The 54,455-nt window shown below is 65.4% G+C and carries 63 protein-coding genes, 1 tRNA gene and 1 pseudogene (1 of these 65 running past the window's edge); 23 read left to right on the forward strand and 42 right to left on the reverse strand.

All coding sequences use genetic code 11. From position 1 onward, the window contains the following. Positions 1–132 precede the first annotated feature (132 nt). The 5 genes from proB to surE all read right to left on the reverse strand — a co-directional run bounded on the left by proB (position 133) and on the right by surE (position 4,268). Positions 133–1,371, reverse strand: a complete 1,239-nt coding sequence (gene proB, locus QZ294_RS02000) for a glutamate 5-kinase (protein WP_297046399.1) — start codon at positions 1,369–1,371, stop codon at positions 133–135. 52 nt (positions 1,372–1,423) lie between these two features. Beyond that, positions 1,424–2,578 (reverse strand): GTPase ObgE, encoded by a 1,155-nt coding sequence (gene obgE, locus QZ294_RS02005; RefSeq protein ID WP_297045977.1) that lies wholly within the window; start codon positions 2,576–2,578, stop codon positions 1,424–1,426. A gap of 173 nt (positions 2,579–2,751) precedes the next feature. Further along, on the reverse strand, positions 2,752–3,021 hold the full coding sequence (rpmA, locus tag QZ294_RS02010; RefSeq protein WP_297045980.1) for a 50S ribosomal protein L27: 270 nt from the start codon (positions 3,019–3,021) through the stop codon (positions 2,752–2,754). A 79-nt stretch (positions 3,022–3,100) separates the two neighbouring features. Next, on the reverse strand, positions 3,101–3,409 hold the full coding sequence (rplU, locus tag QZ294_RS02015) for a 50S ribosomal protein L21 (protein ID WP_297045984.1): 309 nt from the start codon (positions 3,407–3,409) through the stop codon (positions 3,101–3,103). 91 nt (positions 3,410–3,500) lie between these two features. Continuing rightward, positions 3,501–4,268 carry a 5'/3'-nucleotidase SurE gene (surE, locus tag QZ294_RS02020; protein ID WP_297045987.1) on the reverse strand — a complete coding sequence of 256 codons (768 nt, stop codon included), beginning with the start codon at positions 4,266–4,268 and terminating at the stop codon, positions 3,501–3,503. A gap of 73 nt (positions 4,269–4,341) precedes the next feature. Between surE and QZ294_RS02025 the strand changes: the two genes are divergently transcribed. From QZ294_RS02025 to QZ294_RS02080, 12 genes are all read left to right on the forward strand, one after another. Then, entirely contained in the window at positions 4,342–5,379 is a 1,038-nt protein-coding gene (locus QZ294_RS02025) for an HD domain-containing protein (RefSeq protein WP_297045990.1), read from the forward strand. Continuing rightward, positions 5,355–6,008 (forward strand): dTMP kinase, encoded by a 654-nt coding sequence (gene tmk / locus QZ294_RS02030; RefSeq protein WP_297045995.1) that lies wholly within the window; start codon positions 5,355–5,357, stop codon positions 6,006–6,008. The genes QZ294_RS02025 and tmk overlap by 25 nt, the downstream gene beginning before the upstream one ends. A gap of 22 nt (positions 6,009–6,030) precedes the next feature. Continuing rightward, positions 6,031–6,360 carry a hypothetical protein gene (locus tag QZ294_RS02035; protein WP_297045998.1) on the forward strand — a complete coding sequence of 110 codons (330 nt, stop codon included), beginning with the start codon at positions 6,031–6,033 and terminating at the stop codon, positions 6,358–6,360. Continuing rightward, positions 6,353–7,714 carry a histone deacetylase gene (locus QZ294_RS02040; protein ID WP_297046001.1) on the forward strand — a complete coding sequence of 454 codons (1,362 nt, stop codon included), beginning with the start codon at positions 6,353–6,355 and terminating at the stop codon, positions 7,712–7,714. The genes QZ294_RS02035 and QZ294_RS02040 overlap by 8 nt, the downstream gene beginning before the upstream one ends. A 332-nt stretch (positions 7,715–8,046) precedes the next feature. Further along, positions 8,047–9,255, forward strand: coding sequence for a saccharopine dehydrogenase family protein (locus QZ294_RS02045; RefSeq protein WP_297046003.1), 1,209 nt, complete (start codon positions 8,047–8,049; stop codon positions 9,253–9,255). Between the two features lie 22 nt (positions 9,256–9,277). Next, a complete protein-coding gene (gene nspC, locus QZ294_RS02050; protein ID WP_297046006.1) occupies positions 9,278–10,516 on the forward strand; it encodes a carboxynorspermidine decarboxylase in 1,239 nt (412 codons plus the stop codon). Between the two features lie 111 nt (positions 10,517–10,627). Further along, complete coding sequence (pyk, locus tag QZ294_RS02055) at positions 10,628–12,043, forward strand: pyruvate kinase (RefSeq protein WP_297046009.1); 1,416 nt, start codon at positions 10,628–10,630, stop codon at positions 12,041–12,043. Between the two features lie 3 nt (positions 12,044–12,046). Further along, a complete protein-coding gene (locus QZ294_RS02060) occupies positions 12,047–13,087 on the forward strand; it encodes an HD domain-containing phosphohydrolase (protein ID WP_297046012.1) in 1,041 nt (346 codons plus the stop codon). Between the two features lie 46 nt (positions 13,088–13,133). Further along, positions 13,134–14,489 (forward strand): histidine-type phosphatase, encoded by a 1,356-nt coding sequence (locus tag QZ294_RS02065; protein WP_297046014.1) that lies wholly within the window; start codon positions 13,134–13,136, stop codon positions 14,487–14,489. Between the two features lie 79 nt (positions 14,490–14,568). Continuing rightward, positions 14,569–15,126 (forward strand): hypothetical protein, encoded by a 558-nt coding sequence (locus QZ294_RS02070; RefSeq protein WP_297046018.1) that lies wholly within the window; start codon positions 14,569–14,571, stop codon positions 15,124–15,126. 168 nt (positions 15,127–15,294) lie between these two features. Then, the gene (locus QZ294_RS02075; RefSeq protein ID WP_297046021.1) at positions 15,295–17,769 is read left to right on the forward strand and encodes a penicillin-binding protein 1A; all 2,475 of its coding nucleotides are present in this window, start codon (positions 15,295–15,297) and stop codon (positions 17,767–17,769) included. A gap of 156 nt (positions 17,770–17,925) precedes the next feature. After that, positions 17,926–18,807: a tRNA (adenine-N1)-methyltransferase gene (locus QZ294_RS02080; protein ID WP_297046024.1), complete on the forward strand. Its 882-nt coding sequence runs from the start codon at positions 17,926–17,928 to the stop codon at positions 18,805–18,807. Positions 18,808–18,902: 95 nt separating this feature from the next. Here the strand turns inward: QZ294_RS02080 and QZ294_RS02085 are convergent, their stop codons facing one another. Then, entirely contained in the window at positions 18,903–21,284 is a 2,382-nt protein-coding gene (locus tag QZ294_RS02085; protein WP_297046027.1) for a cation-translocating P-type ATPase, read from the reverse strand. A gap of 113 nt (positions 21,285–21,397) precedes the next feature. Here QZ294_RS02085 and QZ294_RS02090 point away from each other — a divergent pair, with 113 nt between their 5' ends. From QZ294_RS02090 to QZ294_RS02140, 11 genes and pseudogenes are all read left to right on the forward strand, one after another. Continuing rightward, a complete protein-coding gene (locus tag QZ294_RS02090) occupies positions 21,398–21,613 on the forward strand; it encodes a heavy metal-associated domain-containing protein (RefSeq protein WP_297046030.1) in 216 nt (71 codons plus the stop codon). Positions 21,614–21,805: 192 nt separating this feature from the next. Continuing rightward, complete coding sequence (gene guaB / locus QZ294_RS02095) at positions 21,806–23,263, forward strand: IMP dehydrogenase (protein WP_297046033.1); 1,458 nt, start codon at positions 21,806–21,808, stop codon at positions 23,261–23,263. 146 nt (positions 23,264–23,409) lie between these two features. After that, positions 23,410–24,954: a glutamine-hydrolyzing GMP synthase gene (gene guaA / locus QZ294_RS02100; protein WP_297046036.1), complete on the forward strand. Its 1,545-nt coding sequence runs from the start codon at positions 23,410–23,412 to the stop codon at positions 24,952–24,954. Positions 24,955–24,963: 9 nt separating this feature from the next. Then, a pseudogene (tatB, locus tag QZ294_RS10990) lies at positions 24,964–25,170 on the forward strand (Sec-independent protein translocase protein TatB); the annotation flags it as partial. 269 nt (positions 25,171–25,439) lie between these two features. Beyond that, positions 25,440–26,471, forward strand: coding sequence for a twin-arginine translocase subunit TatC (tatC, locus tag QZ294_RS02110; RefSeq protein WP_297046041.1), 1,032 nt, complete (start codon positions 25,440–25,442; stop codon positions 26,469–26,471). Between the two features lie 11 nt (positions 26,472–26,482). After that, entirely contained in the window at positions 26,483–27,076 is a 594-nt protein-coding gene (locus QZ294_RS02115; RefSeq protein ID WP_297046403.1) for an imidazoleglycerol-phosphate dehydratase, read from the forward strand. Beyond that, the gene (locus QZ294_RS02120) at positions 27,073–27,741 is read left to right on the forward strand and encodes a hypothetical protein (protein ID WP_297046044.1); all 669 of its coding nucleotides are present in this window, start codon (positions 27,073–27,075) and stop codon (positions 27,739–27,741) included. Before QZ294_RS02115 ends, QZ294_RS02120 begins: the two co-directional genes overlap by 4 nt. After that, positions 27,738–28,520 (forward strand): 1-(5-phosphoribosyl)-5-[(5-phosphoribosylamino)methylideneamino]imidazole-4-carboxamide isomerase, encoded by a 783-nt coding sequence (gene hisA, locus QZ294_RS02125; protein ID WP_297046048.1) that lies wholly within the window; start codon positions 27,738–27,740, stop codon positions 28,518–28,520. Before QZ294_RS02120 ends, hisA begins: the two co-directional genes overlap by 4 nt. 376 nt (positions 28,521–28,896) lie before the next feature. Beyond that, positions 28,897–29,307 carry a multidrug efflux SMR transporter gene (locus QZ294_RS02130; RefSeq protein WP_297046051.1) on the forward strand — a complete coding sequence of 137 codons (411 nt, stop codon included), beginning with the start codon at positions 28,897–28,899 and terminating at the stop codon, positions 29,305–29,307. Next, positions 29,307–29,645: an SMR family transporter gene (locus QZ294_RS02135; RefSeq protein ID WP_297046054.1), complete on the forward strand. Its 339-nt coding sequence runs from the start codon at positions 29,307–29,309 to the stop codon at positions 29,643–29,645. Before QZ294_RS02130 ends, QZ294_RS02135 begins: the two co-directional genes overlap by 1 nt. A 31-nt stretch (positions 29,646–29,676) precedes the next feature. Then, positions 29,677–30,633 carry a radical SAM protein gene (locus QZ294_RS02140; RefSeq protein WP_297046057.1) on the forward strand — a complete coding sequence of 319 codons (957 nt, stop codon included), beginning with the start codon at positions 29,677–29,679 and terminating at the stop codon, positions 30,631–30,633. A 65-nt stretch (positions 30,634–30,698) separates the two neighbouring features. Here the strand turns inward: QZ294_RS02140 and lon are convergent, their stop codons facing one another. The 36 genes from lon to QZ294_RS02320 form a co-directional block, all read right to left on the reverse strand. Further along, complete coding sequence (gene lon / locus QZ294_RS02145) at positions 30,699–33,140, reverse strand: endopeptidase La (protein ID WP_297046060.1); 2,442 nt, start codon at positions 33,138–33,140, stop codon at positions 30,699–30,701. 26 nt (positions 33,141–33,166) lie between these two features. Further along, complete coding sequence (clpX, locus tag QZ294_RS02150) at positions 33,167–34,447, reverse strand: ATP-dependent Clp protease ATP-binding subunit ClpX (protein WP_297046063.1); 1,281 nt, start codon at positions 34,445–34,447, stop codon at positions 33,167–33,169. Continuing rightward, entirely contained in the window at positions 34,444–35,052 is a 609-nt protein-coding gene (gene clpP, locus QZ294_RS02155; RefSeq protein ID WP_297046066.1) for an ATP-dependent Clp endopeptidase proteolytic subunit ClpP, read from the reverse strand. The genes clpX and clpP overlap by 4 nt, the downstream gene beginning before the upstream one ends. Positions 35,053–35,195: 143 nt before the next feature. Then, entirely contained in the window at positions 35,196–36,545 is a 1,350-nt protein-coding gene (gene tig, locus QZ294_RS02160; RefSeq protein ID WP_297046068.1) for a trigger factor, read from the reverse strand. Positions 36,546–36,580: 35 nt separating this feature from the next. Beyond that, positions 36,581–36,665, reverse strand: a tRNA-Leu gene (locus QZ294_RS02165). A gap of 420 nt (positions 36,666–37,085) precedes the next feature. After that, the gene (gene rplQ / locus QZ294_RS02170; protein WP_297046071.1) at positions 37,086–37,478 is read right to left on the reverse strand and encodes a 50S ribosomal protein L17; all 393 of its coding nucleotides are present in this window, start codon (positions 37,476–37,478) and stop codon (positions 37,086–37,088) included. Then, positions 37,468–38,511, reverse strand: a complete 1,044-nt coding sequence (locus tag QZ294_RS02175) for a DNA-directed RNA polymerase subunit alpha (RefSeq protein WP_297046075.1) — start codon at positions 38,509–38,511, stop codon at positions 37,468–37,470. Before QZ294_RS02175 ends, rplQ begins: the two co-directional genes overlap by 11 nt. A 12-nt stretch (positions 38,512–38,523) precedes the next feature. After that, positions 38,524–39,150, reverse strand: a complete 627-nt coding sequence (gene rpsD, locus QZ294_RS02180) for a 30S ribosomal protein S4 (protein WP_297046078.1) — start codon at positions 39,148–39,150, stop codon at positions 38,524–38,526. Positions 39,151–39,195: 45 nt separating this feature from the next. After that, positions 39,196–39,585: a 30S ribosomal protein S11 gene (rpsK, locus tag QZ294_RS02185; RefSeq protein WP_297046081.1), complete on the reverse strand. Its 390-nt coding sequence runs from the start codon at positions 39,583–39,585 to the stop codon at positions 39,196–39,198. Between the two features lie 37 nt (positions 39,586–39,622). Continuing rightward, positions 39,623–39,991 carry a 30S ribosomal protein S13 gene (gene rpsM / locus QZ294_RS02190; RefSeq protein WP_165075625.1) on the reverse strand — a complete coding sequence of 123 codons (369 nt, stop codon included), beginning with the start codon at positions 39,989–39,991 and terminating at the stop codon, positions 39,623–39,625. A 15-nt stretch (positions 39,992–40,006) separates the two neighbouring features. Then, on the reverse strand, positions 40,007–40,120 hold the full coding sequence (rpmJ, locus tag QZ294_RS02195; RefSeq protein WP_005027799.1) for a 50S ribosomal protein L36: 114 nt from the start codon (positions 40,118–40,120) through the stop codon (positions 40,007–40,009). Between the two features lie 122 nt (positions 40,121–40,242). Next, positions 40,243–41,037, reverse strand: coding sequence for a type I methionyl aminopeptidase (gene map, locus QZ294_RS02200; protein WP_297046087.1), 795 nt, complete (start codon positions 41,035–41,037; stop codon positions 40,243–40,245). A gap of 16 nt (positions 41,038–41,053) precedes the next feature. Next, positions 41,054–42,367: a preprotein translocase subunit SecY gene (secY, locus tag QZ294_RS02205; RefSeq protein ID WP_297046090.1), complete on the reverse strand. Its 1,314-nt coding sequence runs from the start codon at positions 42,365–42,367 to the stop codon at positions 41,054–41,056. Positions 42,368–42,644: 277 nt separating this feature from the next. Beyond that, positions 42,645–43,130, reverse strand: a complete 486-nt coding sequence (gene rplO, locus QZ294_RS02210; protein WP_297046092.1) for a 50S ribosomal protein L15 — start codon at positions 43,128–43,130, stop codon at positions 42,645–42,647. A 21-nt stretch (positions 43,131–43,151) separates the two neighbouring features. Beyond that, entirely contained in the window at positions 43,152–43,328 is a 177-nt protein-coding gene (gene rpmD, locus QZ294_RS02215) for a 50S ribosomal protein L30 (RefSeq protein ID WP_297046095.1), read from the reverse strand. Positions 43,329–43,330: 2 nt separating this feature from the next. Then, a complete protein-coding gene (gene rpsE / locus QZ294_RS02220) occupies positions 43,331–43,852 on the reverse strand; it encodes a 30S ribosomal protein S5 (protein ID WP_297046098.1) in 522 nt (173 codons plus the stop codon). Position 43,853: 1 nt separating this feature from the next. Next, positions 43,854–44,213, reverse strand: a complete 360-nt coding sequence (gene rplR, locus QZ294_RS02225; RefSeq protein ID WP_297046101.1) for a 50S ribosomal protein L18 — start codon at positions 44,211–44,213, stop codon at positions 43,854–43,856. Between the two features lie 9 nt (positions 44,214–44,222). Further along, positions 44,223–44,762 (reverse strand): 50S ribosomal protein L6, encoded by a 540-nt coding sequence (rplF, locus tag QZ294_RS02230; RefSeq protein ID WP_297046103.1) that lies wholly within the window; start codon positions 44,760–44,762, stop codon positions 44,223–44,225. A gap of 10 nt (positions 44,763–44,772) precedes the next feature. Then, complete coding sequence (gene rpsH / locus QZ294_RS02235) at positions 44,773–45,153, reverse strand: 30S ribosomal protein S8 (protein ID WP_297046106.1); 381 nt, start codon at positions 45,151–45,153, stop codon at positions 44,773–44,775. Between the two features lie 101 nt (positions 45,154–45,254). Further along, entirely contained in the window at positions 45,255–45,440 is a 186-nt protein-coding gene (locus QZ294_RS02240) for a type Z 30S ribosomal protein S14 (protein ID WP_297046108.1), read from the reverse strand. Between the two features lie 9 nt (positions 45,441–45,449). After that, the gene (rplE, locus tag QZ294_RS02245) at positions 45,450–45,989 is read right to left on the reverse strand and encodes a 50S ribosomal protein L5 (RefSeq protein WP_297046111.1); all 540 of its coding nucleotides are present in this window, start codon (positions 45,987–45,989) and stop codon (positions 45,450–45,452) included. Positions 45,990–45,998: 9 nt separating this feature from the next. Then, positions 45,999–46,337: a 50S ribosomal protein L24 gene (rplX, locus tag QZ294_RS02250; RefSeq protein WP_297046113.1), complete on the reverse strand. Its 339-nt coding sequence runs from the start codon at positions 46,335–46,337 to the stop codon at positions 45,999–46,001. A gap of 9 nt (positions 46,338–46,346) precedes the next feature. Next, a complete protein-coding gene (rplN, locus tag QZ294_RS02255; protein WP_297046117.1) occupies positions 46,347–46,715 on the reverse strand; it encodes a 50S ribosomal protein L14 in 369 nt (122 codons plus the stop codon). Between the two features lie 9 nt (positions 46,716–46,724). Beyond that, complete coding sequence (gene rpsQ, locus QZ294_RS02260) at positions 46,725–46,988, reverse strand: 30S ribosomal protein S17 (protein ID WP_297046122.1); 264 nt, start codon at positions 46,986–46,988, stop codon at positions 46,725–46,727. A 2-nt stretch (positions 46,989–46,990) separates the two neighbouring features. After that, positions 46,991–47,218, reverse strand: coding sequence for a 50S ribosomal protein L29 (rpmC, locus tag QZ294_RS02265; RefSeq protein ID WP_297046125.1), 228 nt, complete (start codon positions 47,216–47,218; stop codon positions 46,991–46,993). After that, positions 47,218–47,631 carry a 50S ribosomal protein L16 gene (gene rplP, locus QZ294_RS02270; RefSeq protein ID WP_165075558.1) on the reverse strand — a complete coding sequence of 138 codons (414 nt, stop codon included), beginning with the start codon at positions 47,629–47,631 and terminating at the stop codon, positions 47,218–47,220. Before rplP ends, rpmC begins: the two co-directional genes overlap by 1 nt. Beyond that, positions 47,631–48,272 (reverse strand): 30S ribosomal protein S3, encoded by a 642-nt coding sequence (gene rpsC / locus QZ294_RS02275; RefSeq protein WP_297046132.1) that lies wholly within the window; start codon positions 48,270–48,272, stop codon positions 47,631–47,633. Before rpsC ends, rplP begins: the two co-directional genes overlap by 1 nt. Positions 48,273–48,275: 3 nt before the next feature. Continuing rightward, positions 48,276–48,614 (reverse strand): 50S ribosomal protein L22, encoded by a 339-nt coding sequence (rplV, locus tag QZ294_RS02280; RefSeq protein WP_297046135.1) that lies wholly within the window; start codon positions 48,612–48,614, stop codon positions 48,276–48,278. A gap of 9 nt (positions 48,615–48,623) precedes the next feature. After that, complete coding sequence (gene rpsS / locus QZ294_RS02285) at positions 48,624–48,908, reverse strand: 30S ribosomal protein S19 (protein WP_165075528.1); 285 nt, start codon at positions 48,906–48,908, stop codon at positions 48,624–48,626. A gap of 9 nt (positions 48,909–48,917) precedes the next feature. Beyond that, positions 48,918–49,766 carry a 50S ribosomal protein L2 gene (gene rplB / locus QZ294_RS02290; RefSeq protein WP_297046139.1) on the reverse strand — a complete coding sequence of 283 codons (849 nt, stop codon included), beginning with the start codon at positions 49,764–49,766 and terminating at the stop codon, positions 48,918–48,920. A 2-nt stretch (positions 49,767–49,768) separates the two neighbouring features. Beyond that, positions 49,769–50,059 (reverse strand): 50S ribosomal protein L23, encoded by a 291-nt coding sequence (rplW, locus tag QZ294_RS02295; RefSeq protein WP_297046142.1) that lies wholly within the window; start codon positions 50,057–50,059, stop codon positions 49,769–49,771. Between the two features lies 1 nt (position 50,060). Then, positions 50,061–50,690: a 50S ribosomal protein L4 gene (gene rplD / locus QZ294_RS02300; RefSeq protein WP_297046145.1), complete on the reverse strand. Its 630-nt coding sequence runs from the start codon at positions 50,688–50,690 to the stop codon at positions 50,061–50,063. A gap of 9 nt (positions 50,691–50,699) precedes the next feature. After that, positions 50,700–51,329 carry a 50S ribosomal protein L3 gene (rplC, locus tag QZ294_RS02305; RefSeq protein ID WP_297046149.1) on the reverse strand — a complete coding sequence of 210 codons (630 nt, stop codon included), beginning with the start codon at positions 51,327–51,329 and terminating at the stop codon, positions 50,700–50,702. Positions 51,330–51,341: 12 nt separating this feature from the next. Further along, positions 51,342–51,659 (reverse strand): 30S ribosomal protein S10, encoded by a 318-nt coding sequence (rpsJ, locus tag QZ294_RS02310; RefSeq protein ID WP_297046152.1) that lies wholly within the window; start codon positions 51,657–51,659, stop codon positions 51,342–51,344. A 586-nt stretch (positions 51,660–52,245) separates the two neighbouring features. Beyond that, on the reverse strand, positions 52,246–53,568 hold the full coding sequence (gene ftsY, locus QZ294_RS02315; RefSeq protein WP_297046155.1) for a signal recognition particle-docking protein FtsY: 1,323 nt from the start codon (positions 53,566–53,568) through the stop codon (positions 52,246–52,248). Continuing rightward, a protein-coding gene (locus QZ294_RS02320; protein WP_297046158.1) for a hypothetical protein crosses the window boundary here: on the reverse strand, positions 53,568–54,455 show its 3' portion. Its footprint extends 183 nt past the window's final position; 888 of the gene's 1,071 nt are visible here — the last part of the coding sequence; the start codon falls outside the window, past its right edge; it ends in the stop codon at positions 53,568–53,570. The genes ftsY and QZ294_RS02320 overlap by 1 nt, the downstream gene beginning before the upstream one ends.

Below are 54,455 nucleotides of genomic sequence, written 5' to 3' on the forward strand. Positions count from 1 at the left end.
CTTCGCTCCGCTTCGGGCGGCCAGCGGAAAAATCTCCTTTCCTCGCTGAAAAAACCATAACGGAGTTTAATGAGGTCTGAGCCTAGCAGCGGCGGCCATGCCCGGAATCGCACCAGACCCGCGGCAGTCCGTTCAGATCGCGGCATCCAGCAGCAGATTGTCCCGGTGGATCACATCAGGATAGTGCGCGTCGCCCAGGATGGCCGCCACTTCGTGCCGCTTGAGTCCCATGATCTTGCGCAGATCGGCGGCGCTGTAGTTGGTGAGACCAACGCCGAGCGGGCGCCCCTCATGCTCCACGCGCACGAGCGCCCCCTTGGGGAACGCGCCCGAGACCTCCCGCACGCCCCCCGGCAAAAGGCTGCTCCCCTCGCGCATGAGCGCGGCGGCGGCCCCCGCGTCCACAATGACGCTGCCCGCCGGCTCAGACTGATAGGCCAGCCAGAACTTGCGGCGCGGGATGGCATGCCGCGCCGGGCAGACCCATGTGCCGGACGGCACGGTCCCGTCGTCGGCGCCGGAGAGTCCGAAGGCCCGGGCCAGGGCTTCGGGTTCGCGCCCGCGCAGGATGAGCGTGGGGACCCCCAGTTGCGCCGCCCTGCGCGCCGCCATGAGCTTGGAACGCATGCCGCCGGTGCCTGCGGCGGTCTTGGCGCCGCACAGGCGCCCCAGGTCGAGCCGCGCCACATCCTCGATGCGCGCGAGCACCGGCGCATGCGGGTCGGCCTGCGGGTCATGGGCGCAGACCCCTCTGGCCGACGTCAGGTTGATGAACAGGTCCGCGCCCACAAGATTGACGAGCAGGCTGGCGAGGCAGTCATTGTCGCCGAACTTGAGTTCACTCACTGAAACGGTATCGTTTTCATTGACGATGGGCAGGACGCCCCAGCGCAACAACTCGGCAAAGGTATTGCGGGCATTGAGGAAACGGGGGCGGGAGCGCAGGTCGTCCCGTGTGAGGAGCACCTGGGCCGTGGCGATGCCGAACGGCTGAAAGGCTTCGTCCCACGCGCGCATGAGCAGGCCCTGCCCCACTGCCGCGGCCGCCTGACGCGCGGCAAGGTCCCTGCCGCGGGCGTCCATGCCCCTGGCGCCAAGGGCCGCGCGCCCCGCCGCCACGGCACCCGACGAAACCAGCACGACGCGACGCGCCGGGACAGGAGGCACAGGCTCCGTCCCCCCCTGACCGCCCTGCGGGACGGCGGCGCGCACAGCCGCCATCTGCGCGGCCAGGGAGGCAAGCACCCCGGCATCGAGACCGTCGGCGTCCGCCAGGACGGCGCTCCCCACCTTGACCACGATGCAGCGCGCCCGCGTGAGGAGCTGGCGGCGCTCCAGCGCCCACGCGGCGTCCGCCGCGGATGCGGGCATCGCCGCGCAGGTCCCCCCCGCGCTCTCCAGGGGGCTGAACTTCCGGCCCGCGTCATTCATTGGTATAGACAACTTCGATTTCGGGGAACTCTTCGTCCTCAGACGGCGATTCCGTGTGAAAATGCACCAGCGGCTCATGGCGCGCGAGTTCGTCCTTGAGCCGCCAAAGCTCCTCCACCAGCGGCTCGAGTCCGATGCGCTCCTTCGCGGAGATGAAGAAGATGCGGCGCTCCTCCCGCGCGGCGCGGGCCATGAGGGCCTGAAGCCGCTCCTCGGGAACCAGGTCGATCTTGTTGATGACCTCGATCTGCCGACGCTCGGCCAGCTCCGGGTCAAAGCGGCGCAGCTCCTCGTTGACGAGTTCAAAACCGGCCCAGGGGTCCGCATCGTCCACATCGTCGATGCTCAGCATGTGGACGAGAAACCGCGTCCGCTCCACATGCCTGAGAAAACGGTGCCCCAGCCCCAGGCCCGCGTGCGCGCCCTCGATGAGTCCGGGGATGTCCGCGATGATCATGCGCTTTTCCGGGTCGACCTCGTCGATCATCACGCCGAGATTGGGCGTGATGGTGGTGAAGGGATAGTCCGCGATCTTGGGGCGCGCGGCGGAGACACGGGAAATGAAGGTGGACTTCCCCGCATTGGGCAGACCGATGAGTCCCGCATCCGCAAGGATCTTCAGTTCCAGGCGCAGGGTCACTTCCTCGCCCGGTTCTCCGGGCTGGGCAAAGCGCGGCGCGCGCATGGTGGAGGATTTGAAATGCTCGTTGCCCTTGCCGCCGCGGCCCCCCCGCGCCACCAGGACAAGGCTTTCCGGTTCGCTGAGGTCCGCCAGCAGGCGCTCGCCGCTGCCGGCGTCCTCCCCTGCGGCGCAGTCCTCCCCTTCCGCCGCTTCCCCAGAGGGCACGCCCTCGGCAAAGACGAGCGTGCCCACAGGCAGGCCGAGCACGAGATCCGCGCCTTTTTTGCCGTCACACTGGCCGCCCCGGCCGGGCTGGCCGTTCTGCGCTTCATAGACACGCTTGAGCCGGAAGTCATAGAGGGAAAGGAGGCGGCTGTCCGCCCGGAGATAGACCGAACCGCCGTTGCCGCCGTCGCCGCCGTCCGGGCCGCCCTTGGGCACGAACTTCTCGCGCCGGAAGGACATGCAGCCCCGGCCGCCCTTGCCGGCCTTGACGAGGATCCTGGCTTCATCCACAAAACGCATGGCATGCCTCACAGTGGGGACGCGCGCGGCACGCCATCCGTCCCGCAGGCGCTTCCCGCAACATGGCTCCACTATGCCTGCAAAAACGACAAAAGGGAAGGGCCGCCACAGGGCGGCGCCTTCCCATACAGACCCGAGACGCAGGAGGCGGCGCTTGCCGCCACGGCGCGGGGCTAGGCCGCGGGATAGTCCACATGCACGCGCGTCAGGACGCGGCGCTTGCGGACGAACTTTTCAAAGCGGACCACGCCGTCCACCTTGGCGAACAGCGTATAATCGCGCCCCATGCCCACATTGAGGCCAGGATACACGACCGTGCCCAGCTGGCGAACGATGATGTTGCCCGCGAGCACATGCTGGCCGCCAAACCGCTTGACGCCCCGGCGCTGCCCCGGACTGTCGCGGCCGTTGCGTGACGAGCCGCCCGCTTTCTTGTGAGCCATGGTGCCTCCTCGGCCGCTTTGCCGGCGCTGCCACTTCCGCCGCGCAGGCACGGCGGGAAGGAGCGCCGGAATGCCCGGCCTAGCTGTTGATGCTGGTAATGCGAAGGGCGGTGCAGTCCTGCCGGTGCCCGTGCAGGCACTTGGAGTCCTTGCGCCGACGGCGCTTGAACACCAGCACCTTGGGACCGCGCCCCTGGGCCACGACCTCCGCCCTGACGGTGGCGCCGGCGAGGTAGGGAGCGCCCACCTTGCAGCCATCGCCGCCGATCATGAGAACCTTGTCCAGAACGATCTCGGCGCCCGGTTCCACGGCGAGCTTTTCCACCATGATGCGGGAACCCTGCTCGACCTGGTACTGCTTTCCGCCGGTTTCGACAATCGCGTACATCTGCAACCTCCAAAAAGGGAAACGCATACTTGCCCCAAGCCGCGGGAAATGTCAAGCGGCAACGCGGCAAAAATGCCGCGCCGCTTCCGCTTCAGGCGCGCGCGGCCAGGTCCATGGCCGCCAGGGCTTCCAGGGCCGCGTCATCCGTATATTCAAAACGCAGCGGCGTCAGCGTGACATATCCCTGCGCCAGCAGGGCCTTGTCCGTGCCGGGGCGCACGCTGCTTTCCGGCACATCTCCGGTGAGCCACCAATAGGGGTCGCCGCGCGGGTCGTCCCGGCGTTCATAGATATTCCGCCACACGGCATCGGACTGCGGGCAGACGCGCAGGCCGCGCGCGGCCGCAAGCTCGCCCGCCGGATAATTGAGGTTGAGGACGCGGCGCGGGGCCACACGGCCCCAGTCGATGCGCCCGGCCAGAGCCACGGCGTGCCGGGCGTGCGCCAGAAGGTCCACGCGGCCCGAGTGGTCGGCGTGGGAGACGGCCATGCTCGGCACGGCATCGTGGGCGCCCTCGGCCGCCGCGCCCACCGTGCCGGAATAGAAGATATCCGGACCCACATTGGGACCCAGATTGATGCCCGCCATGACGAGGTCCGGCCGCCGCGGCGCGAGGGCGCCCAGCCCCAGCTTGACGCAGTCCGTGGGCGTGCCGTGGACGCCGGTGCCGGAAAAGTCCGGCTCTTCGATGGTCCGCGCCCGCAGCGGCTCGAACACGGTGAGCGAATGCCCGACCCCGGATTGCTGGCGCAGGGGCGCCACGGCCAGGACCGTATGGCCCGCCTCCACCAGGGCGGCATACAAGGCCCGCAGCCCCGGCGCCATGATGCCGTCGTCATTGGTCAGGAGAACATGCATTTGACAATACCTCGGAAAGAAGGGAATCTCGCGGAAAGGCGGCCCGGAACGCACGCGGGCGGAGACTATCTATATGGAAAAAGGCGTTTTCGTCAAAGACATTGTGCCCAATGCCGAGGCTGCCGGGATCTTCGCCGTGGCGGACGCCGCCCTGGCGCAGTCGCGCAACGGTCCCTACTGGCGGCTCGTCCTCGCCGATGCCAGCGGAAGCGTGGAGGCGAAGATCTGGAGTCCGCTGAGCGGGGACTTCAGCGAGATCGCGCCTGGTACGCTGGCATGGGTGGAAGGGCGCGCCTCGCTCTTCCGCTCGGCGCTCCAGCTCGCCGTGGAGAAATTCCGGCCGCTGGACGCCGCGGAAGCGGCCTCCCTGGACCAGACGGCCTTTCTGCCTTCCAGCCCCTACCCCATCGACGGCATGGACGAAGAACTCCGGGAGCTGTGCCTTCGGGAATTCACGCACAAGCCCTGGCGCAGGCTCGTGTTCGCCGTGCTGGACGACGAGGAGCTGGGACCGAGATTCCGCATCGCGCCGGCGGCCAAGAACGTCCATCACGCCTATGCCGGCGGCCTGCTGGAGCACACGCTCGGCGTGTTCCGGCTGTGCCGGCGCATGGCGGCCCAGTATGCCGAGCTTGACCGGCAGACCCTGCTCGCCGGCGCGCTCTTCCACGATTTCGGCAAGATCCGCGAATTTTCCGGCGGCCTGAACAATGACTATACCGGCGAGGGGCGGCTGCTCGGGCATCTCCTGCTCGGCGTGGAAATGCTCGGCCCCTTCCTTGTCCGCTCCCGGCTGGAATCGGGCCTTCAGGAGCATCTCAAGCACCTCATCCTCAGCCACCATGGCGAGCTGGAGTTCGGCGCGGTACGCCAGCCGCACACGCCGGAGGCGCTCGCCCTCCACTGCGCGGACAATCTCGATGCCAAACTCGCCCAGTGCCGCGGTCTCTTCACCGGTCTGGAGGGCGACGGTCCCGCCTGGACGCCCTGGCAGCCCACGCTGGGGCGCCCCATGTACCGTCCGCCGCGCACCCCGGGCGGCCGCGAGGGCGCCCCGAAAGAGCGCAAAACCGCCAAGAGGGAAGAATGTTTGTCACTTTTGAAGGCATAGAAGGCTCGGGCAAGTCCACGGCCCTGCGTCTGCTCGCCGGGCATCTTCAGGCGCGCGGGCATGATCCCGTGCTCACGCGGGAACCGGGCGGCAGCACCCTCGGCCGCAGCCTGCGGCCCATCCTGCTGGATGCGCGCACGCGCGGGCTTTCCAGCCGGGCGGAGCTGCACCTGTTCCTCGCCGACCGCGCGCAGCATGTGGCCGAAATCATCCGGCCGGCGCTGGAAGCGGGGCAGACCGTGCTCTGCGACCGGTTTTCGGACTCCACGCTCGCCTACCAGGGCTACGGCCGGGGGCATGACGTGGAACGCCTGCGCCGCATCAATGCCCAGGCCACAGGCGGCCTCGCGCCGGACCTCACGCTTCTTCTGGACCTCTCCGTAAGCGAGGGGCTGGAACGCGCGGGCGAACGCAACCGCGCCGAGGGGACGGTCGTCTCCGAAGGCCGCTTTGACGCCGAGAGCCTGGATTTCCATGAGCGCGTCCGGGCGGGCTATCTGGCGCTGGCCGAGGCCGAGCCGGAACGCATCGCCGTCATCGACGCGACGCAGCGGCCCGATGATGTGCTCCTCCAGTGCCTTTCCGCGCTGGAGGCCAGGCTGCCCCACGACGGGCCGGGCATCGTCTGAACGCGGCCCGTACAGGAAACCCATGATGAGCACCGCCCCCGAGATCTACACCCTTCAGGTCGCCGACGGCCGCCTGCGCTTTGCGCCGCGCGGCGCGAACGCCCCGCTGCCGGACCCGCTTGCCGTGGTCAGCCGCATGGGCGATCCCGATCTGCTCCAGTGCGTCGTCCTGCGGCGCGAGGACGCGCCCGGCGGCGTTTTTCGCCTGGAAGACGCCAGCGGCCCGCTCCTCGCCGCCGTGGCGGAGGACAATCTCGCCCTTGCCCTGGGCATGGGCCATTTCGGCGAACTGGTCGCCAACGCCCGCTACGGCGCAGACGTGTTCGAGAACATGGAAGAACCCGATGAGTGAAGCACTGGCAGCCGCGCGGACGCTGGGCGTGGTCTTTTTTCCCGCCTTCGACTGGGCCATCTCCCCCACCCATCCCGAGCGGGAGGAGCGTCTGCTCTACACGCGCGACCAGCTCCAGGAAGAAGGCCTGTTCGACATTCCCGGCATCAGCGAGCACCGGCCGGTCTTCGCCACCCGCGCGCAGCTGGAGCGGGCGCAGTTCTGCCTGCCTTCGGCGGAAGCTGTGAGTACGGAATCGCACCTGGCGGCGGCGGGCGGCGCCATCACGGCGGCGCGCCTGGTCATGGAGGGCAAGACAGACCGCGCCTTCGCCCTGGTGCGGCCGCCGGGGCACCATGCCATGCGCGTCGTCCACGGCAATCGCGGCTTCTGCAACATCAACAACGAAGCCGTCATGGTGGAATACCTCCGGGATCACTATCCCCATCCCGACGGGCGCCCGCTGCGGGTCGCCATTGTGGACACGGACGTCCACCATGGCGACGGCAGCCAGGATATTTTCTGGAACGACCCGCACACGCTCTTCATCTCGCTCCACCAGGACGGGCGCACGCTCTATCCCGGCACGGGCTTCCTCCAGGAATGCGGGGGGCCGGGCGCGCTCGGCCGCACCATCAATATCCCCCTGCCGCCGGAGACCTCGGACGAGGGCTACCTGTACGCGGTCCGCAACGCCGTCCTGCCCATGCTGGACGACTTCAGGCCGGACATCGTCATCAACTCCGCCGGGCAGGACAACCACTTTACCGATCCGCTCGCCAATATGCGCCTTTCCGCCCAGGGCTATGCGGCCCTGACCACGGCGCTGAACCCGGACATCGCCGTCCTGGAAGGCGGCTACGCCATCCGGGGGGCGCTGCCGTATGTCAACCTGGGCATCTGCCTCGCGCTGGCGGGCATCCCCGCGGCCGGCGAGATCCGCGAACCGGGCTGGACGCCCGGCGCCATCCGCCAGCGGCCGGAGGTGGGCGAGTATATCGCGCGCCTGTGCGACCAGGTGCTGGAGCGCTATTTCCGGCCGCCCGCCACGCCCGCCGAAGGCAAGGCGGAATACGGCTGGTGGACGCGGAAAAAGCGTATTTTTTATGATACGGACATGCTCACCGAGCACCAGACGGAAAGCTGGCGCCTGTGCGGCGCCTGTTCCGGCCTTGGCCGCATCGAGACGGAATCGGAGCGCGTGCCCCGCTCCCTCTGCCTGCTCGTGCCGCGCCATGCCTGCCCGGAGTGCCGGGCCGAGGGGCCGCGCCTGGCCGAGGCGGCCCGCAAGAGCGGGCGCTATGCCCATGTCCGGCTCCTGGACGGCGACGCCGCCGGCGCCGACCGTTCCGTGTTTGCCCGGACAGCGTCATAGAATATGGGTATGTTGTACAATGCGATTGATGGATATTTCAGGTTCCGTCTGGAGCGCAGCGACAGACGGATGCTGGTGCCGGAAGAATCCTAAAAAATACGATATTTCGGCGCTGGCAAGGAAGAGAAAAATTTTCGCGGGGAGTGTACTCAGGTACTCGACCAAGAAAATTTTTCTCTGACGCAGCCAGCGCAGAAATAGCTGTTTTTGACGGATAATTGCGGCATTGTCCGCACAGCGCAAGAAGGGCGTCATCGACCCAAAAGTATAATAACGACTAGAATATTCCCGGCCGGGTTCACACCCTCAACAGCGAAGACAGCGAGGCAATCATGGCGGACATTCTCATCATCGGCGCGGGCGGCGTGGGCAGCGTCGTGGCCCACAAGTGCGCGCAGGCAGCGCGGGAAACCGGCGTTTTCGGCAGGATCACGCTTGCCAGCCGCACGCTCTCCCGGTGCGAGTCCGTTGCCGCCAGCGTGCGCGAGCGGTTCGGCGTGGAGATCGCCACGGCCCGCGTGGACGCGGACGACGTGCCCGCCCTCTGCGCCCTCATGCGCGAAGTCAGACCGGAGATCGTCTGCAATATCGCCCTGCCCTATCAGGACCTGCACATCATGGACGCCTGCCTGGAGTGCGGGGCGCATTATCTGGATACCGCCAACTACGAGCCGCCGGACACGGCGCGGTTCGAGTACAAGTGGCAGTGGGCCTACAGGGAGCGCTTCCGCGAGGCCGGGCTGACGGCCCTGCTCGGTTCGGGCTTTGACCCCGGCGTGACCAACGTTTTCGCGGCCTGGGCGCTCAAGCATGAGCTGGACGAAGTCCATGTGCTCGACATCATCGACTGCAATGCGGGCAGCCACGGGCAGGCATTCGCCACCAACTTCAATCCCGAAATCAACATCCGCGAGGTCACGGCCCGGGGCCGTTACTGGGAACACGGCGAATGGGTGGAGACCGACCCGCTCTCCTGGTCCATGGACTACGAGTTCCCGGAGGGCATCGGCAGAAAGAAGTGCTACCTCATGTACCACGAGGAACTGGAATCTCTGGTACGCAACCTGCGCGGCATCCGCCGGGCGCGCTTCTGGATGACCTTTTCCGAAAGCTATCTCAACCACCTTGAGGTGCTCGGCAATGTGGGTATGACCCGCATCGACCCGGTGCGCTTCCAGGGGCAGGACATCGTGCCCATCCAGTTCCTGGCGGCGCTTTTGCCCGATCCGGCCTCCCTCGGGCCGCTGACCACCGGCCGCACCTGCATCGGCGACGTGCTCCGGGGCACGCGAAACGGCCGCCCCAGGGGCGTTTACGTCTATAATGTCTGCGACCATGGCGCCTGCTTCCGCGAGGTCGGCTCCCAGGCCATTTCCTACACCACGGGCGTTCCGGCCATGATCGGCACAAAACTCATCGCCGAAGGGCTGTGGCGCAAGCCCGGCGTGTGGAACATGGAGGAATTCGATCCCGATCCCTTCATGGCGGATCTCAACCGCTTCGGCCTGCCCTGGAACTGCGTGGAAGTTCCCGCTTCCTGACACGGCGCGCGGGAACGCTCAGGTGGACTGCCTCGATCTTCTTCTGGCGGCGGATTCCCCGGTCCCGTCGCCCTGCTTCGTGCTTGACGAAGCCCGGCTCGCGGCCAACGCCGCCATCCTTGACAGCGTGCAGCGCGCCACGGGCGCGAAGATCCTGCTCGCTCTCAAGGGCTTTGCGGCCTGGGCGGTCTTTCCCCTGCTCTCGCGCGCGCGGGGGGGACCGCTCTGGGGCGTGTGCGCGAGTTCCGTGGACGAGGCACGCCTGGGCCGCGAGGATTTCGGCGGCGAGGTCCATGCCTTCGCCGCCGCGTGGAGCGAGGAGGAATTCAGGGAGCTGCTCACGCTCTGCGACCATGTCGTTTTCAACTCCGTGGCCCAGTGGGAGCGCTTTCGTCCGCTGGCCGAGGCGGCCAATGCCGGTCCCCGGGGCGCCGCTCCCGTGAGTTTCGGCCTGCGCCTCAACCCCGAGCATTCGGAAGGGACCGTCCCCCTCTACGACCCCTGCGCGCCCGGCTCGCGCCTGGGGGTCCGGCCCGGGCAGCTTGCCCGGCAGGTGGCGCCCGCGGACCTGGCCGGCATTTCCGGCCTGCACTTCCATACGCTGTGCGAGCAGGGGGCTGATGCCCTCTCCCGCACCCTGGACGCGGTGGAAGCGCGCTTCGGCCCGTATCTGCACGGCCGCCGGTGGCTCAACTTCGGCGGCGGCCACCACATCACCAGGGACGGATACGACCTTGGACTCCTGTGCCGCCTGCTCGACCGCTGGCACGCCCGCTACGGCGCCCAGATATATCTGGAGCCAGGCGAGGCCGTGGCCCTGAACGCCGGCTGGCTCACGGCCACGGTGCTCGACGTGGTGGAAGCCGACATGCCCGTTGCCGTGCTCGACGTTTCCGCCGCCTGCCACATGCCGGACGTGCTGGAGATGCCCTACCGGCCCGAGGTCCTGTATCGCGCGGGCGCGACCCCGCCGCGTCGGGCCGCCCTTCCCGGAGCCGACGCCTGGACATGCCGGCTGGCGGGCAAGTCCTGCCTGGCGGGGGATGTCATCGGCGAATACGCCTTCGCCGCGCCGCTCGCCGTGGGGCAGCGCCTCGTCTTTGCGGACATGGCTATCTACAGCATGGTCAAGACCACCACCTTCAACGGACTGCGCCTGCCCTCCATCGGCATCTGCCGCGGCGCGGACGCCCCCCCGGACGAGCGCTTCCGCCTCCTCCGCCGCTTTGGCTACGCGGACTTCCGCGAGCGCCTTTCCTGACGGCGCCCGCCTTGACATCATCACGAAAAATTCGGATGATTTTCCACGTTTCGGTCCCATACTTGCCTGGACCGACACACATCTTCATCCGGCACACCAGCGGAGAATACCATGAGAACAAAAATCGTCGCCACCATCGGGCCTGCTTCCAACAGCAAAGAGAAACTCAAGGCCCTGGCCGAGGCCGGCGTCAGCGTCTTCCGCCTCAATTTCTCGCATGGCGGCGCGGCGGATTTCGTCAAGATCATCAATTATATCCGGGAAGTTGAAGCCGAACTCGGGCGCCCCATCACCATCATGCAGGACCTTTCCGGTCCCAAAATCCGCCTTGGCGTGGTTCCGGAAACCACCATCCAGGTGAGCAAGGGCATGCGCCTGCTCCTCGGACCCAGCGCGCGGCGCGTGGAGGAAATGCCCTACCTCCCCTTTGACCATGAGATGATCCTGGAAAGCCTCGAGCCGGGCGACCGCATGGTGCTCGCCGACGGCGGCCTCCAGTTCGTGGTGCAGGAACGGCGCGGCGACGGGCTTGTTCTTCTGGAGGCCGACAATGACGGCATCGTGACCTCGCGCAAGGGGCTGGCCCTGCCGGGCAAGGCCACCAAGGTGCGCGCCCTCACGGACAAGGACAAGAAGGACCTCGCCGACGGTCTGGCCCTCGGCGTGGACGCCGTCGCCATTTCCTATGTGCAGACGGCCGATGACGTGCGCGAGGCCAAGTCGCTCATCGCGGCGTCGGGCCGGCGCGTGCCCGTGGTGGTCAAGCTGGAGCGGCAGAGCGCCGTGGACAACCTCGCCGCCATCCTCGCCGAGACGGACATCGTCATGGTCGCCCGCGGCGACCTCGGCGTGGAATGTCCGCTGCCCAAGCTCCCGGCCCTGCAGAAGCACATCATCAGCGCCTGCAACCAGGCCTCCAAGCCGGTCATCGTGGCGACGCAGATGCTGCTTTCCATGGTCAACAACCCGGCCCCCACCCGCGCCGAAACCACGGACGTTGCCAATGCCGTGCTTGACGGCGCGGATTGCGTCATGCTCTCGGAAGAGACCGCCATGGGCAACTTCCCGGTGGAGACCGTGCAGTACATGCGCAAGATCACCACCGAGGCGGAAAAGCTCCTTCTGGACAACCGCAAGCTGGAAGAACCGGAAAGCGACAAGGGCATCCCGGAGTTTCTCGCCTATTCCGCCTGCCTCCTGGCGGACAAGGCCCGCGCCCAGGCCATCGTTTCGCACAGCCTTTCGGGCGGATCGGCCCGGCAGGTCTCGGCCCGGCGCCCCCCCCAGCCCATCTATGCGCTCACGCCCGACCCCTCCACCATCAAGGCGCTCAACTTCGTGTGGGGCATCACGCCCGTCTTTGTGGACAAGTCCCACATCGGGCAGACGCACCTTGAGCGCGCGGAGGAATTCATCAACCGCAGCCCGGACTTCAAGCCCAACGACTGCGCGGTGATCACCGCCGGCCAGCTCAAGGATTCTGCCACGCCCCGCGGCACCAACCTCGTCAAGATCTACTGGAAGTAGCGCATGGACGACAAAAACGCCACCGGCGCCGTTCCCGGGGACATCAACGAAGAGTATTACCAGATCAGCGCCGAGATCATGGCGAGCTTTCCCCGCTATCGGCCCCCGGTGGATCTCTTCGTCTTCCGTGAGGACATCGCGGTGCTCGCGCCCTATTCGCGCAAGGGCACGCGCCTCTCCAACGAACAGGTGGAAGAGGTGACAGAGCTTTGCGCCAGCGGCAACCTCTTTGTCTCCCGCTCGGACCATCACATCTATTCGCGGCACATCGTCCGGCAGCTCGACCTCGTCCTTCAGGATCACAACCTCAAGGAAGCGGAGATCGCCAACATCTGCATCCATGCGCTGTACCTGCGCTACGCGGAATTCTACGAGCAGCCCGTCAAGGCGGTCTTTGACCCGCTCTACCGCGATGTCATGGTGGTCACGGAATACCTCGCAAAGGACCCGCAGCGCATCAACGCCTTCATGCGCCGCCTGTTCCGCAGGTATGAGCCGGCAAAGCACGCGGTCAACACCATGATCGTCGGGCTGTGGCTCTGGCTTCGGAACGCGGGCGACTTTCAGCGCAAAAACCTGGACCGCATGGCGCTTGCCCTGCTCGTGCATGACATCGGCATGAGCAAGGTGCCGCCTTTCATCCTGACCAAGAAAGGTTCGCTCAAGCCCGAGGAACGGGAAAAGATCCTCCCGCACTCTCTTCTGAGCGTGAAGATCATGCAGAAAATGGAAGTGGTCTTCGATGACCTGCTCCAGATCTGCTTTGAGCATCACGAGCGGCTGGACGGCTCGGGCTATCCGCAGCGGATCAAGGGGGGGCAGATCCCCGCCACGGCCGCGCTCGCCGCCGTGGCGGACTCGTTCGCGGCCATGATCACCGAACGCAGCTACGCCCCGGCCAAGGAACCGAAGGTCGCCGCGCAGGAACTTGCCGCGGACCAGCGCTACAATGTCAGCGTGGCCCGTCTCCTGCTTGCCGCCTTTGCCAATGACGCGCTCGGCACCCCGCACGATATGGACGCCTTTGTGGAACAGAAGGACTGACAACCGGGCGCGCCGACCATACTGCTCATCCACGGAGGAGGAACCCATGCGCTCCCTGTCCCTCTCCTGCATGCTCCTGTTCTGTATCGCGGCGCTGGCCTTCCTGTTGCCGCCGGTCTCCGTGCCGGCGGCGGAGGCTGATGACGGGCGCCTGCTCAAGATCGTCGTCCTGTCGCGCCATGGCGTGCGCGCGCCCACCCAGAAGCATGACGTCCTCGCCCAGTGGAGCCGGCGCATCTGGCCGACGTGGCCCGTCAAGCGCGGCGAACTGACGCCGCGCGGCGCCAGTCTTGTCACGGCCATGTGGGGCAACCTTGGCGAAACCTTCCGCCATGCCGGGCTGCTGCCGCGGGAGCAATGCCCGCGCCCGGGCGATGTTTTTGTGCGCGCCGATGTGGACGAACGCACCCGGGCCACCGCCCGCGCGCTGCTGGATGGCCTTGCCCCGGACTGCCACCTCGGCTATGCGGTCGCCTCCGATGCCATCGACCCGCTCTTCCATCCCGTCAAGGCAGGACTCTACGCCTTCGATCCCATCAGCGCCGCCACGGACATCCTGAGCATGACCGATGGCGGTCTCGGGCACCTTCAGGACGACCTCGCCACGCCCCTGGCGCTGGTGGGCCGGCTGGCCGCGCCGGTCTCTCCCGAACTCTGCGCCCGCTTCAGCCTGCCGCCGGACTGCGCCCTTTCGGACATCCCCAATGCCGTGAGCGTCGCTTCGGACGGCCGCAGCGTCGCCATTGCGGGCAGTCTTGCCATCGCGTCGAGCATGGCCGAGATCTTTCTGCTCGAATACGGGGAATGGCCCGGGGCCGCGGCCGGCTGGGGCCAGGTGGACGCCGCCACCCTGCGCCAGGTGCTCCCCGTCCACGCCAGGGTCTTCGATGTCGTCAACCGGGCGCCGCTGGTGGCCTGGGCACGCGGGTCCTCCCTCCTTGCCGAAATGGGTTCCGCCCTTCTGGGCACCCATTATGACGAGCGCTGCAACAAGGCCGCGCTGGTGGTTTTTGTGGGGCATGACACCAATATCGCCAATCTGGGCGCCCTGCTCGGCGTCAACTGGCAGCTTGACGAATATCCCGTCAACGGCATCCCCCCGGCCGCGGCGCTCATGCTCGAATTGTGGGAAAAGAACGGCGCCCGCGAAGTCCGCGTGCATTTCGTCGCGCAGCCGCCCGCGGCCCTGCATGCGCCCTTCGCCACGGCAACAGCCATAAGCCCCGCCGATTTACGCGCGCACGCCCCCCAGGCGGCCACAGTGAGCGCCCCCCCGGTGGTGGGTCAGGCCCGCTTTCCGCTGGAGGAATTCAGCGCGCGCATCGCACGGGCCACCGCCGGCGCCCCGCTGGCCCCGCGCCAGCTCCCGCCCCTGAATTTCGCCCGTGAGGTGACAAAATAGGCGAAACCCTGAATATGCTCCCCATATCCGGGCTGTCCGCCCCACACGCGCATGGCCGGACCCGAAAAGGAGAACCCCCATGACAACCAATCACTGCCCCCACTGCAACGAACCTCTGCCGGAATCGGCCAAGATGTGCCCCAAGTGCGGCCAATGGGCCGTTCCCGCCAGCGAGATCGAGCACGTCCCCACCCGGACCTCGCGCTGGCAGAAGATCGTCATCGTGGTTTCCGTCATCATCCTCATCGCCATTGGCCTGAGCTTCAGGGGCGCGGAAGACCGGGAGAACCAGGCCGCCCAGAAGGAACTCGCCGCGCCCCTCGCCGCCCTGGTGACGGCGCAAACGACGGCCCTGGGCCTTCCGGCCAGCCCCAGGCTCGATCTCAAGATCGCCACCAAGGCCGCCGATGTCTTTGTGGACTTTTCCGCTCCTCTCGGCAGCGACAAGGCCAGGGAATTCGCCCTGGCGGTCTGCGCGGGTCTTGCCAGAACGTATGTGGACAAGGGATACATGCCGCGCGCCCTGGCCGTCCATGTTAATACTGTCATGACGGACGGCGCCCGGGCAAGCTACGGCAAGGCCATTTTCAACGGCAACCTCGATCAGCTCGCCTGGGAACCGGCAACGCAGCAGTGATCCGCATCTCCGGCCAGGCCGCGCGCCAGCCGGAGCCGGCAGCCCCGCGCGCGGGCCGTCCGGGGGAAGTCGTCCCCCTGTGGCGGTCCGCGCGGCTTTTTCCGGCCCGGACCGGAAGAGCGCGCAGACAGCCCTTTACGCCGGCGGGAAAACACGGTATCCCACGGCATGCAAATCCGCGTTTCCTGGAAAAAGCTCCTGCTTTGGAGTTTCCTCCTTCTTGTCCTCTGCGGCCTGCTTGGCGGCGGAGCCGTTGCGACCCTGTTCTACTGGGCCTCGCGCGACCTGCCCAACATCACCCGCATCGCGGACTACAATCCGCCCCAGGCCACGACCATCCTGGCCCGCAACGGCCAGGTCCTCGGCACGCTGTGCCATGAAAAACGCTATGTCATCAGCCTCAAGGACATGTCGCGTTTCCTGCCCATGGCCTTTCTCGCCGCCGAGGACGACGCCTTCTACCGGCACATGGGCGTGGACCCCATGGCGATCCTGCGCGCGGCGATCAACAATTTCCGCAAGGGACATACCGGCGAGGGCGGCAGCACCATCACCCAGCAGCTCATCAAGCAGCTCCTTCTCACCTCCGAGCGCAGCTATACGCGCAAGATGAAGGAGGCCATCCTCGCCTACCGGCTGGAGAAAGACCTCAGCAAGAACGACATCCTCACCATCTACCTCAACCAGATCTATCTGGGCGAACACGCCTATGGCGTGGAAGCGGCGGCGCGCACCTATTTCGGCAAGCACGCGGCGGACATCACCCTTGCCGAGAGTGCCGTCATCGCCGGGCTGCCCAAGGCGCCCTCGCGCTACAATCCCTTCCGCTCGCCCAAGGCCGCCAAGGACCGCCAGATGTATGTCCTCGGCCGCCTGCGCGATCTTGCGTGGATCACCCCCGAGGAATATGCCCAGGCCGCCGCCGAACCGCTCGTGTACTGGAGCATGCCCGACGGCATGGGCGGCCCGGCCCTCTGGTATCTGGAAGAGGCGCGGCGCCTGCTCATCGAGTTTTTTACCGAAAGCAACCTCAAGGCCCTTGGCGTGGATACCCGCAAATACGGCGAGGACTACGTTTACGAGGCCGGGCTTACCGTGCGCACGGCCATGGTGCCCGAACAGCAGGACGCGGCGGGCAAGGCCCTGCGGCGCGGTCTGGAAGAACTGGACAAGCGGCAGGGCTGGCGCGGCGTTTCCGCGGCCGATGCGGCCAAGGGCGCCGCATTCCTCACGGGATCGACCTTTGCGCCGCTGGATCTGGCCGGGGACGCGTGGGTGCGCGCCGTGGTGACGGACGTGGAGTCCGGCAAGGCCGGCGTGGCGCTCGGTCAGGGCTATACCGGCGTCATCCCGGTGGCGAACATGTCCTGGGCGCGCAAGCCCAATCCCAAGGTGGCGGGCATCTACGCCCCCGCCGTCAAGGATGCGCGCCAGGTGCTGGCCCCGGGCGACCTCATCTGGGTCTCGGCCGCGCCCATGCCCGCGCCGCAGGCGCAGGCCGCCCCCGACGCCGGGGACGGCGCAAAGCGCAAACAGGCGGCAAAGGGCGCCGCCAGGACCCAGGTGCCCTATGATCCCGCCCGGGTCACGAAGACCACCCCCATTCTCCTGCGCCTCCAGCAGGAACCGCTCGTCCAGGGGGCGCTGGCCTCGCTGGAACCCCGCAGCGGCGATGTGGTGGCCCTTATCGGCGGCTACAGCTTCGGAGAAAGCCATTTCAACCGCGCCACCCAGGCGCGGCGGCAGCCCGGTTCGAGCTTCAAGCCCGTGGTCTATTCCACGGCGCTGGATTTCGGCTTCACGCCGTCCTCCATCGTGCTGGACGCGCCCTTTGTCTATGTGAATCCCTACACCAACGAGGTGTGGCGCCCCTCCAACTACGAACACAATTACAAGGGCGAGTTGCCGCTCTGGCAGGCCCTTGCCCTTTCGCGCAATACCTGCACCGTGCGCGTGGCCCAGCAGGTGGGCATCGCCAACGTCATCCAGCGGGCCAAGGCCCTTGGGCTGGAGCCGCATTTTCCGCAGGAGCTTTCCGTCAGCCTCGGCGCCGTGGCCGTCTCACCGCTCAACCTCACCCAGGCCTATGCGGCTTTTGCCAATCAGGGCATGGGCGTGCGCCCGCGGATCATCACCTCCATCACCGACGCGCGCGGCCGGGAACTCTACCGCCAGGACCCCGAGCACTGGCAGGCCCTCACGCCGCAGAACGCCTACATGATGGCGACCCTGCTCAAGAATGTGGTCAATGCCGGCACCGGCTCGCGCGCCAGGATCGACGGGCGCTTCATCGCGGGCAAGACCGGCACCACCAACGAGGAGCATGATGCCTGGTTCGTGGGCTTCACGCCCTACCTCGTCACCGGCGTCTATGTGGGCTATGATCAGTTGCAGCCCCTGGGGCGCCTGGAACAGGGCGGCAGGACGGCAGCGCCCATCTTCCGCTATTACCGGAGCGTGGTGGAAGAGCTGTATGAACCGGAAGACTTCACCATGCCGGACGGCATCGTCATGTCCGGGAACATGGCCTACCGCGCGGATCAGCCCATGGAAGGCGTTTCCGCCACGGACAACGTGGCGGGCGCGCCGGGCGGCGAGGATACGTCCGAAGGCGGCGAGGATCTCATGCGCCAGATATTTTAGAGCGTTTTCGCAAGGAGATCGCGTCAACGTTCTGGCGGCTGCGGGAGCGGACGCCCGCGACGCCAATGGCGGTGACTTCAGGCTTCGGCCTTGCGAAAACCACGATGCCCTGTTCCCCAGTTGCGCCCCACGGCAAAGACCTGTTCAGGAAAACCAATGATCCCCTACGGCTCACTCGTCATCTACGTCACGCCCAAGGGGCGCCGCTATCTCAAGCGCCTGGAAGCCGGGCAGGACTGGCACAGCAACGACGGCACCCTGCGCGCGGCGGATGTGGCCGCGCTGGACTTCGGCTCCATGGCGGCCACCAGCGAGGGCGTGCCCATCCGTATCGAAGAGGCCACGCTCCACGACCTTCTGCTTGGTCTCAAGCGCCAGACCCAGATCATCTACGCCAAGGACATCGCCTATATCTGCCTGCGGCTCGGCGCCGGGCCGGGGCGCACCATCATCGAGGCGGGTTGCGGCTCGGGCGCGCTCACGCTGGGGCTTTCGTGGTTCTCCGGCCCCACGGGCCATGTGGTGAGCCACGACGCGCGCGAGGAGTTCACCCGCCTTGCGCGCCGCAATCTCGACTGGGCCGGCCTTGGCGGCAATGTGGAGCTGCATTGCCGCGACATCGCCGAGGGCTTTGCTGCCCACGGCGCGGACGCGCTCTTTCTTGATGTCCGCACGCCCTGGGACTATCTCGATCAGGCCGTGGCCGCCGTGCGCCCGGGCGCCACACTGGGCTTTCTCCTGCCCACGGTCGATCAGGTGAGCAGGCTCCTGCTGGGCCTGGAGAACGGACCCTTCGCCGAGCTTGAGGTCTGCGAGATCCTCATCCGCCGCTGGAAACCCGTGGCGGACCGCCTGCGCCCCGAGGACCGCATGACCGCGCATACGGGCTTTCTCGTCTTCTGCCGCCAGCAGGAACCCAGCGGGGAATTTGACGCCCTGGGACCGCGCGGCACGCGCGAACGCAAACAGGAAGCCGCCCGCCAGGCGCGGCGCGAGGCCTTCATCCGCGCGGAGGAAAGCCTGGAGGAAGCGGGGTAGCATCCGATACGCGCTTCCGATGCGGGCGCGCCCTGGGCGTCCTGCTCATCATCCGCGGCGTGGCCGCGCTCAAACTCTTCTGGCGCCGAAGCGCCCTACGCCGCGCCCCTGACCTTGAAAAAGCGCAGACGCAGGGCGTTGGTCACCACGGAGAACGACGAGAGCGCCATAGCCATGCCGCCGATCATGGGCGAGAGCATGGGACCGCCGAACACATGCAGCAGCCCCGCGGCCACGGGCAGCCCCAGGATATTGTAGCCAAAGGCCCAGCCCAGATTCTCCCGGATATTGCGCATGGTGGCGCGCGAAAGCTCCAGCGCCGCCAGCACGGCCTCCATGCCGCCGCGCATGAGGACGATGTCCCCGGCCTCGGCGCTCACGTCCACGCCGGTGCCCACGGCCATGCCCACATCGGCCAGGGCCAGGGCGGGCGCGTCGTTGAGTCCGTCACCCACCATGCCCACCACCTGTCCTTCTTCCTGAAGGCGGCGCACATGGTCGGCCTTCTCGGCGGGCAACAGCCCTGCCGCCACCTCGTCGATGCCCGCGAGCCGGGCAACGGCCGCCGCCGTGCGCGCATTGTCGCCGGTGAGCATGATCACCCGCAGGCCCATGGCGCGCAGCCGCCGCACCACGGCGGGAGATTCCGGCCGCAGGCCGTCGGCCAGGGCAAAGATGGCGACGATACGTTCCGCGCCCTCCGCGCCGGCATCCTCATCGGCAAGCGACATGAGCAGGGGCGTCTGCCCTTCCCCGGCCAGAGTATCGAGCCGCGCCTCCACCTCGGCGGAAAGCGCGCAGCCGCGCGCGCGCATGAACGCCGCGCTGCCCACGGCAACGGACCGGACGCGCCCCGCCAGCCCCACCCGGCCCGCAATGCCGAGTCCGGGCGAGATGCGCGCGTCCTCCACCTCGCAGGGGGGGCATGCGCGCTCGTTCCCGGCCCGGATGAGCGCCAGGGCCAGCGGGTGCTCGGAACGGCCTTCCAGCGCCGCGGCCAGAGCCAGCAGTTCGTCCTCTTTCAGACCGGCGCCGGGAGCGCCGGGAGCGCCGGCCGCCACCGGAAAGATGGCCGTCAGTTCCGGCGTGCCCGTGGTGAGGGTGCCGGTCTTGTCCACGGCCAGGGCCGTGATCTTGCCCGCGCGTTCCAGGGCGGCGCCGTTCTTGATGAGCACGCCGAGCTGGGCGCCGCGCCCCGTGCCCACCATGACGGACATGGGCGTGGCAAGCCCCATGGCGCAGGGGCAGGCCATGACGAGCACCGCCACAAAAACGGTGAGCGCCGTTGTGACCGGCTCATTGCTGAACACCAGCCAGCAGAACGCGGCAAGCGTAGCCAGGGCCATGACGGCGGGCACGAAATAATAACTGACCCTGTCCGCCAGCCGGGCAATGGGCGCCTTGCTGCCCTGCGCCTCCTGCACGAGGCGCACGATGCGCGCCAGACGCGTATTGGCGCCCACGGCCACGGCGCGCATGACCAGCGGGCCTTCGCCGTTGACGCTGCCGGCCGTGAGACCATCGCCGGGCGCCACGGGCACCGGGATGGACTCGCCCGTGAGCAGCGAAAGGTCCACGGCGCTGGCGCCCCGCTCCACCGTGCCGTCCACGGGCACGCGACCGCCGGGCCGCACCAGGAGGAGGTCGCCGGGGGCGACGGCGGAGAGCGGCACTTCTTCAGGCGCCGCGTCGGCGGTCTTCAGGCGCAGGGCCGTTTCCGGCGCAAGGCTCATGAGCGCGCCCATGGCATCGCCCGCGCGCTGCTTTGCCGTGGCCTCGAGGAACTGGCCGAACTCGATCATGGTCAGCAGCACGGCGCAGGACTCGTAATACAGGTTCATGGCCCGCCATGCGGGGTCATTGCCCGCAAGGCCGAGAACGGTATTCACGAGGCTGTAGAGGAACGCCGCGCCCGTGCCCACGGCCACGAGGCTGTCCATATTGGGCGAGCGGCGCGCCAGGGCCGCCAGGCCATCCACATAGAAATGCCGCCCGAGCCAGACCACCGGCAGGGTAAGCCCGAGCTGGACAAGCATGAAGGCTCGCGGCGAGCCGTGAGGCTCCAGCCATGCCGGCAGGGGCAGCCCGAGCATGTGCCCCATGGAAACGATGAGCAGCGGCACGGAAAACGCGAGCATGGGCCAGAGACGGCGCAGCCTGCGGCGCCGGTCCGCCTGCGCCCGGGCTTTGGACGCGGCGAAACGCGCCCCGGCATCCTCCGTGGCGGCCGGGGTGGCCGTAAAGCCGAGCTTCGCCACCGCGGCCATGACCTCATGGCGCACGGCCTCGGCATCTCCCGCGGCGGGCCAGACTTCGGCCCGGGCCGTGGCGAGGTTGACGCTCACCCTGTCCACCTCCGGCATGCGGCCCACCACCCGCTCGATACGCGAGGAGCAGGCCGCGCAGTGCATGCCGCCGATGTCAAAACGCAGGGGGCAGGCGCCGGAAGGCGCGGAAGCATTTCGTATATCCGCCATGATATGACCTCTTGTTTTTTCAGCGAAAAGCGTGTATCCTTTATTTCACAAGGTCGGCGTTCCCGCGCTGACGCGCGGGCATACCGCCAACGCCATTAACTGAGGAGGATACTATGCCCACAATAAAAGTCAATGGAATGCATTGCGCCAACTGCAAGGACTCTGTTGAAAAGGCTGTTTCCGCCATTCCCGGCGTCAAGAGCGCCAAGGTGGATCTGGATAAAAAGGAACTCTACTACGAAGAAGACAAGAACATGCCCATCGCGCTGGACATCATCATGGGCGCCATCCATGATCTTGGCTACGAACCGGAGAATCCGCGTCCGTAACCCCGGGCATGACATCTGTATCACATTCGCCGTCCGCTTCGCCTTCCGGCAGAAGCGGACGGCGTTTTTTTCCGTCGCTTTCAGGGAGAGGAGGGCGGACCTCCCCACCGCGCGTCACCATTGACATGGCAGGGGGCGGGTGCTAGTTTGAGAAGATAAATTTTATCCTACTGTTAGCCCTTGGGGGGAGCCATGTTCACCAACCGCGGCAAGGCGCTGACCTTCGACGACATCCTGCTCATTCCCGGATATTCCGACATCACGCCCGATGCCGTGGATATCACGACCTGGCTCACCCCTGCCATTCCTCTCCGCATCCCCCTGCTCTCCGCCGCCATGGACACGGTCACGGAGTCCGCCATGGCGATTTCCATGGCCCGCATGGGCGGCATCGGCGTCATCCACAAGAACATGCCCGTGGCCCAGCAGCGCCTCGAGGTGGAGCGCGTCAAAAAGAGCGAGAGCGGCATGATCCTCGACCCTGTGACCATCTCTTCCGGGCAGACGGTGCAGGAGGCGCTGGACCTCATGCGCGATTTCCGCGTTTCGGGGCTGCCGGTGGTGGATGGCGACACGCTGGTGGGCATCCTCACCAACCGCGACGTGCGCTTTGTGGAAGACGCCAACGCCGTGCGCGTTGCCGACGTCATGACCAGCGACCGGCTCATCACCGTGCCCATGGGCACCTCCCTGGCGGACGCCAAGCGCCATCTCCATGAGCACCGGATCGAAAAACTCCTTGTGGTGGACGAGGGCAAGCGCCTGCGCGGACTCATCACCATGAAGGACATCGACAAGGTGCAGAAATATCCCAACGCCTGCAAGGACGAAAACGGCCGCCTGCGCGTGGGCGCCGCCATCGGCATCGGCAAGGACTCCGAGGCGCGCGCGGCGCAGCTGCTTGAAGCCGGCGCCGATGTCCTGGTGTTGGACTCGGCGCACGGGCATTCCGTCAACGTGCTCAACGCCATCCGCAGCGTCAAGGCGAGCTTCCCCAACTGCCAGCTCATCGCGGGCAATGTGGCAACCTACGAGGGCGCGCGGGCCATCCTTGAGGCCGGCGCCGACGCCGTCAAGGTGGGCATCGGGCCAGGTTCCATCTGCACCACGCGCATCGTGGCCGGCGTGGGCGTGCCGCAGGTCACGGCCGTCATGGACGGCAGCCGCGCCGCCCGCGAGATGGACCGCTGCTGCATCGCCGACGGCGGCATCAAGTTCTCGGGCGACATCGTCAAGGCCCTTGTGGTGGGCGCGCACGCGGTCATGATCGGCTCGCTCTTCGCGGGCACGGAGGAAAGCCCCGGCGAAACCATCCTCTACCAGGGCCGCACCTACAAGATCTATCGCGGCATGGGTTCCATCGACGCCATGAAGGAAGGCAGCTCCGACCGCTATTTTCAGGAAAAGAGCAAGAAGCTCGTGCCCGAGGGCATCGTCGGGCGGGTGCCCTACCGCGGCCCGGTCATGGAGGCCGTTTACCAGCTCATGGGCGGCCTGAGGTCCGGCATGGGCTATGTGGGCGCCCATACCCTGGACGACCTGTTCCGCAACACCACCTTCTGCGAGATCTCCGCGGCGGGCCTGCGCGAAAGCCATGTGCATGACGTGGTCATCACCAAGGAGGCGCCCAACTACCGCATTGAAAACTAGAGCGTTTTCGCAATGGGCGCGCAAACGCTCCGGCGGCTGCGGGAACGGACGCCCGCGCCGAATGCGCGTCCGGAACGCGTTCCGGACGCGAAATGCGGAACTTTCGCAGCGAGCCACCAGGGCCGCACAACCAACGGGAAGCTCTCATGCCGCACTCCAGGGTCATCATCATCGACTACGGCTCGCAGGTCACGCAGCTCATCGCCCGCAGGACGCGCGAGGCGGGCGTGTATTCCGAGATCCATTCCTGCGTCACCACCGCCGCCCAGGTGGCGGCCATGCGGCCTTCGGCCGTCATCCTTTCGGGCGGCCCGGCCAGCGTGGGAGAACAGGACGCCCCCACCCTCGACCCCGGCCTGCTGCGCCTGGGCGTGCCCGTGCTCGGCATCTGCTACGGCATGCAGCTTCTGGCGCAGGAGCTGGGCGGCACGCTGGCGCGCTCCCTCACGCGGGAATACGGCCCTGCCGACCTGACCATGACCGCGCCCTGCGCCCTCTGGACGGGGCTTGACCGCGCGGCGCCCACCCGCGTGTGGATGAGCCACGGCGACAAGGTGGCCTCGCCGCCGCCGGGCTTCACGGTGACAGGCAGCACGCAGACGCTCCAGGTGGCGGCCATGGCGGATGAAGCCCGCAAGATCTATGCGGTGCAGTTCCACCCCGAGGTGCACCACAGCGTGGACGGCGAGCGGATGCTCGAAAACTTTCTCTTCAAGGTGGCGGGCTGCACGCCGGACTGGACCATGGCCTCCTTTGTGGAGCGCGCCGTGGCCGAAGCCGCCGAAAAGGTGGGCGACCGGCATGTGGTCTGCGCCCTTTCCGGCGGCATCGACTCCACCGTGGCGGCGGCGCTGCTCCAGCGGGCCATCGGCGACCGGCTGCACTGCATCTTTGTGGACAACGGCCTTTTGCGCCTCAACGAGGCCGAAGAGGTCACCACCTTTCTCCGCGAGCATTTCCACCTCAACCTCACGGTGGTGGACGCGCGCGAACGGTTCCTTTCCCTGCTCAAGGGCGTGGAGGACCCGGAAAAAAAGCGGAAGATCATCGGCCACGCCTTTATCGACATCTTCCAGGAAGAAGCCGAAAAACTCCCGCATGTGGATTTTCTCGCCCAGGGAACGCTCTATCCCGATGTCATCGAGTCCGTATCGCACAAGGGGCCGAGCGCGGTCATCAAAAGCCACCACAATGTGGGCGGCCTGCCCGAGACCATGAAGCTGGCCCTCATCGAACCCTTGCGCGAACTGTTCAAGGACGAGGTCCGCAAGGTGGCCGCCGAGCTTGGCATGCCGGATTCCATCGTCTGGCGCCATCCCTTCCCGGGTCCAGGCCTTGCCATCCGCGTGCTTGGCGAAGTGCGCGAGGAGCGGCTGGACATCCTGCGCCGCGCGGACAGGATCGTGCAGGAAGAACTGCGCGCCGCGGGCTGGTACCGCAAGGTCTGGCAGGGATTTGCCGTCCTTCTGCCCCTGCGTACCGTGGGCGTCATGGGCGACGGCCGCACCTATGAGAACGTCATCGCCCTGCGCGTGGTGGACAGCGTGGACGCCATGACGGCGGACTGGTCGCGCCTGCCCCCCGAGCTGCTGGCGAGGATCTCCGGGCGCATCATCAGCGAGGTCAAGGGAGTCAACCGCGTGGTGTACGACATTTCCTCCAAGCCGCCCAGCACCATCGAGTGGGAGTAGGGGGCGTTCATGTTCGGCATCGGCAGCACCGAGCTTCTTGTCATCCTGGTGGTGGCGCTCATCGTGCTCGGCCCCAAAAGCCTGGCAAGCGTCTCCCGCACGCTGGGCAAGGCCATGGGGGAATTCCGGCGCGTTTCCACGGACTTTCAGCGGACGCTCAATGCCGAATCCGCCGAGGCCGACATCCGCGAGAAGGCGGAGGAGCAACGCCGCAAGGCCGCCGCGGAAAAAGACGCCCCCACGGCGGCCGCCCCGGGTGCTTCCCCCGCTGCCGCTGAACAGGATACGGAAAATGTCCTGACCCCGCCGGAAGGCAGCCCGCTGGCCGAGGCCCTGGCAAAGGCCCGGGCCGAAGCCCAGGGCGCCCCGGCCACGGCGGACGACGCGCACGCCACCGCCGACGCCGGGGCACGCGCGCCAACGCCGCCCCCGACCGCTCCGCCTTCTCCGGATTCCCCCACCCAGCCTGCGGATGGGCCGCGCGCATGACCGGCACCCTGCCCCCGGAAGATCCGGCACCTTTTGAAACCACCCTTTCCGGGCCGGACTGGCAGCCGGATACGGAGTCCGCGGCCGGTGGACCGCCGTCCGGCACGCTCCCCCCAGCAGGCGCTCCGCCCGCCGGAGCCTCCCCGGCGGGACCTCCCGCCGCGTCCCCCAAAGCTCCGCCCGCCACATCCGATGCCGCCCCGCAGCGCGAAGCCGAGGGCGGCGAACCCATGGGCCTGATGGACCACCTCACGGAACTGCGCGGCCGCCTGGTGCGCTGCTGCATTGCGGTCTGCATCGGCTTTGCCGTCTGCTGGGCCGTGGTCGACCCGATTTTCGACATCCTCATCCAGCCACTGCTCGCGGTGCTGCCGCAAGGCACGCACGCCCAGTACACCACCCTGCCCGAAGCCTTTTTCACCCGCATGTATATTGCCTTTGTGGCGGGGGTCTTTCTGGCAAGCCCGGCCATTTTTTACCAGATATGGGCCTTTGTGGCGCCCGGACTCTATGACGAGGAGAAGCGCCACATCCTGCCCGTGGCCGTTCTTTCCGCCATCTTCTTCGTGGCGGGCGGGGCCTTCTGCTATTTCATCGTCTTTCCCTTTGCCTTCAGCTTTTTCGTGAGCTTTTCCACGCCCGAGATCGTGATCACGCCCAAGGTCAGCGACTATCTGAGTTTCGTCCTCAAGCTCCTCATCGCCTTCGGACTTATTTTTGAAATGCCCATCTTCACGCTCTTTCTCGCGCGCATGGGCATCCTCACCGCCGCCATCATGCGTAAGGGGCGTCGCTACGCCATTGTGGGCATCTTCATCCTGGCGGCCATCCTCACGCCGCCGGATGTGGTCTCGCAGCTGCTCATGGCCTGCCCCATGCTCCTCCTGTATGAAGCGAGCATCTGGGTGGCGGCCGCTTTCGGCAGAAGACCCGCCGCCAAAGCCGACATGGATGCCGCCGGAAAGCGGCCGGCGCAGACCGCCGCCGATGCCCGGACACCCGCGGCACCGCCTTCGGAGGATGCATGAACGCCCCCACCCTGACGACCCGCCACGCGGATCTTGCGCGACGCACCGGCGAAACGGACATCAGCCTGAGCCTCACCATCGACGGCACAGGCGAGATCGACATACGCACAGGCTTCGGCCTGCTGGACCACATGCTCACTCTCACTGCCTTCTGGGCCGAGATGGACCTGCGCCTTGCCTGCGCGGGCGACCTGGAGGTGGACGCGCACCACAGCGCCGAAGACACGGGCCTGGCGTTCGGCGCGGCCCTGCGCGAGGCGCTCGGCGACCGGAAGGGCATCGCCCGCGTGGGGCATGGCCGCGTCCCCATGGATGAGGCGCTGGCCGATGTGGTGGTGGACCTTTCGGGACGTCCATGGCTGGAATGGCGCGGCGACGACCTGCTGCCGCCGGTCCTTGCCGGGGAGGAAAAAGACCTCTGGCGCGAATTTTACAAGGCCGTTGCCTCCGCCGCGCGTTGCAACCTGCATGTTTCCTTTATGTATGGCAAAAACGGACATCATCTTCTGGAATCGGCGGCCAAGGGGCTGGGCCTTGCGCTGGGCCAGGCTGTCCGCCGCCGGGGAACAACCATCCGAAGCACCAAGGGAGGCCTGGACGCATGACCAACCGCCATTTGCCCCGCCTGTCTGTTTTTCTTGCGGCCGCGCTCTGCCTGACGCTGGCCGCCGCCTGCGCGCGGCGCCCCACCAGCACGGCGGATGTGCCGCGGCTCGTTTCCTCCAGCTACCGCATCTCGGTGGCGCCCTTCACCCAGCCGCTGCATCCCGGGCAGCTCATCGTGGGCCAGATCCCGGAAAATCAGGGCCGCATCCCCCACGATGCGCTGGTATCGCTCGACATGCAGCTGCGCGAGGTGCTCATCACCGGCACCAAGCGGCAATATACCTTCATTCCGCGCCGCAACCTGCCGCCCGACCTCACCAGCGCCCACAGCACGGGCCAGCCCGGCGCGCTGCCGCGCTGGGTCGCCTATGGGCGCGAACATGGCGCCCAGTATCTGCTCATCCCCCAGGTCCTCGACTGGCATGAGCGCGAAGGCTCCAAGGCGGGCGTGACGCAGTCGGCGCATGTGCGGGTGGAGTTCTTCCTTGTCAACGTGGCCGAAGGCACGCCGGGCAACCGTTCCATCTTTGAGGAAAAACAGGTGGGTCTCACCGAGAACCTGCTCACTGTGGGCGAATTTCTCAAGCGGAAGGGAACCTGGGTCACCGCCCAAGACCTGGCCGTGGACGGCATGAAAAAAGCCGTCAAGGATCTGGGCCTGTGATCATCTTTCCCGCAGTCGACATCCGCCAGGGCAAGGCCGTGCGCCTGCGGCGCGGCCGCCCTGACGAGGCCACGGTCTTTGCCGATGATCCGGCCGAAGCCGCGCGCCACTGGGAACGGCAGGGCGCGCGCTGGCTCCATGTGGTGGATCTGGACGGCGCCTTTGACGGCCACCCCGCCAGCGCGGCCATCGTGGGCCGCATCTGCGCCGGCGCTTCCATTCCCGTCCAGCTCGGCGGCGGCATCCGCGATGCGGAAACTGCCCGCGCCTATCTTGACGCCGGGGTCCGGCGGCTCATCATCGGCACCATGGCCCTGGAAGCGCCGGAACGCTTCGCCGCGCTCTGCCGCGCCTTCCCGGGCAGGATCGGCGTCTCGCTCGACGCGGCCGACGGACGGCTCAAAAGCCGGGGCTGGCTGGCGGACACGGGCCTGACCGTGGCCGAGGCGCTCCCCCGGCTGGAAGATGCCGGGGCCGCCTTCCTCATCTACACGGACATTGAACGCGACGGCATGCGCAGCGGCGTCAATCTTGATGCGCTGCGCCGCCTCGTCCTGGCGTCCGGCATCCCGGTCATCGCGGCGGGCGGCGTGGCGACGCTGGAAGACGTGCGCCGGCTCTATCCGCTGTGCGGCGAAGGACGCCTCGAGGGCGTCATCAGCGGACGCGCCCTTTATGAAGGCACGCTCGACCTTGCCGAGGCCATGGGATGGATCGCGGCGCAACAGGCGAACGCGGCGCCTGCCGGCCAGCGCGCAGGCGGCCGGGACGGGCGCTAGGGTCTGGACCTATTAATGTGACTGCTGGCTTGGGATATGGCAGCTTGTGCAATGCCACAATCATCCGTCAAAAACAGCCTTTTTTGCGCTGTCGGCGTCACTGGGCGATTTTTGTCGGTCATGTACCTGAGTACACTCCCTCCAAAAATCGCCCACTTCCTTGCCAGCGCAAAAAAATCTTATTTTTTAGGATCCTTGCGGCGACAGCCCCGCCCTTCGCTCTGCTCCGGGCGGCCAGAGGAAAAAACTCTTTTCCTTGCTGAAAAAACCATAACGTAATTTAATGAGGTCTGAGCCTAGGACCGCTCTGGCGAAGGGGTGAAAATGGATATTTTTGGTCAAAAACTGCTCTGAAGAACGGCGAAAAACGCACGCAATGGAACAGACCAGACCCTATCACTGGTATTGCCTGCTCGGCGCCATCGTTCTGGAGGCCGGGGGCACGACCCTGATGAAGCTCTCCCAGGGCTGGGGCTTCGCGCATGCCGCCCTTCTGGGGCTGGTGCTCATGTGGGCCGCCATCTGCCTTTCCTATTATCTTCTGGCGCTTTCCACCACAGGGCTTCCCGTGGGCGTGGCCTTTGCCTGCTGGGAAGGGCTTGGTCTGACCCTGATCACGCTCTCCAGCGTCTTCATCCTTGACGAAGGCCTGAGCCTGAAGCGCCTGCTCGGGCTTTTCTGCGTCCTTGCCGGCGCGCTGCTTGTCCACCGGGGCACGGGGCACGGCGATGAGCCGGCAGCAGCGCGCCGCTCCGGCAGCGTGCCGCCCCCGGGCAGGAAGCACTGATGGAAACGCTCGCGGCCTTTTTCAGCATTTCCACCGTCCTCGTCCTGCTGGCGGCGCTGCTGGACATCCTCGCCAACCTGCTCCTGGCGCGCTCCCGCGGCTTTCGCCGCAAGCTCGTCAGCGTCACGGCCCTGGCCCTTGTGGGCGCGGCCTTCTACTGCCTTTCGCTGGCCGTGCGGCACATGGACCTGGCCGTGGCCTATGCCCTCTGGGGCAGTTTCGGCATTCTCGGCACCTCGCTCGGCGGCTGGCTCTTTTTCAGGCAACGGCTCCGGCCCGTGGCCTTTCTCGGCATGGCCGTACTCATCACCGGCATGCTGCTTCTGCGCTTCGGATAGACGCATGGCATATCAGAGAGGGAGCGGCGTTATGAAATTCTGCCAGATGCTTTTCTGCGATATCAATCTTGAACCCGCATCCGTGCAACCGTGCTGCAATGTGCACGGCTGTGAAGTCCCCTCATTCCCGTTTTCCGGCGACAAGCTGGATATGGACGCCTATGCCGCGCATATCGAAAACAGTTATCAACGGCTCCAGAAGGGCGATGACACCCTTTGCCGTGGTTGCCCGAATCTGACGGAGGTTTCGGATCCCCCTTCGCTCCACAATATCCAGTTGAACTTTAAATCGGTCAGCATCAATACGCATCGCTATTTGTGCAACTGCAAATGCGTCTATTGCGACCTGTGGGAGCAGCGGGAGCGCGGGACGGGATACCCGGTCCTGCCTGTGCTGAAAAGTCTGTACGCGCAACATGCCCTCGCTCCGCACTGCTTCTTCAGCTGGGGCGGCGGCGAACCGAGCATCCTGAAAGATTTTGAAGCGGCGAGCCTCTGGGTGACAAAAAAAGGATACTGGCAAAACATCCATACCAACGCGCTGCGCTTTTCGCCGGCCATAGCTTTTCTGCTGCATGAACAACGCGGAGAGATCAATATCAGTCTTGATTCCGGCAGCGCGGCGACCTATCAGAAGGTCAAGGGCGTGGATGGATTTGCCAAGGTATGCAAGAGCATTGACCGCTATGTCAACGAATCGGCCACTCCCGCGGCCATCACGCTTAAATATATCATTTTTGACAGGAACAACAGCATCCCGGAAATTACGGGTTTTTTTGACCTGTGTACACGTTTTGGCATTACGAACGTCGAGTTTTCTCTCGACTTCCGTGAACTGAATGGTCATGGCCCGTCACAGAAGACGCTGCTTGCCGCGGCCTTTTTCGCCTCCCGCGCAACGGCGCTTGGCCTGCGCTGTACGCCCTTTTTCATCCCGCCCAAGGAACAGGCGGAAATAGAGGCGTTACGGAAGCACTACTTTTCATGAGTCACAAAAGCCGCGCCCCACAAAAACGCGGAGCGCGGCTGAAACGGTGCCTGGAACGGCGCGGGCTACTGTGCGGCCCGATTCTCCCCGGCGGCGCCATCGCCGGAATGCGCGCGTAACGAGGCCCAGAGCGGCTGCGCCGTCGCCCTGCCGGAAAAGATCTCTTCCGGCGTGGCGGCAAGCGCCTGCGGCAGCACCTCGTCCACATGCTCCACAAAAACCAGCTCCAGATCGCGGAGCACCTCGTCCGGCACTTCCCTGAGGTCCTTTTCGTTGTCCGCCGGCATGATGACCTTTTTGATGCCGCTGCGCCGCGCGGCCAGCAGCTTCTCCCGCAGGCCGCCAATGGGCAGGACCCGGCCGCGCAACGAAATCTCGCCGGTCATGGCGACATCGTTGCGCACGGGAATGCCGAGCAGGGCCGATGTGATGGACGTAGCCAGCGTGATGCCCGCCGAGGGTCCGTCCTTGGGCGTGGCACCCGACGGCACATGGACATGGATGTCCACCTTGCGGTGGAAACGCGGCTCCAGCCCGAGGATGTCCGCGCGCGAACGCACATAGGAAAGCGCGGCCTTGGCCGATTCCTGCATGACATCGCCAAGCTGGCCCGTGGTCACCACATGGCCGGAACCGCTCATGAGGCTGGTCTCCACCAGCAGGATCTCGCCGCCGCGCTGATTGTAGGCCAGACCGGCGCACACGCCCACCCGAGGCTCGTCCTCGCGTTCCTCGTGGCGGTATTTCTTGACGCCGAGCAGGGATTGCAGGCTCTGGCGCGATACCTGGACGCAGCGCTCCAGATCGTTCTCTTCCACCAGCCGGATGGCCGTTTTGCGGCACAGGGCCGCGATTTCGCGTTCCAGATTCCGCACTCCGGCCTCGCGCGTATAGCCGCGGATGATCTCCAGCAGGGCATTCTCGGATACGCGCAGGTTGTCCGGCCTCAGCCCGTGTTCCTCAAGCTGGCGCGGCAGCAGGAAGCGCCGGGCAATGTGCCGCTTTTCCGTTTCGAGGTAGCTCGGCAGCTCGATGATTTCCATCCTGTCCAGCAGCGGGCCGGGGATGCCGTGGAGCGAGTTGGCCGTGGTGATGAAGAAGATCCTGGAAAGGTCGTACTCCAGGTCGAGATAATGATCCATGAAGGTATTGTTCTGCTCCGGGTCCAGCACCTCCAGCAGGGCGGACGCCGGATCGCCCCGGTAATCCGAGGTCAGCTTGTCCACCTCGTCGAGGCAGAAAAGCGGATTGTTGAACTTGACCCGCTTCAGGGACTGGATGATCTTGCCCGGCAGCGCGCCCACATAGGTGCGCCGGTGGCCGCGGATCTCCGCCTCGTCGCGCACGCCGCCCAGGGAAAGGCGCACGAAATCGCGCCCCGTGGCCCTGGCTACGGATTTGGCGAGCGAGGTCTTGCCCACGCCCGGAGGACCCACAAAGCAGAGGATCGGACCCTTGAGTCCGTGCGAAAGCTTCTGCACGGCCAGGTATTCGAGGATGCGCTCCTTGGGGCGTTCCAGCCCGTAGTGGTCGCCATCCAGGATGGCGCGCGCCTTTTCAATGTCGATATCGATCTGCTTGAGATCGTTCCAGGGCAGATCGAGGATCCAGTCCACATAGTTGCGTACGACCGTGTATTCCGCGGCGGCGGGCGGCATGGCGCGGAGCTTCTTCACCTCGGCCAGGGCCTTTTCCCGGGCCTCCTCGGGCATGTCGCGGGCCTTGAGCTTCTGCTCCAGCTCGGCAACTTCGGCCTGGGGGTCGTCCTCGCGCCCCATTTCCTTGTTGATGGCCTTGATCTGCTCGGTGAGGTAATACTCGCGCTGGTTGCGCTCCATCTGCACCTTGACGCGGTTCTTGATCCGCTTCTCCACGGTGGAGAGCGCCACCTCGCCCTGAAGGTACTCATAGGCCCGTTCCAGGCGCTCGGTGACGTCGGAAAGCTCGAGCACCTCCTGCTTCTTGCGGTAGTCCACCTTGAGCTGGGGCATGACCGCGTCGGCGAGGGGACCAGGCTCCTGCAGCGCCATCATGGCAAGGATGGCTTCCTGCGAGATCTTCTTGTTGTTCTTGCCGTATTCCTCCAGCGCCTCGTGGACGGCGCGCACCAGCGCCTCCTTTTCCTCGGGACGGCTCTGGCTTTCCGCCAGGCGGCGCACGAAGGCCACGGAATACTGGCCGCGCTCGCGCAGTTCCTGCCACGCGGCCCGGTAAAGCCCCTCGAACAGCACCTTGATGGTGCCGTCGGGCAGGCGCAGGATCTGGAGGATCTTGCTCACCACGCCCACCGGGGAGAGGTCCCCGGCATCCGGCTTTTCCAGTCCCGCCTCGCGCTGGGCCACAAGGAAGATCTGTTTGCTGTAGGTGGCGTGCGCGGCCTCAATGGCCTTGATGGAAGCCTCGCGGCCCACGAAGAGGGGCATGATGGAACGCGGGAACATGACCACTTCCCGCAGGGGCATGACCGGCAGTTCCTCAAAGGCGCTCCCGCGCGCTGCGTCCGACATGATGTTCTCCATTCCGCCAAGCCCCGTCAGGAGGCGTCCCTGGCCGAGGCGCTTTCGCAGGCGCGGACCTCGCCGTTTTCGCCATAGAGCAGGACAGGTTCCTTGCCCTTCTCGATGACCGCGCGGTTGATGACGCACTCCCGCACATTGGGCAGGGAGGGCAGCCGGAACATGATGTCCAGCATGATCTTTTCCATGACATTCCGCAGGCCGCGCGCGCCGGTCTTGCGCTCGATGGCGCGCCGGGCAATGGCCTTGAGCGCATTGGGCGTGAAGCGCAGGTTCACGTTGTCAAGCTCGAAGAGCTTCTGGTACTGGCGCACCAGCGCGTTCTTCGGCTCCGTGAGGATACGCACCAGGTCAGGCTCGTCCAGCTCATCCACATGCGTGATGATGGGGATGCGGCCCACGAATTCGGGGATAAGGCCGAACTGGACAAGGTCCTGCGGATGGATCTTTTCCAGCAGCTCGGCCATGGGCATCTCGCGGCTGGAGCGCACCCTGGCGCCGAAGCCCATGGAGGCGCCGCGCACGCGCGACTCCACGATCTTGTCAAGCCCGACGAACGCGCCGCCCACAATGAAGAGGATATTGCTCGTATCCAGGCGGATGAATTCCTGCTGCGGATGCTTGCGGCCGCCCTTGGGCGGAATATTGGCCTCCGTGCCCTCAATGATCTTGAGCAGGGCCTGCTGCACGCCCTCGCCGGACACGTCGCGCGTGATGGAGGGTCCGTCGCCCTTGCGCGAGATCTTGTCGATCTCGTCGATATAGATGATGCCCTTGCTCGCGGCGTCCAGGTCGTAGTCCGCGTTCTGGAGCAACTGGACGAGAATGTTCTCCACATCCTCGCCCACATAGCCCGCTTCCGTAAGGGTGGTGGCGTCGGCAATGGCAAAGGGCACGCGCAGGACGCGGGCCAGCGTTTTGGCGAGCAGGGTCTTGCCGCTGCCCGAAGGACCCACCAGCAGGATATTGCTTTTTTCCAGCTCCACGTCCTGGCCGAGCGCCTCGGCGCAGAAAACGCGTTTGTAATGGTTGTGCACGGCCACCGAGAGAATCTTCTTGGCCTCGGTCTGGCCGATGACGTATTCGTCGAGCCGCTCCTTGATCTCCTGCGGCGTCAGCAGGCGCTCGTCACTGTCCGCACTCTCCATCCTGTCGCGGGCGATGATCTCGCCACAGGCCTTGACGCAGTTGTCGCAGATGCTGGCGCCGTCCTGCACGATGAGGTTACGCACCTCAAGCTCGCTGCGCCCGCAAAACGAACAGCGCAGCGGTTCGTTGACCGTGGTTTTTGTACTCATGCCTTGCCTTCCTTGGCGGCATCGCGGCGGGAGACCAGGACCCGGTCAATGAGGCCGAAGTCTTTGGCTTCCTCCGGTGTCAAAAAGTTGTCCCGCTCCGTGGCCTGCACGACCTCTTCATAGGGGCGGCCGGTATTTTCGGCCAGGATGCGGTTGAGCCGTTCCTTCAGGCGGAGGATCTCGCGGGCGTGGATCTCCACATCCGTGGCCTGCCCGCGAAAACCGCCCGAGGGCTGATGGATCATCACCTGACTGTTGGGAAGTGCAAAACGCATGCCGGGTTCGCCCGCGGCCAGAAGAAAGGCCCCCATGCTCGCCGCCAGCCCCATGCACACCGTGGAGACCGGCGAGGTGATGTAGCGCATGGTGTCATAAATGGCGAGGCCCGCCGTGACCGAACCGCCCGGCGAGTTGATATAGAGGCTGATCTCCTTTTCCGGGTCCTGCGACTCCAGAAACAGCAACTGGGCGCAGATGAGCGACGCAACGGTATCGTTGACCTCCGTGCCCAGCAGGACGATGCGGTCCTTGAGCAGGCGGGAATAAATATCATAGGCGCGTTCAGAGCGGCCTGTGGTTTCAATGACCATGGGGATGAGCGACATGGTGTGCCTCGTCGTGTCTGGCAGCCGGAGTTTCCGGCCTGTGCGCTGAAGGGTCTTTCGGACGCGCCGGTGCGCGGCCCGAAAAACGACAGGCCGCGCACCGGAAAAAACAGGACACGGCGGCCGCGCGGCCGCCGCAAGGATCATTGCCCGGCAGTGGCCGCCGGAGCGTCCTGGGCCGCCGCGGTGTTCCCGGCATCGGCCGGGGGCACTTCCTTCACCTTGGCCTTGGCATAGACGCGATCCATGGCCTTGTCGGCCAGGAGCCGGTCACGCAGGAGGAAGATCAGCCCGCTGCGCTCATATTCCTGCTGAAGGGTCTTGAAATCCTGGCCGGTACGCAGGCTGTTCTGGTAGATCTGCGTGACCACTTCCTGCTCGCTGACCTCCAGCCCTTCCTTCCTGGCGATGCTCAGGAGCAGAACAAGGCTGCGCGTGGCTTCCTCGGCCTGGGGCAGGAGTTCCTTGCGAAGCTCCTCTTCCGTCTTGCCGAGCGCATCCAGGCGCTTGCCCTGGCGCTCGAGCCTGACGGCAAGGTCCGTCATCAGGGTACGCATATCCGCTTCAAGCATGGCCTCGGGCAGGGGAAAGTCCACCATCTTCAACAGGCTGTCCAGCAGCTTTTTCTGCGCCGCGCTCCGATGCAGGCGCTCACGCGTCTTGACATAACTGTCGGTGATGGCGGCCTTGAGCTTGTCCACATCCTCCTGGCCCATGGCCTTGGCAAGCTCGTCGTCGATGGGGGGGAGCTGGCGCTCCTTGACGGCATGCACCTTGACCTTCATGGTCACGGTCTTGCCCGCCAGGTCAGGGGCCACAAAATCCGCGGGGAAGCTGATCTGCCCTTCGCCCTCCCCGCCGGGACGGATGGACTTGACCAGCGCCTCAAAATCCTCCAGGGCTTCGCGCTCGCCCAGGGTCAGGTCAAAGCCCTCGGCCTTGACGCCCGGCACAGGTTCGCCGTTTTCAAAGGCCTCAAAGTCGATATTGGCGATCTGCCCGTCAGCCGCGGGCGCTGTGCCGTCCACCGGCACGATCTTGGCGCGGTCGCGCCGGATGCGCTCAATGACCTCCGCCACTTCGGCATCGTCCACGCGCACCGCTTCCTGCTCGACCTCCAGCCCCTCGTAGGGCGGCAGGTCAAAGGTCGGCAGCACCTCAAACTCCATGCTGTAGGTGTAGCCCTTGCCGCGCTCCAGCGGCGCCTCGGCCCCGCTGATGGAAATGCCGGAGACCGGCTGCGCGCCGAGCTTCTGCATCACGTCATTGATATGCACGTTGATGAGGTCCTGGCGGGCCTCGTCATAAATCCTGTCATGGAAGCGCTTTTCCACCACCGACGCCGGAACCTTGCCCTTGCGGAAGCCGTCCAGCTGGACGGAATCCCGGTACAGGGCCACCGCGCCGAGAATGGCGGCCTCCGCCTCCTGCGGCTCGGTGGTGATGGTCACCTTTTTCTTGACCGGGGAAATGTCTTCAACGCTGTATTCCACAAGTGGCTCCTTTTGTTTCTCGCCTGTGCCGGCAATGGTGCGAAGGGGGGGACTTGAACCCCCATGCCCGAAGGCGCTGGATTCTAAGTCCAGTGCGTCTGCCAGTTCCGCCACCCTCGCAAAGCGAGGAAATCTAGCATGGACGCCGGGTTCCCGCAAGATGCGCGCCCCGGGCATGCCCGGAGGCCGACGCGCAACCGGTCGTCCGTCAAATATACGAACAAAAGTCACGAAGGCAAGCAAGGAAGCCGCAATGGCCGGTCAGCCCGGGATGGCCGCCCCCCCTGTGTCGCGGACGCCCCCGCGCGCCGCGCGCAAGGCGCGCAAAACGCCATGGAGGCGGAACGGGGAGGCACGGGACAGGCTTTGGCGGCCGCATGCGCCCGTGCGGGGCGCCGCGCACCAGGGGCGTGGCCTGGCCCGCGCATGAACCCGCCATCTCACGAAAAAAGGCAGAAAGAAAGGGAGGCCAGGGCCTCCCTCGTGCAGGTTCACGGTATGGCAGCGGTGTCAGCCGTTCTGACCCGCCAGGCCCTGTCCTCAGGCCGCGGGCTTTTCCTCGGCGGGCGCGGCTGCCGTACGGGAAAATTCGATGATCGCCATGGGCGCGTTGTCACCCTTGCGGGGCATGGCGAGCTTGAGCACCCGCGTATAGCCGCCGGGCACCTCGGCAAAGAGAGGGCCGACCTCATCAAAAAGCCGCTTCACCAGCGCATGGTCGTTCAGCACCCGGTACGCCAGGCGGCGGGCATGAAGATCATTGCGCTTGGCGAGGGTGATCAGCGGTTCCACGACGCGGCGCAGATCCTTGGCCTTCATCTCGGTGGTGCAGATCCTGCCATGAATGAGCAGCGCCTTGGCGAGATTGTGCAACATGGCCTTGCGGTGCGAGGGCGTCCGCGAGAATTTTCTGCCGGAATTGCTATGCCTCATTTTGCTGCTTCCTTTTCCATTCCTGGTACTTCTTTTCGAAGCCGTCCACCTTCATGCCGAAATCAAGCCCCATGTCCAGAAGGACGCTCTTGATCTCGTCCAGGGATTTACGGCCAAAGTTCTTGGTCTTGAGCATCTCGCTCTCGGAGCGCTGCACCAGTTCGCCCACAGTGGCGATATTGGCGCTGCGCAGACAGTTTGTGGCGCGCACAGAAAGCTCAAGATCGTCAATGCTCTTGAAGAGATGTTCGTTAAGCTCGCTGTTGTCGCCCGCGCCGAGATGCATGTCTCCGGAGACGCGCTCATCAAAATTGATGAAGACCGAAATCTGATCCTTGATGATCTTGGCGCTGTAGGCCACCGCGTCCTCGGGCGTGAGGGAGCCGTCGGTCCAGACCTCAAGGATGAGCCGGTCATAGTTGGTCATCTGGCCGACACGCGCCTGCTCCACGGCATAGGCCACCTTGCGGACCGGCGAAAAGCTCGAGTCCAGCTTGATGAGTCCGATCTCTTCCGCGAGGCCCTCGTGCATGTCGGCGGGCATATAGCCCTTGCCCATCCGGGCCTCAAGCTCCATTTCGAGGGGAATGTCCTCTGTGAGTGTGGCGATATGCAGCTCGGGATTCAGCACTTCCACATGCTGGTTGGCCTGGATCATGGCGGCGGTGACGCTGCCTTTCTTGTCCGCGCGCAGGGTCAGGCGCTGGGGTTCGTCCGTATCCATGCGCAGGCGCACCTGCTTGAGATTGAGCACCACATCCGTGACGTCTTCCAGCACGCCGTGGATGGTGGTGAACTCGTGCTGCACCCCGGAAATGCGGACGGCCACGAATGCCGCCCCTTGGAGGGAGGCGAGCAGGACACGGCGCATGGCATTGCCGATGGTGGTGCCGTAGCCGCGTTCCAGCGGCTCGCAAATGAATTTGCCGTAGGTGGCGCTTGCGTTTTCATCGTCGCGCAGGATCTGTTCGGGCTTGACAAGCTCCGACCAGTTGCGCGCGTTGATGAGGCGTTCGCCCTGTTTGATAAGCATGCGGCCCCCAGCTTATTTCGAATAGAGTTCGACGATGAGCTGCTCGTTGACGGGGAACTGGATGTCGTCACGCTGCGGAAGCGCCTTGACGGTCCCCTTGAACGCGGCGCCATCCGTTTCAAGCCAGCCGGGGCAGCCACGGCGCGCGACGGCCTCCTGAGCGGCGGCGAGCGTGGGGATCTTGCGGTTCTTCTCGGGCACGGCGATGATGTCACCCACGCGCACCTGAAGGGAAGGGATATTCACCTTGCGCCCGTTGAGGGTGAACAGGCCGTGCCGCACCATCTGGCGCGCCTGGTCACGCGAGCCGGCAAAGCCGAGGCGGTAGACCACATTGTCCAGACGGCGCTCAAGCGTGACCAGCAGGTTGGTGCCGGTGACGCCCTTGTGCATCTCGGCCTTTTCAAAATACCCGCGGAACTGCCGTTCCAGCACGCCATACGCGCGGCGCGTCTTCTGCTTCTCGCGAAGCTGGACCGCATATTCGCTGACCTTCTTGCGCGCGCGGCCATGCTGGCCGGGAGCATAAGGACGGCGTTCATACGCGCACTTGTCGGTAAAGCAGCGGTCGCCCTTCAGAAAGAGCTTGCAGCCTTCGCGGCGGCAAAGACGGCATTTGGCTTCCGTATATTTAGCCATGAGTATATCCTCTTCGTTTGTCCGGCGCTGCGGAGCTTCGCAAAGCTACACGCGCCGACGCTTGGGCGGACGGCAGCCGTTGTGCGGGATGGGCGTGACGTCGCGAATGAAGGCGACACGGAAACCGGCGGCGGCAATGGCGCGCATGGCCGCCTCGCGGCCGGAGCCGGGGCCTTTCACATACACGCCCACCGTGCGCATGCCGTTTTCCTGAGCCTTGCGGGCGGCCGTTTCAGCGGCCACCTGGGCGGCAAAGGGCGTGGACTTGCGCGAACCCTTGAAACCGCTCTGCCCGGCGGATGCCCAGGAGACGGCGTTGCCGCGCGTATCGGTGAAGGTGATGATCGTATTGTTGAACGAAGCCTGGATATGGGCGATGCCCAGAGGCACGTTCTTCCGTTCCTTTTTCTTGACCGCTTTCTTGGGTCTTGCCATGACTGTCCCTCAAATTGGCTGAATAACGGGAGCCGGATTACTTTTTCTTGCCCACGGCGCCGCGGCGCGGCCCCTTGCGCGTGCGCGCATTGGTATGGGTGCGCTGCCCGTGGACAGGCAGGCCCCGCCGATGCCGCAGGCCGCGATAGCAGCCGATGTCCATAAGCCGCTTGATATTGCCCGACACCTCACGGCGCAGGTCGCCCTCCACCTTGTAATGCTGTTCGAGTTCCTTGCGGATCTCGTTCACCTCGTCGGCGGAGAGATCATCAATATTGCGCTCCCAGTTGACCCCGGTGGTGTCCAGGATCTTCAGGGCAGTGGTACGGCCAATCCCGTAGATATAGGTAAGCGCAATGTCCACACGTTTGCCACGCGGCAAATCAACACCTGCTATTCTCGCCACAATCGTTCTCCTGCCCTAGCCCTGGCGCTGCTTGTGCCGGGGGTTTTCGCAGATGACTCGAAGCACTCCCTTGCGCCGGATCACTTTGCACTTGGGGCATATTTTCTTGACGGACGGTCTGACTTTCATCTCGCTCTCCACTGGCGTCTGCCGGTTTCACCAAAAAACGGGCCGCGCAAACGCCGCTGCAGCGCGCGCCTCCCCATCTGTCTGGCAAGAACGGAAATCTTTAGCCGTGTTATGCCAACTTGTCAAGCGGCAATGGTATGCCGATTGAGGCCGCGGTCAGAAATGCTCAAGATCCTGGGTCCGTCGGGCGTGATCGCCACGCTGTGCTCAAAATGCGCGGCCCATTTTCCGTCCCTGGTGACGGCCGTCCACTTGTCGTCGAGGATGTCCACCTCATGGGTCCCAAGCGTCACCATGGGTTCAATGGCGATGACCATGCCGCTGTGCAGGACAAGGCCGGGGCTTCCCGGTCTGAAGTTCGGCACTTCCGGCTTTTCATGCATCTTCGCGCCGACGCCGTGCCCCACAAAACGGCGCACAACGCCAAGGCCGGCGGCTTCCACATACTGCTGGATGGCGGCGCCGATGGCATAGACGTCATTTCCCGCGCGGGCCTGCTCGATGCCCACATAGAGGCTTTCCTCGGTCACGCGCATGAGGCGCCGGGCCTCGTCGCTCACCCGCCCCACAGGATAGGTGCGCGCCGCATCGCCCACAAACCCCTCAAACACGACGCCCATATCCACGCTGACGATGTCTCCCTCCTCGAGGGGGCGCTCCGAGGGAAAGCCGTGCACCACCTGCTCGTTGACCGAGCAGCAGGTGGCGAAGGGGTAGCCGTAATATCCGAGAAAGGCCGGCCTGACCTTATAGTCGGCGCACATGTCGCGCGCAAGCTCTTCGAACTGCCGCGTGGTGACGCCGGGGGCCACGAGATCCCCCACGGCATCCAGGATATTTGCCACCATGCGGTTCGCCTCCCGCAGGCAGCCCACTTCCCGCTCGTTCTTGATATAGGCTCCGTGATACTTTTTCATTGCGGCTACCGCCTGCTCAGGCCCGGCCACTCCTGCGGGCCTTTTGCATCAGGCCCTGGTACTGGCTGGAAATCATGTGGGATTCGACCTGATTCATGAAGTCCATGGCAACGCCCACGAGGATGAGCAGGCTGGTGCCGCCAAAATAGAACGGCACGTTGAACTTGCTGATGAGCAGCATGGGCATCAGGCAGACCAGGGAAATATAGACGGCGCCCGAAAGCGTCAGCCGGGAAAGGACCGTATCGATATACTCCTGGGTCTTTTCGCCGGGACGGATGCCGGGAATGAAGCCGCCCGCCTTCTTCAGGTTCTCGGCCATTTCCTTGGGGTCAAAAATGATGGCCGTATAGAAGTAGCAGAAGAAGAACATCAGCCCCACATAAAGGATATTGTACATCAGGCCGTTGGGCGAAAAGAACTCCGCGGCGCGGCGCACGTATTCATTGCCGGAAAACTGGCCTATCGTGGCCGGAAAGAGCAGGAGCGACGAGGCAAAGATGGGCGGGATGACGCCCGCGGTGTTCAGCCTGAGCGGCAGATGCGAATTCTGGCCGCCGAACATCTTGCGCCCCACCTGACGCTTGGCGTAGCTGATGGGGATCCGCCGCTGCGCCCGCTCGACAAAGACGATGCAGACCGTGACGGCGGCCATGAACACAAGAATGACGACCGCCATGAAAATGCTCATGTCTCCGGCTTCAATGAGCGCGAACGACTGGATGATGCCGCGCGGGATGCCGACGACGATGCCGCAGAAAATGATGAGCGAGATGCCGTTGCCGATGCCGCGCTCCGTGATCTGCTCACCCAGCCACATGACGAGAACGGACCCCGCGGTGAAGGTGATCATGGTGACCAGGCGGAAGTCCCATCCCGGGTGCAGCACCACCGGAGTGCCGGCGGGGCTGGTCATGTTTTCCAGGCCCACGGCGATGCCCAGTCCCTGCACCAGGGTGATGAGCACGGTGAGATAGCGGGTGTACTGGGTGATCTTGCGGCGCCCGGCCTGCCCTTCTTCCCGGGCCATGCGCTTGATGTCCGGGCTTACCACCTGCAAAAGCTGCATGATGATGGACGCCGAGATGTACGGCATCACGCCCAGCGCGAACACCGAAACGTTGGAAAGACCGCCGCCGGAGAACATGTCGAAAAGACTGAAGAGCGTCCCCGCCATGCTCTCGAAAAACGAGGCCAGAGCGGCCGCGTCCACGCCGGGAATCGGCACATGGACGCCGATCCGGTAGCAGCACAGGATGAGGAAGGTCCAGCCCAGGCGCTTCGCCAGGGCCGGCTGGCCCGCCATCGTATTCGCCGTTCCTGTTGCCATGCAAGACTCGTTGCGTTTGCGCGGCCCCGAAGGGCGCAATTAGAGCTTTTTGCCGAGGAAAATATCCGGAAGACAGATATTTCCCTCAGGTTTCGCTGCCGTCATTTCCCTCTGGAGCGGGACAAACGGCGGAAAAGCGTGGTTTTCCGCCGCATTCCGCTGTATTCCGGCGCGGCGCGTTTGCGCGGAAGGCTCCAGACCAGACAAGACGCGCAAGCGCATCACAGCCCGATGGGCTGTGATGCCGCCATGTTGCGCGTCAGAGCACGGCGAACGGCTATTCCGCCGCTGCTTCTTCAGCCTCGGTGCAGACCTCGGCCAGGAGTTCGCTCACCTTGCCGCCGGCGGCGCGGATCTTCTCCGCCGCCGCGCGGCTGAAGCGATGGGCCTCGATATTCATGGGCGCGGCCATGTCCCCGCGGGACAGCACCTTCACGAGAGCGCCGGCGCGCGCGAGGCCGCGCGCATAGATGTCTTCCAGGCTGATGTCGGTCTTGCCGGCGAATGCCGTTGTCAGCGCATCCAGGTTGACCACGTCATAGCGGACCCTGAAGGGCGCATTCTTGAAACCGTGCTTGGGCAGACGGCGCTGGAGCGGCATCTGGCCGCCTTCAAAGCCGGGGCGCACGCCACCGCCGGAACGGGCGTTCTGGCCCTTGTGTCCACGGCCGGAGGTGCCGCCAAGGCCGGAACCCTGGCCGCGGCCCACCCTGCGGCGCTGTTTGCGCTCTTCCGGAAAAGGATAGAGATCGTGCAGTTGCATGGTATTCTCCTCGCGCGACCGCTAGTCCACTACGGCCACAAGATGCGGAACCTTGGCGATGATGCCCCGGATGGCCGGGGTGTCCTTGAACGTCTTGACCATCTCGCGGCGCTTGAGGCCAAGGGCGTCCAACATCCTGCGCTGATGAGGCGTTGTGCCGATGCGCGAGCGCACAAGCTTGACTTTGATTTCGGCCATGCTCACTTCCTCGGAGCTTCGAGCTTCTTGCCGCGCAGCTCGGAAACGTCTGCGGCGCTACGCAGGGAGGCAAGGCCCTGCATGGTGGCGCGAAGCACGTTATGGGGATTATTGGTGCCGATGGCCTTGGCGAGCACGTCGCGCACGCCCACGGCTTCCATGACCGCGCGCACGGCGCCGCCCGCGATGATGCCCGTACCTTCGGAGGCGGGCTTGAGCATGACACGCCCGGCGCCGAACCTGCCCAGCACCTCATAGGGGAGCGTCCCCTCCAGAAGGGGGATGCGCACGCGGTTCTTGCGGGCGCGCTCCGTGGCCTTGCGCAGGGCTTCGGGCACTTCCTGGGCCTTGCCCAGGCCGTAGCCCACGCCGCCCTTGCCGTCACCGACGACCACCAGCGCGCTGAAGCTGAAACGGCGACCGCCCTTGACCACCTTGGCAACGCGGTTGAGGGAGACGATCTTTTCGATTTCCCCCAGCTCGTTCTGCTGGGTTTCGCTATTGTTCGAGTTTTCCTGACGCATATCAGAACTCCAGGCCGCCTTCGCGGGCGCCGTCGGCCACGGCCTTGACGCGGCCGTGATAAATGTACCCGTTGCGATCGAATACCACCTTGCTGATATTCTTCTCCTTGGCCAGGCGGGCGATCTCCTTGCCCACGCGCTCCGCGCCGCTCTTGTTGCAGTGCAGCCCCGGCTCGCTCTTGGCGAGGCCGAGGGTGGAGGCGGAGACGAGAGTCGCGCCTTCGAGGTCGTTCACGATCTGGGCGTAGATATGCATGTTCGACCGGAAGACCACAAGCCGGGGGCGTTCCGCTGTGCCGCGCACCTTTTTGCGGATGCGGATCTTGCGGCGCTGCCGGGATTCGTTCTTGCTGATGTTCATATACAGCCCCTACTTCTTGCCGCCGGACTTGCCCACCTTGCGGCGGATGGTCTCGGTCACGTACTTGATGCCCTTGCCCTTGTACGGCTCGGGCTTGCGGATACGGCGGATGCGGGCGGCGGTTTCGCCCACAAGCTCCTTGTCCACCCCGGAAAGGGTGAGCACCTGCCCCTCGGCGACGGCCTTGATGCCGTCGGGAAGGTCCACGATGACAGGGTGGGAATAGCCCACGGCAAGCTCCACCACATTGCCCTTGACGGCAACGCGGTAGCCCACGCCGATGACTTCGAGCGCCTTGGAAAAGCCCTTGGTCACGCCGTCGATGCAGTTGGCGAGCAAGGTGCGGCGCAGGCCGTGCTGGGCGCGACTCTCGCGCGTTTCCTCACGCCGGGTGAGGGTGACATGGCCGTCGGCCAGCTCGTAGTTGAGCAGCGGGCAGACCGGCGTGGTGAGCGCCCCCTTGGGACCCTTCACTTCCACAACATCCGTCCCGATCCTGACCTCAACGCCAGCGGGAACGGGAACGGGCAATTTGCCGATGCGAGACATATGACACCGCCTACCAGATTTCGCACAGAAGTTCGCCGCCCACCTTCTTTTCCTGGGCGGTACCACCGTCCAGAACGCCGCTGGACGTGGAGAGAATGCAAATGCCAAGGCCGTTCTGCACCCTGGGAATCTGGCGCGAGTTCACATAGACGCGCCGGCCGGGCGTGCTCACGCGCTTCAGGCCCGTGATGACGGGGCGCCCCTTCATGTACTTGAGGGTGATGGTGATGACGTCGCCGTCCACGGCCACATCTTCGACGTAACCTTCCTGCTTGAGGATGGCGGCAAGCGATTCCTTCATCTTCGAGCGCGGCACATTCACTTCCTTGTGCAGGGCCAAATGTGCGTTGCGGATGCGCGTCAGCATATCCGCAATGGGATCTGTCAGCATCGAAAGCTCCTGAGGTTGTGTCCGCGGGGTTGACGGCCCCATGCCGCCACTTCCCGCGACGCGAAACGCGTCGATATGGCCCGGAACACCCGTCCGCCGGCTCACCAGCTGGACTTGCGCACCCCGGGCAGCTCGCCCTTGAGGGCAAGGTTGCGGAAGCAGATACGGCAAATGCCGAACTGGCGCAAGAAGGCGCGGGGCCGTCCGCAGAGCGGGCAGCGGTTATAGGCGCGGGCGCTGAACTTGGGCTTGCGCCGGGCCTTCACTTCCAGCGAAGTACGGGACATGGCGATCTCCTATTTGCGGAAGGGCATGCCAAGCTGATCGAGGAGGAACTTGCCTTCCTTGTCAGTGGTGGCCGAGGTGACGATGGTGATGTTCATGCCCTTGGGATTTTCCACCCGGTCGATCTCAAGCTCGGGGAAGATGGTGTGCTCCTTGACACCGAGCGTGAAATTGCCGCGCCCGTCAAAGCCACGGTCGGGAATGCCGCGGAAGTCGCGCACCCGGGGCAGGGCGAAGTTCATGAGCTTGTCAAGGAAGTCCCACATGCGGTCCTTGCGAAGGGTGACGCGGGCGCCGATGGGCATGCCCTCGCGCAGCTTGAAGGCGGCGATGGACTTCTTGGCGCGCGTGACCACGGCTTTCTGCCCGGCGATGGCAGTCAGCTCGGCCACGGCCTCTTCCATGAGCTTGTTGTTCTGCGTGGCGGCGCCAAGGCCGATGTTCAGAGAGATCTTCTCGATCCCGGGAAGCTGCATGGGGGAGGTGTAATTGAACTCCTTCTGCAGCACCGGGACCACTTTCTCCCGATATATCTTTTCAAGGCGTGTCATCGTATCACCTTATTCCATGACTTCGTTGCACTTCTTGCAGAAGCGCACTTTCTTTTCCTTGCCCTCGGACTCGATGCGGCGGTACCCCACGCGGGTGGGCTTGTGGCAGGCCGGGCAGACGACCATGACATTGGAAATATGGATGGGCATTTCCTTTTCCACGATGCCGCCGGGCTGCTGGGCATAGGGATTGGCGCGCATGTGACGCTTGACCAGATTGACCTTCTCCACAAGGATGCGGTCATGTTTGCGAAGGATCTTGAGCACCTTGCGGGGCACGTCCTTGTCCGCGTCTTTGCCGGCGATCACCATCACATTGTCGCCCTTGCGGATGCGAAACATCTTCATGGCGGACTCCTACAGCACTTCCGGCGCAAGGGAAATGATTTTCATGAAATTCTGGGCGCGCAGCTCACGGGCCACAGGGCCGAAAATGCGCGTGCCCACAGGCTCGCCCTGGCTGGAAAGCAGGACGGCGGCATTGCCGTCAAACTTGATGTAGCTGCCATCCATACGGCGCACTTCCTTGGCCGTGCGCACGATGACCGCCTTCATCACGTCGCCTTTCTTCACCTTGCTGTGGGGCATGGCCTCCTTGACGGAAACCATGATGATGTCGCCCACCGAAGCGTACCGGCGGTGCGAGCCGCCCAGCACCTTGATGCAGGCGACCTTCTTGGCGCCCGAATTGTCGGCGACCTGGAGCGTGGATTCTACCTGGATCATGGCGTTAACCTACACGGCTTTTTCGATGATGGAGACGAGATGCCAGCGCTTGTTGCGCGACATGGGCCGGAACTCCACGATCCGGACCTTGTCGCCCATGCCGCACTCGTTCATGGGGTCATGCGCCGTGAACTTCTTGCGGCGGCGCACATACTTCTTGAGCAGGGGATGCTTGACCAGAGTCTCGACGCGCACGACGATGGTCTTGTCGTTCTTGTCGCTCACCACGATGCCGGTCAGCGTCCTGCCCTTGCGGTGTTCCAGAGCTTGCATGTTCAGGCCCTCTGTTCCTTTTCGTTCAAGATGGTGGCGATGCGCGCCACCTGACGGCGGCGGGCCTTCAGCTCGGAGGTCTTTTCAAGGGCGGCCGCGGCATGGCGGAAACGCGCGCGCATGAGTTCCTCGCGCTCCTCGGCCAGCTTCTCGCGCAGCTGGGCGGCGTCCATGCCGCGCAGCTCGGCAACGTCGCGGACGATCTTTTCGCCTTTCTTCTTGGCAGCCATTACATGCCCTCCCTTACCACGATGATGGTCTTGATGGGCAGCTTGTGCGCGGCGCGCGTGAGCGCTTCGCGGGCCAGATCAAGGCTGACGCCCTTGATTTCATAAAGCACGCGGCCGGGCTTGACCGGAGCGCACCAGCCGACCGGAGCGCCCTTGCCCGAACCCTGACGGGTCTCAAGAGGCTTGGCCGTTACGGGGCGATCCGGGAAAACGCGGATCCAGACCTTGCCGCCGCGCTTGATGTGCCGCATCATGGCAATACGGGCGGCCTCGATCTGCTGGCTGGAAAGATGCCCGTGCTGGATGGCCTTGAGTCCGATATCGCCGAACGCGATGGAAGCGCCGCGCGTCGCCAGCCCGCGCAAGCGGCCTTTCTGCCACTTGCGGAATTTCACTTTCTTGGGCGCAAGCATTACTGTTCAACCTCTTTGTCAAGGATTTCACCCTTATAGACCCAGACCTTGACGCCGATGATGCCATAGGTGGTGCGCGCCTCGGCAAAACCGAAATCGATATCGGCGCGCAGCGTCTGCAAGGGCACGCGGCCATCGCGGTACCATTCGGTGCGGGCGATCTCCGCCCCGGCCAGGCGCCCGGAGCAGGTGACCTTGATGCCCTCCGCGCCGAACTTACGGGCCATGGAGACCGTGCGCTTCATGGCGCGGCGGAAAGCCACGCGGCGCTCCAGCTGCTGGGCGATGTTCTCGGCCACCAGCTGCGCGTCGATCTCGGGGCGCCGGATCTCATTGACTTCCAGGGAAAATTCGCGACCGAACTTCTGGCGCAGGTCCGTACGCAGCTTTTCGATCTCCACGCCCTTGCGGCCGATGACGATGCCGGGACGGGCCGTGGAAAGGATAAGGCGCACCTTGCCGCCCGCACGCTCAATCTCGATCTTGGAAAGCCCCGCGTGGTAGAGGAGCTTTTTCACGAAGGCGCGGATCTTGTGATCCTCCTGAACAAAGGCAGGATATTCCTTCTTGCTGAACCAGCGGGACTGCCAGTTCTTGTTGTACCCAAGCCGGAAGCCGAACGGATGTACTTTCTGACCCATAGCCTATTCCTGCCCTTCTGCGAGTATGACGGTGATGTGGCTGGTGCGCTTGTGGATCTTGCTCGCGCGACCCTGCGCGCGGGGCATGAAGCGCTTCCAGGTAGGCCCTTCGTTGACCACCACTTCCTTCACCACCATGGCGTCCACATCCACGCCCCCGAGCTGGGAGGCATTGGCGAGGGCGCTCTTGAGCACGCCGAAGATGACGCCCGCGGGCTTGTTGGGGGTAAAGCGCAACAGGTTCATGGCCTCCTCGACCCCAAGGCCCCGGACGTTCCTGGCGACAAGGCGGGCCTTGCGCGGCGAAACGCGCTGGAATTTCGCAATGGCTCTCGATTCCATATCCCTACCCTACTTCTTGCCGGCCTTGGCTTTCTTGTCGGCGGCATGGCCGTGGAAGGTGCGCGTGGGCGAAAATTCGCCCAGCTTGTGCCCGACCATGTTCTCGGTAACAAAGACAGGCACGAACTTTTTGCCGTTATGCACCGCAAAGGTCAGCCCCACCATTTCCGGAAGGATGGTCGAGCGACGCGACCAGGTCTTGAGCACGCGGCGGTCATTATTTGCCACCGCGGTATCGACCTTTTTCAGCAGATGGCCGTCAACGAACGGCCCTTTCTTCAACGATCTGGGCATGATCTACTCCTACTTCTGGCCGCGGCGCTTGACGATGAGCCGCGAAGAGGGCTTCTTCCTGTCGCGGGTCTTGTACCCCTTGGCGGGCATGCCCCACGGCGATACCGGATGGCGGCCGCCGGAGCTTCTGCCCTCGCCGCCGCCGAGCGGATGGTCGATGGGGTTCATCGCCACGCCGCGCACCTGCGGGCGCCGCCCCAGCCAGCGGTTCCGCCCGGCCTTGCCCAGCGAAACATTCTCATGGGAGATATTGCCCACCTGGCCGACGGTGGCGATGCAGGCGGCAAGCACCCGGCGCACTTCGCCGGAAGGCAGGCGCAGCAGGGCGTATTTGCCTTCCTTCGCCACAAGCTGGGCGTAGGTGCCGGCGGCGCGGCAGAGCTGGCCGCCCTTGCCGGGCGAAAGCTCGATATTGTGGAGCACCGTGCCCACGGGGATGCGGGCCATCTCCAGGGCATTGCCCGGCTTGATGTCCGCGCTCTGGCCCGTGCGGCCGTCCACGCCGCTCATGATCACGTCGCCCTGCTTCAGGCCGACGGGCGCCAGGATATAGCGCTTTTCGCCATCGGCATAGTGCAGGAGCGCGATGCGCGCCGTGCGGTTGGGATCATACTCGATCTCGGCAACCGTGGCGGGGATGCCGATCTTGTTGCGCTTGAAGTCGATGATGCGGTAGAGGCGCTTGACGCCGCCGCCGCGACGACGGCTCGTGACGCGGCCGCGGTTGTTGCGGCCGGCCTTCCGGGGAAGGCCCTCGGTGAGCGACTTCTCGGGCGTGGTCCTCGTGATTTCCTCGAAATCGGAGACCGTCTGGAAGCGGCGGCCCGCGGAGGTCGGTTTCAGCTTGCGGACAGCCATGACTACACCCCCTCGAAGAACTCGATTTTATCGCCCTCGGCCAGCGTCACATACGCCTTCTTCCAGCCGGGCTTGCGGCCGACCACACGGCCCTGGCGCTCCCTGTCGGCAGGGGCGCGGCGCACCACATTGACCGCCTCGACCGTAACGTCGAACGCCTTTTCCACCGCCCGCTTGATCTCGACCTTGTTGGCGCCGGGATGGACATAGAAAGCGACCTGGCGCGACGCGTCCTTGAGCATGGTCGTCTTTTCCGTGAGCAGGGGCTTGAGGAGAACAGTGGTCAGTTCCATCTTACTCTCCCTTGACAAAACGCGCCTGCACCGGCTCCACGGCACCTTCCAGCAGCACAAGCTGCTTGTGCCGCAGGACCTCCAGCACGCTCAGCTGATCGGGCGTGGTGAAACGGATGCCGGGAATGTTGCGCGAGGAGCGGATCAGGGTTTCATTGACTTCGGGCGCGACGATGAGCGCCTTGGAAAGGCCCAGGGCCTTCGCCACGGAGGCGAAGAGTCTGGTCTTTGGCTCGGCAAGTTCGATGGCCTTGACCACCAGCAGGCTCTCGCCGGCAAGGCGGCTCGAAAGCGCCATCTTCAGCGCGAGCGCGCGGACCTTCCTGTTGACCTTGAAGCTGTAGTCGCGGGGCGTCGGCCCGAACACGATGGCGCCACCGCGCCACACGGGCGAACGGTTGGAGCCGGACCGCGCGCGGCCGGTGCCCTTCTGCTTCCAGGGCTTGACGCCGCCGCCGGAGACAAAGGCGCGGGTCTTGGCATTGTGCGTTCCCGCGCGCCGCGCGGCAAGCTGCGCCCGCACCACGAGGTGGAGGATCTCCGCCCTCGGCTCGATCTCGAACACCTCAGGGGCCAGCGTGATCTCGCCGCTCTCCTGCTTGTTCTGGTCATATACTTTCACGGTAGCCATGTCGCTCCCCTACTGCTTGCGAACCAGGACGAGGCCGTTCTTGGGGCCGGGCACCGAGCCTCTGACGAGAATGACGTTGTCCTGCGGACGCACGCCCACGATCAGGAGGCCCATCTCCGTCACGGTTTCATTGCCCCAGTGGCCGGCCATCTTGCGGCCCTTGAAGACATGGCCGGGGAAGGTGTTGTTGCCGACGGAGCCGTTGTTGCGGTGCACCTTCTCGCAGCCGTGCGAATCCTTGGAGCCGGCAAAGTTCCAGCGGCGCATGCGGCCCTGATAGCCCTTGCCCACGCTCGTGCCCGTCACCTTGACGACATCGCCGGGGGCGAACATCTCCACGGTGAGCGCGTCGCCCGGCTTGTGTTCGGGCGCGCCGGCAAGGCGGATCTCGCGGGTATGGCGGTACAGGCCGTCATCGGCCTTGGCGAAATGGCCCTGCATGGCCTTGGTCACATGCTTGGCCTTGGCCTTCACAAAGGCGATCTGGAGGGCGTTGTAGCCATCCTTCGCTTCAGACTTGACCTGGGTGACGGGGCAAGGCCCGGCTTCAATGACCGTCACGGCCACAGCCGCGCCGTCCCCGCCGAAAATGCGGGTCATGCCCAGCTTGCGACCCAGAATTCCCAATTTCTCAGCCATGGCTGCCTCTCGCTAGAGCTTGATTTCCACATCCACGCCAGCGGGCAAGGAAAGCTTGCCAAGCGCGTCGACGGTCTGCTGCGTGGGTTCCAGAATATCCATGAGGCGCTTGTGGATGCGCATCTCGAACTGCTCGCGGGACTTCTTGTTCCCATGCACCGACCGCTGGATGGTGTACTTGTGGATATTGGTGGGCAGGGGGATTGGCCCGGCCACGCCCGCGCCGGTATTGCGCGCCGTGTCCACGATTTCCGCAACGGCCTTGTCCAGGATGCGGTAATCGTAGGCCTTGAGCTTGATCCGGATGCGATCGCTGCTGACAGTCGTCATTATGCCTACTCCATTTGCAAAAAACCCGGGCCGCGCGAACGCGGGCACTCCCGGCGCGGCCGCATGCGCGGCCGGCAAGCCACGACACCCCTGACGAAAAGGGGGCGCTTCCTGCGGGAAACTCCGGGATGACTCCGGCTGCGTGGGAGAAAAACGAACGCCGGGCGCACGTCACAGCCACGCGAAAACCTCGCGGGAAGCCCCTGACGCGGCCCGATCATGCCACCGAAACGGCGGCTGGCGGGACCCGCAGGGTCGCCAAACGGGGGAAGTTCCCCCACTCCTTACAGCCCCGGTCGCGCGGGCGCGCCTTGCGGCGTCGACCCTGCGCTGGCTCCGTCACTGGGCTGGAACGGCTCGACATTATGCGGCATCTGGCAACGCCTGCGAATGTCAAAGCCCTGGCGCGCGGCGCAGTGCCGCACGGCCCGGGCGCAGCAGGACAGGCTCGACCTGCCCTTCCCTGCCGTCCAGGGATTGCCTCACAAAATGTGGGACGTGGGAGGTTTTAACGGACATTCCCCCCGCCGTCAAGAATTTTCGGAAAAAATTTCCCCTGCCTGCCGCCCCGTCGCAAAAGCGCCGGCTACTCCCCCGCCGGTCCGCCCAGCAGGGCGCGGGCAAAGGCGTCGCCATCAAAGGGACGCAGGTCCTCCATTTTTTCGCCCAGCCCCACATAGGTGATGGGCAGCCCCTCGCGCAGGGCCACGGCGATAGCCACGCCGCCCTTGGCCGTGCCGTCCAGCTTGGTGAGGATGAGTTCGTCCGCCCCCGCGGCCTCCTTGAAAAGATGCGCCTGCGAAAGCGCGTTCTGCCCGGTGGTGGCGTCCAGCACCAGGACGCAGCGATGCGGCGCGCCGGGATGCTTCTTGCCCAGCACCTGGCGGATCTTGCCCAGCTCCTCCATGAGGTTGACCTTGGTCTGGAGCCTGCCCGCCGTATCCACGAAGAGGACATCCACCCCCTCCCGCACGGCGCGGTCCATGGCCTGCCACGCCACCGAGGCGGGATCGGCCCCCGGCGCTCCGGCATGGAATCCCGCGCCCGCGCGCCGCGCCCAGGTCTCCAGCTGTTCCACGGCCGCCGCGCGGAAGGTGTCGGCGGCGGCGATGAGCACCTTCTTGCCCTGCATGCGCGCCCGATGCGCCAGCTTGCCGATGGTGGTGGTCTTGCCCACGCCGTTGACGCCCACCATGAGCACCACTTCAGGAGGGTTCAGCGCGGCGATGCGGCGCGGCCGGCGGAACAGGTCCTCCAGTTCGGCGAGCAGGAGCGGACGCACCCCTTCCGTGCGCGTGACCTTTTCGCGCCGGGCGCGCTCCCGCAGCCGGGCCGTCATCTCCAGCGCGGTCTCGACCCCGAGGTCCGCCGTGATGAAGAGTTCTTCCAGCTCCTCCCAGAAGGCGTCGCTCAGTTCGCCATGGCTGGCGAACAGGCCATCCAGCCGCCGGGCGAACTGCTCGCGCGTGCGCGTCAGCCCCTGGCTGAACTTGAGGAAAAGACGGTTGCGCTCATCCTCTTCATCCTCCAGATCCAGGGCGAGAGCAAGGCGGTACTGCAACTCGGAGCGGAATTCCTCCACATGGCGGTATTCCATGCGCGCGAGCCAGTCCTGAAACTCGGTGACAAAGGTCTCCGCCTCGGCGGGCGGCGTCTCCAGGGCGCGCAACAGCAGGGCGAGCCTGCGCCACAGCTCGTCCCCGGCGGTATCCACGCCGTCAAGGACAACGCCGAGCCATGTCGAAAGCCGCGGCTCGGCCTCGCGCAGACGGAGGATGAGAGCGGCATCCGCAGCGTCATCGCCCGCGGGGATGGCGCCGGACGCGGGGGACACCGGCGCGCGCGCGCCGTCGGGAGCGGCTGCGCCGCCCCCGGAAAACAGACGACGAACCCTGGAAAAAAAGCCCATTACCGGCCCCCCTCTCCGCTTCTGGTCCCATTGCCTCCGCCCTCCAGGGCCGCGAGCACCTCTTCGAGGGCACGCGCGCATTCCTCCACGGGCAGGGCGCGCGTTTCGCACTCAGGGTCGTTGAGTGCCGCCTGCATCTTTCTGGCGGCGGCGGCGAGGCGCTCCGCCCCCAGGCAGGGCGCGGCCTGCTCCAGCATGCGCCCCAGATGGCAAAGCCCGGCGGTCTCGCCATCCGAAAACAGACGCTCCATGAGCCGGGGCGCGCGGGAAAACGTCTGGCGGAACATGCCGGCCGTCACGCGCCAGGCATCGGGATTCCTGCGCTGGAAGCGGCGCCCCAGGGCCGGGTCCACCGCCGGGAGCGCCGTCACGGGGGACGCCTTTGGCCCGGACGCGCTCTCCTCGGGCACGCGGGGCGCAAGGCCGAGCACCACGGGTTCGGGCGCGGCCGCCGCCGTTTCCGCGTCAGGCGCGGCGCCAAGGCGGCCGAGACGCCGGCGCACGGCACTCAGGTCTCCCCACAGCCAGAGCAGAAGCAGGAGCGCCAGCGTCCAGAGCGCCGCCCCAAGGACGAAGCGCCAGCGCTCGCGCGCCACGAGCTGGGCCTGTTCCTCCTCGTTCAGCCGGGGCGAGAGCCAGACTTCCACGGAACCCACGGTCTGCCCTTCCATCCTGAGCGGGTTCATGCCCTGCACGCAGTTCTCGGCCAGTTCGTCATCCCAGGGCACCGGTTCCCAGAGATAGTTGCGGCGCTGGCCCTCCAGCATGCCCTGACGGGTCTCCACCTTGACGGCGTAGAGGCGTTCGTCCTCCATGGCGCCCATGACGATGGTGCGCGCCGTGATTTCGTCCAGTTCCCAGGCGGGCAGGGCCAGCAGCGTGGCAAG

The sequence above is a fragment of the uncultured Desulfovibrio sp. genome, assembly GCF_910584445.1.
In the GTDB taxonomy this organism is placed as follows: domain Bacteria; phylum Desulfobacterota; class Desulfovibrionia; order Desulfovibrionales; family Desulfovibrionaceae; genus Desulfovibrio.

Coding starts and splice junctions, on each gene's coding strand:
- proB (WP_297046399.1), bottom strand. CDS start 1,371: ATGCCCGCATCCGCGGCGGACGCCGCGTGGGCGCTGGAGCGCCGCCAG.
- obgE (WP_297045977.1), bottom strand. CDS start 2,578: ATGCGTTTTGTGGATGAAGCCAGGATCCTCGTCAAGGCCGGCAAGGGC.
- rpmA (WP_297045980.1), bottom strand. CDS start 3,021: ATGGCTCACAAGAAAGCGGGCGGCTCGTCACGCAACGGCCGCGACAGT.
- rplU (WP_297045984.1), bottom strand. CDS start 3,409: ATGTACGCGATTGTCGAAACCGGCGGAAAGCAGTACCAGGTCGAGCAG.
- surE (WP_297045987.1), bottom strand. CDS start 4,268: ATGCATGTTCTCCTGACCAATGACGACGGCATCATGGCGCCGGGGCTG.
- QZ294_RS02025 (WP_297045990.1), top strand. CDS start 4,342: ATGGAAAAAGGCGTTTTCGTCAAAGACATTGTGCCCAATGCCGAGGCT.
- tmk (WP_297045995.1), top strand. CDS start 5,355: ATGTTTGTCACTTTTGAAGGCATAGAAGGCTCGGGCAAGTCCACGGCC.
- QZ294_RS02035 (WP_297045998.1), top strand. CDS start 6,031: ATGATGAGCACCGCCCCCGAGATCTACACCCTTCAGGTCGCCGACGGC.
- QZ294_RS02040 (WP_297046001.1), top strand. CDS start 6,353: ATGAGTGAAGCACTGGCAGCCGCGCGGACGCTGGGCGTGGTCTTTTTT.
- QZ294_RS02045 (WP_297046003.1), top strand. CDS start 8,047: ATGGCGGACATTCTCATCATCGGCGCGGGCGGCGTGGGCAGCGTCGTG.
- pyk (WP_297046009.1), top strand. CDS start 10,628: ATGAGAACAAAAATCGTCGCCACCATCGGGCCTGCTTCCAACAGCAAA.
- QZ294_RS02060 (WP_297046012.1), top strand. CDS start 12,047: ATGGACGACAAAAACGCCACCGGCGCCGTTCCCGGGGACATCAACGAA.
- QZ294_RS02065 (WP_297046014.1), top strand. CDS start 13,134: ATGCGCTCCCTGTCCCTCTCCTGCATGCTCCTGTTCTGTATCGCGGCG.
- QZ294_RS02070 (WP_297046018.1), top strand. CDS start 14,569: ATGACAACCAATCACTGCCCCCACTGCAACGAACCTCTGCCGGAATCG.
- QZ294_RS02075 (WP_297046021.1), top strand. CDS start 15,295: ATGCAAATCCGCGTTTCCTGGAAAAAGCTCCTGCTTTGGAGTTTCCTC.
- QZ294_RS02080 (WP_297046024.1), top strand. CDS start 17,926: ATGATCCCCTACGGCTCACTCGTCATCTACGTCACGCCCAAGGGGCGC.
- QZ294_RS02085 (WP_297046027.1), bottom strand. CDS start 21,284: ATGGCGGATATACGAAATGCTTCCGCGCCTTCCGGCGCCTGCCCCCTG.
- QZ294_RS02090 (WP_297046030.1), top strand. CDS start 21,398: ATGCCCACAATAAAAGTCAATGGAATGCATTGCGCCAACTGCAAGGAC.
- guaB (WP_297046033.1), top strand. CDS start 21,806: ATGTTCACCAACCGCGGCAAGGCGCTGACCTTCGACGACATCCTGCTC.
- guaA (WP_297046036.1), top strand. CDS start 23,410: ATGCCGCACTCCAGGGTCATCATCATCGACTACGGCTCGCAGGTCACG.
- tatC (WP_297046041.1), top strand. CDS start 25,440: ATGACCGGCACCCTGCCCCCGGAAGATCCGGCACCTTTTGAAACCACC.
- QZ294_RS02120 (WP_297046044.1), top strand. CDS start 27,073: ATGACCAACCGCCATTTGCCCCGCCTGTCTGTTTTTCTTGCGGCCGCG.
- QZ294_RS02130 (WP_297046051.1), top strand. CDS start 28,897: ATGGAACAGACCAGACCCTATCACTGGTATTGCCTGCTCGGCGCCATC.
- QZ294_RS02135 (WP_297046054.1), top strand. CDS start 29,307: ATGGAAACGCTCGCGGCCTTTTTCAGCATTTCCACCGTCCTCGTCCTG.
- QZ294_RS02140 (WP_297046057.1), top strand. CDS start 29,677: ATGAAATTCTGCCAGATGCTTTTCTGCGATATCAATCTTGAACCCGCA.
- lon (WP_297046060.1), bottom strand. CDS start 33,140: ATGTCGGACGCAGCGCGCGGGAGCGCCTTTGAGGAACTGCCGGTCATG.
- clpX (WP_297046063.1), bottom strand. CDS start 34,447: ATGAGTACAAAAACCACGGTCAACGAACCGCTGCGCTGTTCGTTTTGC.
- clpP (WP_297046066.1), bottom strand. CDS start 35,052: ATGTCGCTCATCCCCATGGTCATTGAAACCACAGGCCGCTCTGAACGC.
- rplQ (WP_297046071.1), bottom strand. CDS start 37,478: ATGAGGCATAGCAATTCCGGCAGAAAATTCTCGCGGACGCCCTCGCAC.
- QZ294_RS02175 (WP_297046075.1), bottom strand. CDS start 38,511: ATGCTTATCAAACAGGGCGAACGCCTCATCAACGCGCGCAACTGGTCG.
- rpsD (WP_297046078.1), bottom strand. CDS start 39,150: ATGGCTAAATATACGGAAGCCAAATGCCGTCTTTGCCGCCGCGAAGGC.
- rpsK (WP_297046081.1), bottom strand. CDS start 39,585: ATGGCAAGACCCAAGAAAGCGGTCAAGAAAAAGGAACGGAAGAACGTG.
- rpmJ (WP_005027799.1), bottom strand. CDS start 40,120: ATGAAAGTCAGACCGTCCGTCAAGAAAATATGCCCCAAGTGCAAAGTG.
- map (WP_297046087.1), bottom strand. CDS start 41,037: ATGAAAAAGTATCACGGAGCCTATATCAAGAACGAGCGGGAAGTGGGC.
- secY (WP_297046090.1), bottom strand. CDS start 42,367: ATGGCAACAGGAACGGCGAATACGATGGCGGGCCAGCCGGCCCTGGCG.
- rplO (WP_297046092.1), bottom strand. CDS start 43,130: ATGCAACTGCACGATCTCTATCCTTTTCCGGAAGAGCGCAAACAGCGC.
- rpmD (WP_297046095.1), bottom strand. CDS start 43,328: ATGGCCGAAATCAAAGTCAAGCTTGTGCGCTCGCGCATCGGCACAACG.
- rpsE (WP_297046098.1), bottom strand. CDS start 43,852: ATGCGTCAGGAAAACTCGAACAATAGCGAAACCCAGCAGAACGAGCTG.
- rplR (WP_297046101.1), bottom strand. CDS start 44,213: ATGAACATCAGCAAGAACGAATCCCGGCAGCGCCGCAAGATCCGCATC.
- rplF (WP_297046103.1), bottom strand. CDS start 44,762: ATGTCTCGCATCGGCAAATTGCCCGTTCCCGTTCCCGCTGGCGTTGAG.
- rpsH (WP_297046106.1), bottom strand. CDS start 45,153: ATGCTGACAGATCCCATTGCGGATATGCTGACGCGCATCCGCAACGCA.
- QZ294_RS02240 (WP_297046108.1), bottom strand. CDS start 45,440: ATGTCCCGTACTTCGCTGGAAGTGAAGGCCCGGCGCAAGCCCAAGTTC.
- rplE (WP_297046111.1), bottom strand. CDS start 45,989: ATGACACGCCTTGAAAAGATATATCGGGAGAAAGTGGTCCCGGTGCTG.
- rplX (WP_297046113.1), bottom strand. CDS start 46,337: ATGAAGATGTTTCGCATCCGCAAGGGCGACAATGTGATGGTGATCGCC.
- rplN (WP_297046117.1), bottom strand. CDS start 46,715: ATGATCCAGGTAGAATCCACGCTCCAGGTCGCCGACAATTCGGGCGCC.
- rpsQ (WP_297046122.1), bottom strand. CDS start 46,988: ATGCAAGCTCTGGAACACCGCAAGGGCAGGACGCTGACCGGCATCGTG.
- rpmC (WP_297046125.1), bottom strand. CDS start 47,218: ATGGCTGCCAAGAAGAAAGGCGAAAAGATCGTCCGCGACGTTGCCGAG.
- rplP (WP_165075558.1), bottom strand. CDS start 47,631: ATGCTTGCGCCCAAGAAAGTGAAATTCCGCAAGTGGCAGAAAGGCCGC.
- rpsC (WP_297046132.1), bottom strand. CDS start 48,272: ATGGGTCAGAAAGTACATCCGTTCGGCTTCCGGCTTGGGTACAACAAG.
- rplV (WP_297046135.1), bottom strand. CDS start 48,614: ATGGAATCGAGAGCCATTGCGAAATTCCAGCGCGTTTCGCCGCGCAAG.
- rpsS (WP_165075528.1), bottom strand. CDS start 48,908: ATGCCCAGATCGTTGAAGAAAGGGCCGTTCGTTGACGGCCATCTGCTG.
- rplB (WP_297046139.1), bottom strand. CDS start 49,766: ATGGCTGTCCGCAAGCTGAAACCGACCTCCGCGGGCCGCCGCTTCCAG.
- rplW (WP_297046142.1), bottom strand. CDS start 50,059: ATGGAACTGACCACTGTTCTCCTCAAGCCCCTGCTCACGGAAAAGACG.
- rplD (WP_297046145.1), bottom strand. CDS start 50,690: ATGGCTACCGTGAAAGTATATGACCAGAACAAGCAGGAGAGCGGCGAG.
- rplC (WP_297046149.1), bottom strand. CDS start 51,329: ATGGCTGAGAAATTGGGAATTCTGGGTCGCAAGCTGGGCATGACCCGC.
- rpsJ (WP_297046152.1), bottom strand. CDS start 51,659: ATGACGACTGTCAGCAGCGATCGCATCCGGATCAAGCTCAAGGCCTAC.
- ftsY (WP_297046155.1), bottom strand. CDS start 53,568: ATGGGCTTTTTTTCCAGGGTTCGTCGTCTGTTTTCCGGGGGCGGCGCA.